This is a genomic window from Desulfogranum marinum (assembly GCF_016918565.1).
Classification (GTDB): Bacteria; Desulfobacterota; Desulfobulbia; order Desulfobulbales; family Desulfobulbaceae; genus Desulfogranum; species Desulfogranum marinum.
Window position 1 is genome coordinate 1 of sequence record NZ_JAFFQD010000006.1, and the last position, 57,671, is coordinate 57,671.

Sequence of the window (57,671 nt, forward strand, 5' to 3'; positions counted from 1 at the left end):
CATATCGGCTCCATCAAGTAAAAAATGGTTTAGAAGATGATGGAAAACTATAACATAATATCAATATTTCAGATAGTTAAAACACTATTTGCGCTCGTTTTGCTGTAGTAATTATTCGAGAAACCCTATCGAAGTCATCAATTCCTTTAATTTGATAGATAGCAAATTCTTTCAATGGGATTTTTAATTCACCAGAATGCCAGATAAGTTCGGTTGAATACCCTAATAAGGCATCATACGGCTGCATTGTTACAAGACGCCTGAACATCAATTGCAGAGAACTGTGGCTGCTGATAGTCGTTATTGCTTCGGTATCTCTAAACGGCACTAGAATACTGTCGATATAAGCCCCGTAACTTCTTCCGTGATTAGTTGCCAGGACAACTTTTTTTGATTGCAACAGGGCTTCTAGATCAATTTTGCCATCGCTGTCGAGGTATGGACTATATAGTTTTGCATCTGAGGCTCGTGTAATGAGCATATTATTTTCAGAATAATTGAACGGCTTAGAGAATAATACAAATTCTTCTCGCTGAGGGGTTTTCAGTAAACAGGAGGTACAGTAGTTAGGTTTCGATTTGAGTAATTTAAGGAAACGTCCAAAGGAATAATTACGTAAAATATGGCGTTCTTCTGAGAGATGTTCTTGGGCGCTGAGCATTGCACTGTCACAATCACCCTCTCCAAAATACGGCTCAGACAAAAATCTGTTAGGAGGATAATCGTTGTGCATCCAGATTACTTCCTCCTGGGCAAACGCTTGAACATTGAACATCATAAACAGCAAGAGCAACAGATTAATTTTCCCCATATTTTTTTCTTTGGCATCTGTTTGTCCTTTACGATAAAGGAAGAGGTATTCATCAAGCAGCAATGAACTCGAAACTAAACAAATTTGATATCACTATATAACTTATTCAATCTTTTATCGAGTTACTATCATATCGAGTGGAAAGGTTAAAATAGAGCAAAATAAGTACGATTAGGGTTATTCCTGTGCATTTCCGCATGCCAAATTACTTCCGACAATCTCCGAACATTCTCAACAAAAGCAATAATTGATATATTTTACCCTTCATTTTGAAACCCTGTTTTGATAGACTGGGGTATTGGAAATTGAATGAACCTCATACGTGAGCAAACCTGTGTGTAAATATCAAATTTTTAATCGTCACTGATTATGAGTAAAAATATTTTAAATACAAGCGTTTTCCTTATCCTGGTAACTACCTTGCTGCTTGCTTTTTCCTTGCCCGCCCAGGCTGATAAGCCTTCATGGGCTGGCAATAATAAAGGGAATAGTACGAAAAATAACAAAAAAGATAAGAGCAACAGCTTCTCTCACGACAAATACAGTGATGTTATCAATTTAAATGTCTATTTCAATAACAAGCAGCAGAAGGTCATCCGCAATTATTATCTGGAAGGGTATCGCCGTGGCCACTGTCCACCTGGCCTCGCCAAAATGAATAATGGTTGCATGCCTCCAGGTCAGGCAAAAAAATGGAAAAAGGGTCACCCGCTCCCCAGCGATGTCGTCTACTACGATCTTCCTTCTGCTCTTGTTGCACAGCTCGGTAAACCGCCTAAGGGAAATCGCTATGTCCGCGTGGCGAACGACATCCTGCTAATGGCGGTAGGAACAGGAATGGTTGTTGATGCAGTCCAGGATATAAGCAGCATGTAGTTAACGTTACTGATAAAAATCACTCTAAAATGACCTTGTTCCTGTTCAGGTAATTTCAGCACCTGAACTTTGAACTTAACATTGCTCAATCCAAGAGATCAATTTCGTACATTTTTCGATAGATAACACGCTTCTGTACATTTCCGAGAGAGCCGTTTTCATGATGGGCAGCAAGGCAAAGCCGAGACCGGCTTATGCAACCTGTCAGATCAAATCCCAGGTAGTCCGGATTAAAGGTCCTTGAGTTTTTCCATTTCCTCAGGTCGCATGGCAAAACTATGGACCTGCTCGGGAAAAGTACTGTTTTGCACTTCATGCCTGTACTGGCCGATGGCTTCTATAATCGACTCACGCATTTGGGTATATTGCTTCACAAATTTCGGGGTAAACCCGTCAAACAGACCGACCATGTCATGGGTGACCAGTACCTGTCCGTCACAGTCCACCCCAGCACCTATACCGATGGTCGGAATGGTGACGGAAGCGGTAATTTTCTCGGCAATAGGCGCGGGAATAGCTTCAAGGACCAGAGAAAAGCAACCTGCATCCTCCAAGACCAAAGCATCATCCATTAAACGGCGTGCCGCCTCAGCACTTTTTCCCTGTACCTTAAATCCGCCGAGCGAGGTCGCAGTCTGCGGAGTGAGGCCAATATGGCCCATAACCGGGATCCCCCCATCCACAATAGCTTCCACGGTATCGGCCACATTACGCCCACCTTCGAGTTTGACCGCATCAGCCCCGGCCTCTTTTAAAAAGCGAGTCGCATTTTTGACAGCCCCGGGTATAGAACTGTTATAGGAACCAAAAGGCATATCCGCAACAACCAGGGCACGCTCCGTTCCACGGACGACCGCACGTGTATGATGCAACATTTCCTCCATGGTAACCGAAACTGTATCTGTATGACCAAGCACCACCATGGCCAGGGAATCACCGACCAGGGCAATATCAATCCCAGCCTGGTCTATCATCCTTGCCCAGGGATAATCATATGCGGTGAGCATGGCTATTTTGGATTCATCACCTTTGCGTGCTTTTATATCCGGTATTGTCAGCTTTTTCATATCATGCCTCTGGTTTTATCTCGTCAATACGTCTTTCATAGGTTGCTTCCAGCGCCTTAACCATGCGGGTAAGGAGATCATTAACAGGTGTTGCCACCCCGACCTCTCCTCCTTTAGCAACAATCGCCCCATTAATTACATCAATTTCAGTGACAGTATGCCGCAAGGCATCCTGGAGCATACTGGCCTTGTTCGCTGCCGTATCCCGACACACACTGACCACGGCTTCCATAGGATCACGGTAAGGCAGCCTGATACCGAGAGCATCGGCAACTGCAGCCGCTTCGGACACGGCCTGTTCCATAATATCCTTACAGGCAGGAACCTCTGCCAGCACCCCATTATGTACTCTTAACAGTGCTGTCAGTGCGTTTATCCCCACATTGACCAACAGTTTTCCCCAGATCAGCCCCTGAGCATCTTCACTCAAGCCACATTCTATGCCGGCTTGCTGAAAAAGCTGTTGCACCTGTTCAACCTTCTTCAGTCCGGGTGAACCTGCAAGCCATGTCATCCCAATGCCGGCATGACGGGTATGTCCTGGGCCGATAGTATTGGCTGCCTGGGCAGTAATTCCAGCCACGCCCGTTGGACATCCGAAAACAGCATCAATCTGTTCCACATTACCCACCCCGTTTTGCAGGGTAACGACCACACCATCGTGACTCAAAACGGTCCTTGCAGCCTGTGCCGCACTTTTTGTAGCATGGCTCTTGGTAAAAACAACCGCCAGGTCTGCCTTGCCCTGAAACTGTTCTACCCGATTGATTACCTCAACTTTCGCCTTGTCCACAGTTCCGTCTATACCAGTAACAACCACCCCATTGTTGCTGATACTCTCCACCGTTTCCGATTGAATGTCATACAACACGACCTCCGCCACACGCGACAGCCATGCACCAAACAAACACCCCATGGCCCCGGCACCAAAGATAATTACCCGCATATGCTCTCTCCTTCAAAAATCGTGTAGTTCTCGAGTTCCACGCCTTAATCAACTGCTACAATAGAGCATCATTTACAGTGCATCATGACCAAGACCGTATCCAGCATTCGATTGGCATACCCCCACTCATTATCAAACCAGGCCATGAGGTTAACCAGGGTATCGCCACTGGTACTGGTCTGGTTACTGTCCAATACAGCTGAGTGTGGATCATGATTAAAGTCGCACGATACCAGTGGTAAATCCGTATACCCCAGCACCTGATTCAACTCTCCATCGGCAGCCTGTTTAAACACCGCATTTATAGCCTCTACACTTGCCTGCTCTCTTACAGCCGCCGTCAGCTGCATTAAAGAGACATTCATGGTCGGCACTCGCAGAGAAACCGCTTTAAACCGATTTTGTAGATGCGGAAACAAGCGGTCTATGCCTTTTGCCAACCCGGTGTCAACCGGGATAATTGAATTACCGGAGCTCCTGCTTTTTCGTAAATCTGGATTATGGTAGGCATCAATCACCGGCTGGTCATTCATCATCGAATGAGTGGTGGTGATCACTCCGCTCTCGATGGAACAGAGTTGATCGAGAAGATGTATGACATGGCTAATGCAATTGGTTGTACACGACGCATTGGAGACGATCCTACTTTCGGCTGTAAGCAGTTCATGGTTGAGGCCATAGACAATGGTCGCATCCACATCACTTTGGGCAGGGCAGGAAAACAGAACCTTGCCGGCCCCGCTTTGCAGGTGTTGCTCTGCTGCTGTGCGGTCACTATACCAGCCACTGCATTCCAGAACTACATCTACCTCACAATCTTTCCAGGGCAAACGGGAGATATCCTTTTCGCAGGTGATCTTTATGACATCCTTGTTTACCACCAGATTGGTCCCGTCGCAGGAAACAGTACCACCGAATTTACCGTGGGTTGAATCAAACTGTGTCAAATGGGTTATGGACGCCAGGCTTGCCAGTTCGTTAATGGCAACAATCTGCAGTTTTTCCCGTTTCCCTGATTCATAAAGCGCCCGCAAAATGCAACGCCCTATTCTTCCATATCCATTAATAGCAATGCGAATACTCATGTATGTCTTCTTCCTGCAACTTCTAATTACTGACCCAGCTTCCAGCCCCTATATCGCACCTTGCAAAATCCATCATTACAAGGGCTGATACAGCTCATATACAAAAGAAACGGCAATCTTGTTACCCCATAATGACACTTTTTTCTCTTTTAAAGGACTAATCTGTACAATTTGCTATTTCTTTGATCAAAAATTCGGTCGCCATTCTGCCCTGAAGCATACATTTCCATGAAGAAATTTTAAAATTCCCACCAAGAGACACAGGGCCATTTAAGCGGCAACCATTTTCATGGTTGCACACAGCTTACCTCTGATCACTCTAGCCTCTTTCTTTTGACCAGCTGAGAGATTGAAATATGGATAACTCTACATCCAAAATCACGAAATTGCCCATTTCGTAAAACTATAACTGTTCAACAGTACACCAGATGCGTACAAACAGATTGGATAAAGACTATTCCACTATCTATCATTATCGGCCAAGAGCCTGTCGCGGTTTTAAATGCAACATGGCAGACGACAGTTTCCTTTCATTATTCGGTAAAGACTCCATCCACCTCCTGGGTCAAACAACATATGGCCTGCCGCTTGGTAAGTAGCATCATCTGCAGGCTTAACTCAGCCGGCTGCTGTATTTGCAATGTGCTAAATTCTATAAAATTGGTATATTGGCGTTTGTGATTGCTTCTCCACTATCCACCTCAGAGCTTGGACAGAATCTATGCACATTTATCTCTGGCGCCACAGCAACCAATTCTCCAGCTGGTCCATGATCGATGAACCACAAATTTACAATGACAGGTATACTTCAGCGGAGGTGGCAGTTATTGCCACGTCTAAAGAGGAAGCCTACCAGTTACTCGCCCAAGACGGTCTCTGGAACATGGATGATTTGCAACGTATAGAGCCGGAAATCATCCCTCTTGACGCACCCCGAATTTTAACCAGCCATATCGTCTTTTAAATCCTTCTCCCTCAAGCTTCCCACGAAAAAAGGGACAGCCTCTTGATTTATTTATTTTTATGAAGTGCCGGTTCGAGTATATTTTTGCCTCACCACCTTTAACGACGAAAAATGCTACTCGCGAACCTTATCAATTAAATCAAGCCTGCATACGAATGGAAAGCATATGAAAAAAACATTGCAGCTCGTTTTATTACTGTTAGTTATTTCTCTCACCTGCCAGGTGGACAAAACTCAAGCAATTGACCTGCACAAGGCATCCTGGGATGAAATTGTCCAGGCAGCGGACGGACAAACCGTTGACTGGTATATGTGGGGCGGTTTCCCTGCAGTAAACACCTATGTGAATACCTATGTTGCTGCCCGGTTAAAGGAAAAATATAACATCACCCTCCGCCAGGTACCGGTCAAAGACATTGCCGAGGTGGTCAGCAAACTGGTGATTGAAAAACAGGCCGGCAAAACATCAGGCGGCAATGTAGACTTGATGTGGATCAACGGAGAAAACTTTCGCACTTGCAAACGTCACGACCTGCTCTTTGGTCCCTTTGCCGACAAACTGCCCAATCAGCGTTTTGTAGATTGGAGCAAGCCGTCTGTTTATAATGATTTCGGTACTCCGGTAGAAGGGATGGAATCTCCCTGGGGCAGCGCACAGATGGTAATGATCTATGATACCGCCAGAACCCCAGAACCTCCGGGGTCCATGGCGCAGCTGATCGACTGGATACGGCAGCATCCAGGGAAATTCGCCTATCCAGCGCCCCCGGATTTTACCGGCTCGGTTTTTGTACGCCACGTTTTTTATCACTATTCCGAGGACGTTAATCTCTGGCAAGGCGAATACACCCAAAAACAATTTGAAAAGGCAGCCAGTGCCACCTATCGCCTGCTCACCGAACTGAAACCGGCGTTATGGCGGCAGGGGACGACCTACCCCGAATCACCAGTCAGAATGAACACCCTTTTTGCCGATGGAGAAATTGATTTTTCCTTCTCCTACCACCAGGCAGAGGCGTCACGCAATATCCAGGACGGTCTTTTCCCACCAACAGTCAGGTCTTTTGTGTTTGACCAGGGAACCATTGCCAATACCCATTTTGTCGCCATTCCATACAATGCAGCAGATACAGCTGCAGCAATGGTTACGGCAAATTTTCTGCTCTCTGCCGAGGCACAGATGGAAAAGGCTAAACCAGATGTATGGGGCGATTTCCCAGCCCTGGACATTACCCGCCTGCCCAGGCAACAGCAGCAGCAGTTTATTGACCTGCCGCGTGGCCCGGCAACACTTTCCAACCAGGAGCTACAAGCACATCAGCTGCCGGAACCGCCGAGCGAGATCCTTATCCAGCTTGAAAAGGGCTGGGAGCAGCATGTTCTCAAAGGGCGCTGATGTTTGCCCCTGTTACTGAAGATGCAGCACGAACCCGCACCATTGAAACAGCGCATTTACTGCTCCTGCTTGCTCCGGCGCTCCTGATCATTCTGCTGCTCTTTGGCGGCGGGTTACTGCTCGGCAGCCTGCAGGCTCTTGGCAGTCAGCCGTTCACAGAAAAAAGCATTTTCACCTTTGCCCATTTCATCGCGGTGCTGACTGATCCCGACTTTGCCACAAGTTTTGCCATGACCATGTACATTGCAACCGTTTCCACCCTGGTTGCAGTGCTTGCCAGTGTTGCTCTGGCCATATCACTGGTTCGTTGTGCAGCTGCAAACCGGATACTGCATTTCTTTCTTCAGATTCCGCTCACCGTTCCTCACCTGGTGATTGCCATATCACTTCTTTTTCTCCTCGCGCCAACCGGTATCCTCTCCCGCCTATGCTCTTTTTTGGGTATGACTGCAGGAGCAGCCTCCTTTCCCCTGCTCATAAACGATACCTATGCGATTGGCATTTTGTTGACCTATATCTGGAAGGAAATTCCCTTTATTACCTTCATGATCCTGGCGGTCTTAAAAAACAGCGGTCCTGAACTGGATGATGCGGGCCGCACACTCAGAGCAAATGCATGGCAGCGATTTTACCACATCACCCTGCCGTTGATCGCTCCAAGCCTTGGAGCGGCCGGATTCATTGTGTTTGCCTTTACCTTTGGCGCCTTTGAAGTGCCTTACCTGCTGGGCAGAACCTATCCAATGGTTTTGCCGGTCTGGGCGTATAAAAACTACGCGGATATTGACCTGATGGCCCGCCCGGAAGGCATTGCCATCGGCCTGATCATTGCCGCGATTGTTATCTGTTCGCTCCTGCTTTCCCAGGGGTTGATGCAAATTGCACGCAGACAGAGAGAGTATCCAGGGTGAATAAACGTTCCTTTCTCCTCGGACTGAGTATTATAGCGGCAGTCCTGCTCCCGTTCCTGCCGCTTTTGCTGTGGTCGGTAAGCAACCAATGGTTTTATCCGGCACTGCTGCCTCAACAGTTTGGGCTCCGAAGCTGGCAGTATATACTTTCAACCGCAGGACAACAGATAACTGAAGGATTAGTGCAAAGCACTTCGCTGGCTCTGGTCACCACCTGCTGTTCTTTGACAGTCGCACTCCCTGCAGCAAGAGCCCTGGGCCTCTACTGCTTTCCCGGCAAAAAAGCGATCGGTTTATTTCTGCTGCTGCCGATCATTGTTCCCCCCCTTTGTGTGTCCATGGGCTACCATCTCTGGTTCATCCGACTCGGCCTGGCCGAGACCTTTGCCGGGGTGGTAATGGCGCACCTGACCTTTTGTCTGCCTTATACGATTTTTGTCCTCTGGGGCGTATTCACTGATTATGATCCAGACTTTGAGCATCAAGCGCGCTCACTGGGAGCCTCCCCGATACAGGTTCTGGTCAACGTTACCCTGCCCATGATTTTGCCGGGAATATGTATTGCCGCCCTGTTTTCCTTCCTCCTTAGCTGGTCGCAGTACCTTTCCACACTGATTATCGGCGGCGGCCGTCTGTTGACCCTGCCCATCCTGCTCTTTGCGCTCATGGATAGCGGGGACCGACCGGTTGCGGCTGCGGTGAGCCTGGTCTTTGTCCTTCCGGCTCTGTTCGCCCTCTTGGTCAATGCTCACTTTTTGGGTAGACAGGGGATGACGGGAGTTCGTTGATGGAACAACTTATCCTTGATAACATATCAGCAGGATATAGAGGCCGGCCGGTTATCAAAGAACTGTCCCTGGCGGTACAAGAAGGAGAGATGGTTGCCATTCTTGGTCCCAGCGGCGAAGGCAAAACCACTATTTTAAAAACAATTGCCGGTCTCCTTCCGCCCCTCGGAGGCCACATCCTGATCAACGGCCTGGAGGTAAACAGGATTGCAGCTGAAAAAAGGGATGTGGTGCTGGTTTTTCAAAAACCACTCCTGTTTCCTTTTCTCAATGTGCACGACAACATAGGATTTGGCCTTCGTATGCAGGGCATACGCAGCAAACAGAGTGCAATGCAGATTGCAGAGATGGTAGAGCTTACAGGACTTAAAGGTCTGGAACGGCGAAAAGTGCATCAACTTTCCGGAGGGCAGCAGCAGCGTGTTGCTCTTGCCAGGGGGTTGGTCCTGCGGCCGTCGATCCTGCTTCTGGACGAGCCTCTTTCAAACCTGGATGCCGATCTTCGCCACCAGATGCGAGAGTTAATCCAACACATCCGCCAACAAACCGGAATTACCACCTTGTTTGTTACCCATGACCAGAGTGAAGCGCTCATGCTCAGTGATAGGATAGCACTCTTACTTCAGGGAAGGCTCCGCCAGCTCGGCACGCCCCATGAGCTGTTTTATCAGCCACAGGATACCGAGGTCGCTTCCTTTTTCGGCTGCCCCAACCTGCTGAAAGGAACAATCCAAGACAATATATTTTCATCCTGCGAGATACACGTTCCGGTCATTTCTGCAAACCACGACCAGTGTACGGCCATCATCCGCCCGGAACAAATCAACCTTGCTCCGGACGGTTGTCCTGATGCCGTAAAGGGCACAGTCACATCGATCAGTTTTGAGGGAGTCTACACCCGGCTGGCAATTGAGACATCATCCTGTGAGCTCACGGTTTTCTCCAGCAGCAATCAATACAGCAGAGGTGAGCAGGTATACCTTTCCATTCCGTCCTCGGCAGTGCATATTATTGCATAAGCGCAACGCCCTCCAAGGTAAGCGACAATTGCGGATAAACGACGCATCCGTTAGTTGCCTATATTTATTGCCAACCGACTGAAGAAAATCATGCCGGCTGCAATGACCTTTGGTGAAATCAGCTCGGATTTCTCTTCAAATGAGAATTTCGGGTTAGGGTTTGCAGCCTTGGACAAGGTTTTCGTTGATCATATCGATAACCTCGGGCAATTCTTCCATGGTGTTTATGACAAAATGGGCTCCCGCCTTAAAGAGGCTTTCACGGGCCTTAGCCAGACGCATTGCATACGCCTTCGGATCAAGGGCCTCAACCTCCTCTTCGGTGAGTCCCATCTGGTTGCCGGTAGCGGCTACACCAACGGACCAAACCCCGGCATTGAGCGCTGTTTCCATATCAACCGGAGTGTCCCCTACATTAACCACAGCTTCAACCGGATAGACGCCAAGTTCCTGCATGGCCTGGTAAATCATCCAGGGAGCTGGACGGCCCGCCGGTACATTGGAAGCACAGGTAGTGAAATCGGGACAGTAGCCCTCCTTTGCCGCGCATTCCGCAACTATATCGGCAGCCTCAGTAAAATAACCGGTCGAGCCGGCTATCTTGATGCCTTCACTGCGCAATGCCTCGATGGAGTTGACCACACCAGGCAGCAACGTGCTCTTTGCAGCAATGGAATCGAGCAGCAGTTTGGAAAAATTTTCGAACATGGCATCGATATCTGCGTCAGTTACCTCTCTTTTATGCACGTTGCGCCACGCTTGTTTTACCTCATCAAGTTCGGTAACCGCCTTTATATGGGCCCACTTCTCCATCCCCATGGGCCCCCGGGCGGATTCCATGCTCACGGCAACACCCATATCCTTAAATCCTTGGACAAAGGCACGAATCGGGGCCTGACAGCCGTAATCCACCACGGTTCCCGCCCAGTCAAAAACGACCAGCTTAACGTTACCGATATATGAACGCGTATACTGAAACTCCATCTCTTCTCCTGTTGTTGATTCTCAGAGGCTTGCCACATACTTTTCAACAGCCTTGATAGCATCAGCTGCCGAACTGGTAATACCGCCCGTATAGCCTGCCCCTTCACCGATCGGGTAGAGGTTTTTTACATTTTCCGATTCATACTTTTTGTTGCGCGTAATGCGAACAGGAGAGGAAGTGCGGGTTTCCGCACCAATTAATATGGCCTGATCGGATACAAACAAGGGAACCTCTTGTTTCCATTTCGTGAATGCTGCCACCAATTGGTCGGCCACGAATGCCGGAACAATTTCTCGCATATCAGCAGCCACAACTCCCATTTTAAAAGAAGTTTCCTGTAAACCGGCAGAACGGGACTCGCCTAAAAAATCCATCAAATTCTGCGCCGGTGATTTCCACATCTCCCCACCTGCTCTAAAAGCGTTTTGCTCGATTTCCTGTTGAAACTCCAACCCTGCCAAAGGATTGGTTGACGGGTAATCGTCGGTATGACAACCGACTACCAACGCCGCATTGGAAAATGGTGATGACCGCTGTGAATAACTCATTCCGTTGACGACTATCATGCCACTACTGGATGAGGCATTGACGACCTCACCTCCAGGGCACATGCAGAAGGTATATACTCCTCTACGGATTGTTCGATTGGTATAGTTTAGAGAATAGGTGGCTGCCCCTATTTTTTTATTGTCCTTGTATTTATTCCCGTATCGCATGAGATTGATTGTTTCAACAGGATGCTCTATCCGCACCCCGACAGAAATAGGTTTCTGCTCAAGAGCAACGTTACGCGCATGCAGCATCTTGTATGTATCGCGCGCTGAATGTCCAAGAGCGATATAGATGGTTGAAGAAAGATAGTCTTTCGTATCATTTATCCGTACCCCGTTTGCCACACCTTCCGAGATAAGGAGGTCCGTCATTTTTGCGCTATAGTGTATCTCACCGCCTCTATCCTGGATATAGCGCCTGATATTTCGCACGATCTTACACAACACATCAGTGCCCAAATGGGGTTTACTGATATACTCAATCTCCTCTGGTGCACCAAACTTGACAAAGGTTCGTAGTACCCTGTTGATATAACTCGTATTATTATTTCTCCGGGAAAAGAGCTTTCCGTCCGAATATGAGCCGGCACCGCCTTCCCCAAACTGAATGTTTGACTCGGTGTTGATCTCTCTTTCCCTGATAAACCTTTGCACGTCAACGGAGCGTTCTTCTATTTTTTTCCCCCGCTCAAATATTATTGGTTGAATCCCATGTGCAATAAATTCAAGAGCGGCAAACATCCCGGCAGGCCCAAAACCAACGATAAGAGGTCTATCCTTAAGGATGGGTGTGTTTCTCTCTGCTTCTACGCCTTTCGTGTACTCAGGAAATTTTTGTTTGTTTGCAAAGTCTGCAGGGACACTCACAACCAGCGTAATCTTATAATAAAACTGTTCTGTATTCTTAATTTCGAGGGATTTACTCAAAATTTTAACAACCGTGAGACGACCTGGATCGATTTGCAACTCTTTGGATGCAGCGTTGAGATATTCGCCCATTGCATCTATTTCAATGGGAATAAAAATATTATTGACTATGAGATCCAAAAATTACTCCCTGTATACGTTCTTCACTGTAAAAACTGAGATTTGCGCCGTCGCTCTTCTCTTCAATGCTTGCTCAGCATTTGGCCGCAAGCCAGATTGTATGCCTGCTGCCTTTCCCTGACTTCCGAGCCCGCACTGCGACGGTTTCCGTCTGGAATTGACACTGGTTGAGGCGACGGGTGAAGTGTTCGTCTGCCCCAGAAGACCATATGGATAAAATCCCGCCTGGACGAAGGGCTCTGAATGCTTTCTGCAAACCACCCATACCATAGATTCGATCATTGGCCTGCCGGGTAAGTCCATCAGGACCGTTATCAACATCAAGCAGTATGGCGTCCCAGGTGGATTTTTTGCTGCTGATAATTGCCGCCACATCTTCTTCCAAAACTGAGACTCGACCATCATCCAAGGGGTTTCCGGCCAAGTGCCCCAAATGTTCCCGGTTCCACCTGACCACAGCCGGAATCAATTCCACTACGGTAACAAGAGAATCAGCCTCTGAATACTGGAGCGCCGCTGCCAAAGTATACCCCATGCCAAGGCCACCGATCAGAATACGGTGCTGTTTTTTTCGCGCAATGCGGTTACACGTCAGTTCAGCCAATGCATCTTCAGACCCATGGAGGCGACTGTTCATAAGTTCGGTGGTATCGGTGCGGATCGAAAATTCTGTGCCACGCTTGCGCAGAATAACTTCTCCCTCACCTCCCGGAACGTCCGCCCGATCGATTTCTTCCCAGCGAATCACGCTCTACACTCCAACGAACCTGGCCAACAGGTTCTTATCCTAACGTTTTCCAGCATTCTCACATCTCTCATATCTATGGGCCCTTACTCTACGAATGCCAGACTCAAAAGGCATCCACCGTTTACCGAGATTGCTTCCAGCTCGATTCATCCCGACAAGGTAGGCTATTTATTTTTTCATTGCTCTCTCAAACCTACTTTCAAGCATAACTCCACTTTTTCGAAATCGATATAAAACTCCATAATATAAAGCTCCATGCTGTTTATATCCTTTTCTTCGAAAATAAAAGAAAGCCTTTTTGCAAAGGTTACTGCCGCGTTGCAAGCTTTATAGAACCAGTTTACACCATGACCACCTATAGGCCTTTGCGGTGGCAAACCTGATATTCGAAAATTTATTCCAACCACCTTTCGTGATGCCAAAATGGCCATCGCTCTAAGCGACTAGAACAGCCATGGGTTTATGGAGCTGTAGCATGCAGTATGCTCAAAAAATGGAATGCAAAGAAATTAAGAGGTTTATAGTCATAAGTATAATGTAAAAAAAAGCTATATTTCTCTTTGCCGTTCGAGGGTCACATTGTAAAATCAGAATAAAAACAATATTCAACAAATTTTTCGCACGTCAACCATCATGAGAAGTGGGATGGTTCCGGATACCCATACGGCTTAGCCGGAGAGAAGATCCCTCTGCCTGGCAGATTGATGGCTGTTGCCGACGTATATGACGCCCTGATTTCTAAACGTGTGCACAAAGGGAGCATGACACACGCTGAATCGGCAGCCTATATTCTCGACGCCAGCGGCAGCCATTTTGATCCGGTTATAGTTGATGCATTCACCAATCTGGAAGCAGCTTTTTCGGATATCGCTACTGAATACAGTGACTGATAAGTGAGAATCAAGCGGTTGCATTGAAAAGAGCAATATGAAGTTTTTCATCATGCCCAAAAAAATGACTGTTTTTCATGGGTAATCAGATATTATTTTGGACGCTGCTCATTTTTGGCTCACGGATCCAACCTGTTTACAAGCTCCCCTACTGCATGCAAAAAATCCCCCTTTCCTGATCAAAAGAGAAAACCGGAAAGGGGGATTTTTTTATACAAATAAACAATACTTTTACCGTCCTCCGACGGTCCCATCCCGTCGTTTATCAGCACCGCCAATAAGCAGTGTTGTTATGTTCCAAGACGGCTGTTTGCTGCTGCTCTTTACCCATTGAAATTCTTTGCGTTGAATGATCGACAAACCACTTGTCAACGTATCTACCCTGACATCGTCATAGGAAAAATCCTTCCTAAGCTCTCTAGCCAAAGCCTCCGCATCATACCCCACAGTTACGCTTCCAATTGGTTCCTCAATCTGGGTATACGAAGAGTTTCGGTTGGTGTAATGCGGTACATTGATCGCTTGTTGTGGATCCATCCCGAAATCAAGCACATTGATGATGGACTGCGCGGTATAACCTATGATACGGGAGCCACCCGGGGAACCGGTTACGAGCTCTACTTTGCCATCTCTATTCAACACAATGGTCGGCGACATTGAGCTTCTTGGTCTTTTCCCAGGTTGCACACGGTTAGCAATGGGAACGCCCTCTTCATCCTCTGGGGCAAAAGAAAAATCCGTCAGCTGATTATTCAACAGAAAACCTCTTACCATGACCCCGCTGCCAAACGAACTTTCAACAGAGGTAGTCATAGACAGAGCGTTACCGTAACGATCCACAATGGAGATGTGGCTGGTGCCACTATCCTTAATGGTAGGATCTGCTCCATATGGGTCAAAGGATCCAGGAGGCGTTCCGGGATCCGCACTGCCCATGTCAGTCGATTGTATGAGTAACGAGCGTGCTCGCAAATATTCTTCATCAAGCATTCCTTCAATGGGTACGGTTACATAGTCGCTATCGCCAACGTACTTATTTCTATCTGCAAATGCGAGCCTACCTGCCTGGGCAAAAAGGTGGACCATTTGCGGTTCATGTACTGTATATCTTTCAAGATCGAAGTTACTAAGAATACCCAGCATCTGCCCAACGGCAAGGCCACCTGAAGAAGGGGGTCCCATCCCGCAAACTTCGTAGCCATGATAGTCCATACAAACCGGTTCACGTTCCACCACTTCATAACGAGCAAGGTCTCCCATGGTCATATCGCCTGGAATACGCAAGTCGCCCTGCACAGCGGAGGCAATATCAAAGGCCATTTTCCCATGATAAAAAGTGCCGGAGCCATGATTTGCCAGTTGCTGCATGGTGTTGGCGTACTCTTTATTCTGCATTACTGTTCCTGCCGGCTTTGCGGTACAGTCATCTGGATTAACGAAATAAGCAAAGGCTGCGGGATCACGGAAATAGATTCTATCCTTATCAAGGCAAGATGTGTTTTTCTGCAAGAGCTCTTCAACTTGAGAGCTGGTCCGCTTTGTTAACTTAAATCCTTTGCCGGCCAACTGTTGTGCAGGATGAAAGAGGCTCGGCCAGGGCAACCTGCCATACTTCGCATGCATGGTTTCCATGAGTTTTGGTACACCTGGCACCCCAATGGAAAGACCACTTTGCCATGCCGTATACCAGCTGAGTTTGTTTCCATCCGCATCGTAGAAACGCTTCTCCGTAGCCGCCAACGGGGCTTTTTCCCTTGCATCAAACGTGGTGAGCTTTTTCGATTTTGCATCATAGTACACAACAAATGCCCCCCCGCCAATTCCACTTGACTGCGACTCTACCAGTCCTAAAACTGTTTGCGCAACGATCATGGCATCGGCAGCGGTACCGCCTTTTTTCAGTATCTCCTCACCGGCAGCAGTTGCCAAAGGATTGGCGGTTACAATCATTTCCTTTGATTTGTAAACGGCTACAGGGAGTTCTGCCTCTTCTACCGCAAATACAGGTACCGTTAAAAAACCTATTAATCCAACTACAACCATCATTTTCCGCATAAACATATGTCCGCCTCCATTGGTTGAATGCTGCAAAATGTGTTGATTAAAAGGGGTTCATGAGCGTTAATTGTGATACTATCCTGCTTTGCCTGATGGGTAGCATCGATTAAACAAGGTCATACCTAAATCTTGCATGTCGATTTTACCGAATCTGCTTTGTTTGCGAACACTTGAAGTACTACAGTACGTCTGCGTGTACGCAGCCTCGCACCTTCGGCAAACTTGGCAGTTGCAGGATTTAGGTCATATTGTTTTTTATATGAAAAAGGATCGGCCCCCGAAAAAGGGCTCAAATCGGGGATAAGCGAGTCAGGCTTTACGGGCGGAAAGGGTTGAGGCAAAGTGGTCAATCGGAGAATACACTGGAACATGCGACCTCCTTACAGTTGAACAGGTGTAACTCACAGGCAACCCACGGAATCTATGCTTACCTCAACGTACAATGAGACAAAAAAAGCATAGCATTAGCAAGATGCATCAAACACTACTGAACAGTTACAGCTCGGGGTAGAGCGACAACTTTTAGCTCTTAGTTGAAAGCTACCTTTAATCGTAACCCCATATTTTCCGATTAAAGATGCACCAAATTCAAATATGCAACAATAATCACTTCGATCTTGACCGAACAAAACGCGTACAACACGTTTTGTTTTCGCCTCCCTGCAAGGGGATATCAATAAAAAAAGTGGCACGCCTTCTTCATTACCTTGTCCTGACGCAATTCCTTCCATCTTTTTTGGCAATATAGACACCCTCATCAGCAGCTTTTATAAGTGCCTCAATGTCTTTCATTTCAGCGCGTTTTACGGCAACACCTATACTGACAGATCCAGCCCAATAGCCCTTGCCGGCTGGGACCTTAAGCGCAGCTACCTTCCTCCTAATCTGATTGGCAACATGCAGCCCCCCATCGAGATCGGTATTGGGGCAAATGGCAAAAAATTCGTCACCTCCCAATCTGCACACAATATCATCACTTCGCACAGCGTCACGTAATTCGTTGGCAAGCTGCTGGAGAACATGATCACCGGCATCATGGCCATACGTATCATTAATAGTCTTAAAACCATCAGCATCTATCATAAGACAGGCCAACGGCTGATGGTTCGAAAGCGCTTCGTCCCACAACAAGCGCAGCTGCCTCATGGCAAATCGTCTGTTGGGGAGCTGGGTCAAAGGATCTGTAATAGATATGTGTTCCAGTGCTTCATTGGCTTTCAGCAGGTCACGCGTTTGTTCTGCTACCCGTATTTCCAATGTTTGATTTAATTGGGAAAGCGCTTTATTTCGCTCAGAAACAAGAGCAAAAAGACCATTTAAAGCGGTTAGCAATGGTTCTGTCGACTTGCTGACAGCTCGTTTTTCTTTATTATACGCTTGTGCTGGATCGAAGCCCTCTTCAATGTTAGCGATCTGAAGAGCCATGTCGCGGTCTGTTCCCAGTATGTGGTAAGCAAGCCAATGGACAAGGTATTCAAACAGCGATCGATATCCTTTCTGGTTGCCTGGAGTAATCGAATTGGTAAAACCAGCAACATCAACAAAAAAATCATGGTGCTCAACAACATGAGGCGTAACATGTCTGGGATCAACATTATGTCCATGCATCAACTTTTCTTCGCATGCAAAATGAGTCTGAGCGTACTCAGCAAGTTCTTCCAGAATGCCACTGACGAACTTTTCATCAAGCACATTTTCAGTCACGGCCTCTCCGAACCTGTTTATAATAGCCACTAGGCACTGATGCTGCTCATCGACATCAGCAATGCCTAAAACAAATTGCGCTCCCCATTCAAATGATTCCATACCCAAGACCACCTGCAGTCGATGAATAAAAACAACAAAATTGGACAGCAACAGCAGGATACCCAGCTACTACGGCCTCCGTTCATTTAACACATAAGAATCTAACAATACCAGTCCCGCCACAGCGAAACAATTAGAATTCCATCATTATACACCACAGGGGGCCAGATGTATATATACGTAAGGCGAAACATCATGGGAAGCATGCCTGCTCCCTCTTCCCCGGGAGTCCGGGTTATGGAACTATCATAGGTATATGATTGCTACCTCGACGAAGTCGAAGAGCTTATTCGGTGAACCCCTTCTCTTTTTTCGCATCCCGGTCAGTAAACAACGCCATACCGGTTTTCATTCTTCGAAAATGGTATTTTTCATAGAATCCTTCTTTTCCCGGGGATGCATACAAAATGATGTTGCAATGGGCGATACCGGCATGAAGATTCTCCATAATCACCCTTCCCAGCCCTTTGCCTTGATAGCTTGGAGTAACTGCACAATCGTAGATTGCTGCTTGATACTCTCCGTCTGAAATAGCTCTCCCAAATCCTATCAGTTTTCCGCTATCGTACAGGAAAACGACCGCATAGCTGGCTTCAAAGGCTCTCCGGTGTTTATCAGGGTCATGAAATGCCATACCAGCGAGTTGCAACGTTGCTGCGACATCTTCCCATTCAATTCCGACGCAATCATTTTTTACGACGAGTTGCATTTGACTTTCCTTAAATGTTCTACGTTAGTAACTGTTCAACACAAATAGACTGCTTATACATAAGCCCTAGAGCCTGCCTATTTACCCGGTTGACTCTTGTTCACATGCAAGCAGTCTTTTCTTACGTTCCTTTCCCCATCGATACCCACCCGTTTTTCCAGATTTCGATACAACTCTGTGGCATGGGATAGCTACTGCTAGTTTGTTGGAAGCACATGCAGATGCTACAGCCCGGACCGCGTTTGGTTTGCCAATACGCGCAGCTACATCGGTATAGCTCTTTGTTTCGCCCGGTTTTATCTCTCTTAGGACTTCCCAGACCTGTTGTTGAAAAGCTGTTCCTTGAATATCAAGAGGCAGCTGAAACGTATCTTCTGGTGATTCTATAAAATCGACAACGTCGTTAACCAGCCCCTTAAATTCGACATCATCCCTGTTGAACTGAGCATTTGGAAATCGCGTCTGAATCAGTTCTGGAAGCATGTCTGCATTGTCTCCAAACTCAATCGCGCAGATTCCTCGGTCAGTTGCGGCAACAATTATCCACCCGAGAAAACACGGAGCAACTCCATAGGTTATCAGTACTCCTGCGGCTCCTTTGCGATAGACCGTAGGCTTCATTGCTAATTGGTCTCGTTTCTTATCATAGGCGCTGCCACTGGAACCATATCCAGCGGAATAAATCGCATCAGTAATAGATGGACTTGTTTTGAGATTTTTTTGAAAACGCAGTGATTGATGCCTGGCAGCATATTGCTTTGGAGTCACACCAACTATCTTTTTGAAAAGTCGATGGAAATGATAAGGGCTCAAATTTACGAGCATTGCTAATTTGTCTAATGGGAGAAATTTTTCACTTTCTTCTATAATCCTGCATGCATGAATGATCTTCTGCTCAAGCCCCTCGACCTTTGACGTTTCCGTGGGTCTACACCTTTTGCATGCTCGATAACCTGCCGCTTCGGCCTCGGCACAGGTTGCAAAATACTCTGTATTTGGCCGGTTGGGTAATCTGGATGTACAGCTCGGGCGACAATACACGCCCGTAGTTTTTACTGCATAATAGAATGCACCATCAGCGCTCGAATCGTTAGAGACAACGGCTTTCCACCTGGCACCATCTGTACTGAATTGCGCATCGGCCATTTTGGGCCCCTATCCATTAACCATTCTTTTTTTGGCAAACTGGCTGAATGCGGAATCTATCACCTATTAATTGCAACAGACGACCATCTATCGTCAACAAGCCAAGACTAATCATACCCATACCGACCATATGCTTGAGTTCAAGCTGTTCGCCGAGAATGGCTGTTCCAAGCACTATCGCGCTGACAGGCACGAGCAATGTAACAAGGAGCACATTAGTAGCTCCTGCAGCTGACAGGATGCGGAAATAAAGAATATAAGCAAGCGCTGTAGAGAACAGGGCTAAACAAAGGATCGCCAGCCACACCTCAACATCAGGAACTGGTAACGTAAAGGGATGATCATAAAACAAGGCAACAGGAATAAGCAGCAGACTGGAGGCCGTTACCTGTCCTGTTGCAGTTACAACAGGCTGTAGGCCTAACCGCTTGAAGCGACGTCCATAAATCCCTGCAAAAGAATAGGAAATTGCAGCCCCCAGCACAGCGATCTGCCCGAGAATACTGCCTCCCTGTCCCCCAAACGCTTCCTGCCCAATCATTATTACAACACCGATCAGACCAAAGATGACGCCCAAAATCTTGAGCGTGGACATCTTTTCATCACTGGTCAGAAAATGCGCTGCAACAACTGTAAATAACGGCGTGGTTGCATTGAGTATCGAGGCCAGTCCACTCGCAATATGGGTCTGCCCCCAAACGATTAAAACAAATGGAATAACATTGTTCAAAATACCCATACCGATGAATGCAAGCCATACGGTGGGATTAGATGGCACTCTCAAACCGCAAAAGCAGACAACTCCCCAAAGGGCAATTGCTGCTAAAGACACACGGAGAGTGACAATGGTAAGCGGAGGAAGAGCTTCGACCGCCACCCCGACAAAGAAAAAAGAACCGCCCCATAAAATTGACAAAACGACTAACAGTAGCCACTCATAAGGGCTCATTGACTTTACAGTGGATTGCATGTGCTTTTTCCCTTGGATACTTATTTCGATTGGAGAAACATGATACAATCCGCATGAAAAGAAACACTCAGATTCTTGCTATGTAATTCTAAAAAGTCACTCAGCGTATATTCGGCGAACAGGAACAGCCTGATCTTACTATTTCGTAGCTCTAGATTGATCGCTCCCCGAACACCTCTTCGTAGTACCATGCTCAAGGCGAATGCTTGTCCACCGTCTTGCCGTGTTGCGAGTCCCGACAAGCCTTTCGATAAGCCAGCAGGGTTCTCTGGGCATGGCTCAACGCGCTGCCGCGTGGAAAGACGCCGTTTTTGTTTGCGCAGCCCGCCACTACTCCGGTGAGCAGTTCCAGTCCGTCGGAGACATGCTCTACCGCATGAATATGAAACAACCCCTGGCCCACAGCTTCGAGTATCTGGTGATCGAGCATCAAGTGGCGACGATTTCGATGCGGCATCAGCACGCCCTGACTGCCGTCCAGTCCGGCAGCGGCGCAGACCTTGAAATAACCTTCGATCTTTTCATTGATCCCGCCCACCGGGAGTACATCGCCGTGCTGATTGAGTGCACCGGTCACCGCTATGCCCTGCTTGAGCGGCAATCCGGACAACGACGAGAGTAAGGCATACAATTCGGCACAGGAGGCAGAATCGCCTTCGATGCCGCTGTATTCCTGCTCAAAAACAAGAGAAGCATTGAGGGCCAGAGGGGCGTTGCGTGCAAACAGCGCTGACAGATAGTTTTGGAGGATGAGCACCCCCTTGTCGTGGACAGGACCGGACATCTCCACCTCGCGCTCGATGTTCATCAGCCCATCTTCACCCGCATAGGTCCGCGCAGTGACCCGCATGGGGAAACCGAAGCAATGATCCCCCGAGTCCGCGACGGTCAAGGCGTTAAGCCGACCGACCTGACTTCCATGCAGGGAAATCAGCACCTCGCCTTCGACGATGGCTTCCAGCATACGCTGCTCAGGATAATCATGACGCAGTTTGCGTGCAGCCAGAGCCGCATCGACATCACTCGCCTCGACCAGGCAAGCGTCTTGTTTCCGGCACAGGACGGCACTTTCCATTACCAGCGCCTTGGTGCGGCCAAAGATGGCACTTTGGCGTGAGCGGTCTTCTACTTCGCGATGGCCCTGTTCCAACAGACGCGCGACCGCAGCTGCTGAGAAATGGGGCAGGTCCAGTTTTTGACAGGTATGCGCAACAAAGATTGCCGAAGCGCGACGCGTATCATCGTTGGCGGCAAATCGGCCGGCAAAGTCCACCTTCACCCGGAAACGGCGAGCAAATTCGAGATCACCCTCTTGTAATTCATAATAGAGCTCGCGCGAGCCGATCAGAACGACCTTTACGGTGGCGTCAACCGCTTCGGGCACAAGCGAAACAGCCGCTATCGGAGCAAAGGCGGTGCCTGGCTCCTCAATCTGGAGGCGTCCGCTGCGAAAAAAACGTCGCAGTTTTTCCCACACCAGAGGGTCTGTGAGCAGATCACGAAGATGGAGCATCAGAAAGCCTCCATGAGCTTTGTGCAGGCTACCTGCGTGGATACGGGAAAATCCCGTTACCAGCACGTCGCTCTCGGTTTGGTACTCAATGCTGCCGAACAGTGAACGAAACACGGGATTGTCTTCAACGATAACCGGCGCTCCATCCAAGCCGTGATTGTCCACCACCAAATTAACCTGATAGTGAGACAGCACCTTGTTTAACGTTTCTGTGCGCAGCTCATCATCGGTTTCAGACGCTTTGAATAATTCCAGATTGTCGAGCAGGTCGCCCATAACCTGATCCAGATAGACGTCGAGCTTGGCGGAATCATTGATCTCCAGTGCAGTTCGAATTTTTTGTAACTCGCTCTCCAGCAGCGGTTTGACCACCTGACGACCCAAGGCAGCAAGGGCCTCATTCTTCGTCCGTTCCAAAGGACGGGTTTTCTCGAAATAACGATTGATTTCGGCGAGCAGTTCCTGCTCTGCCTTTGCGATAGCGGTACGTCGCCCCTTGGGCAAGGCAAGCATTTCATTCTCGGTCATGGCATGCCCCTTCTTACCGTGCAGGGTGAAGAGTATCTGATTGGCTTCGCGGTGCATCCTGAAATGACGAGCTTCGCCAAAGGTTTCAAGTTCAGCAAAGGCCTTGGATTCTTCCTCATTGTAGGATTTTTCTATCCGCTCGCTTTCCACCTTAAAATCCGGGCCATCAAGCTGAAGCGGTATTTCCGTCAACAAATTCTTCATCATGCGGTCCATGTATTGGCGGAGCAAACGACCCTGCCCTGGGGGCAGGCGTACCGCGCAGGGATGTTTCGGCGTGTCGAAATTATGCAAGTAGCACAAGTCTGGCGGAGTCGGTCTTTTTGAGGCTACCTCCTGCATAGCCTGTTGGAGAAGCGAAGAGCGGCCACTACCGACCTCACCCAGTACGAACAGGTTATAATCCGCCTGTTCCATTTCCAGCCCGAAGCGCGCGGCGTTTTCAGCACGTTCCTGTCCAATCCAAGGCAGCGATTGTCCCAGCAGTTCCGAGGTGTCGGCAAACCCAAGCGCGTCGGGATTAACGGTGAGACGGAGTTCATCAACGGACAGATTCGAGATCGACATAGGCAGTATAATGATAAGATGATAAAAAAACGCTTTCCGGCGAAAAGGAAAAAGCCAATATTCAAGGCATCTTTTTTAAAATATTTCAAGTGACAGTCATGACAAGCAATGTCCATTGGAAAACGGAGAGTTCCTCTGTCAATGACATCTCCGCACCAACGGAAAAAATAAGCAGAACCTGCTCCTTTTTTCCTCACGAGCCACCCGGCCCGGATCCCCACACTTAAGCAAGCGTCTGTTTTAACTGGTCAAACTGCTGGCCATAGACATACATCACTTTTTCCTGCACTTCCTGATCACTATTCATATTGGATGATACAATGTATGAGGTAGTTATTTTGGACATTGTCTCGATAAACTTTTTAATCTGCTCTTGTGTGGTAACGGCATTTACCAGCACCAGATAGTTCTCAAAACCTTTGTTAACGATTGTCTGCGCGGTGTCTTCTGCGAGAAGTGCATAAATGGTCTTGCCTGTTTCATTTACAATTTCAGCTACATCAACTTTCACCCCTTCGTTATCCAAATTGTCGGCTATACTGGAACATATCAAACACATCATAATAGAACTTGTAATAGCATCGTTAACACCAAGTGATTCGGCAGATGGAAAGATTAACTTGGCGGCATGAATTTTGACCATTATATCGGACGCTACCAAGGATGATGACTTGTGGTAATCATTGTTTACTTCATAGCCGGCATCCGTTCTTATTCTGTTAGCCATTTTAAGGAGATTGGTTTTGAAATCTGTTTCCAAGTTGTTATTCCTCTTAAGAAGTAGGTTTAAGATGGGTCGGGCGTCAGTAATAGGAAGCAAACTTCATTACGTTGCCCTGCTCTGTATTGTCGTTACCTTCAAATGGTGCTGGTGAAAAAATCCTATCTTTACTGGATCTGTTGGGGATCACACAATACCTTTATGTACTCCGAATGGCTTGTTCAGCCTCTCATTTTGTGCCATATATTTTTCGATTTTAGATCGACTCGGTTTTTAGTGTATTCCGCAAACACTCACTGGAGCATTGCTGTAGCCGTTTTTTCTTCAAGACAAGGATACTTCTCGTGCCCCATTGTCCAAATGTCGCTAGAAACGCATATGAGCAATATTGACGATCACGGCCAAAACGCGAATTAGCGCCCCAAAGGGGTGCAGAATAATGTACAATTCCAACTAACTCGGGAAGCTCTTATGTTATGAGGAGAAGACAATCAAAATAATGCATACATTTACTTTACACCCTACCGGTAACCATGGACTCTAACAATTCTTTTTCAAACGATTCCCCTTTTGCCGAATATCAGTCCAAGGTTATGAACTACCTTGAGCAAATAAAACCGCCGTTTCCAGGTGGCGACAAGCCTGCAGCCATATCGGTCAAGCCACTGGCTCAAGGAGAATACAATATCAATTACCTGCTTTCCGGACCGATGTCGAAAGCAGTGTTCCGGATCAATATTGCCTCCCAGATCAATCGACCAGACCAAATCCTCTACGAATACAACGCGCTGCAGCTTCTTCGCCACTCCGGAGTTACACCACAGCCCTACCATGTGGATGACAGCAAAGAGCTGATAGACAAGGGGATATTGATCATGGAATACCTGCCGGGAAGGTCGCTGAATTACACCACCGACATTGCAGCAGCAGCCAAGGTATTCAGTACGATCCATCAAGTTCAGGTGGCCCCGGAAAACAACCACCTGATCAGAGAAGAACAACCACTGACCCTTATTTTTGATGAATGCAGCGGACTGCTGGAGAGCTATTTCAAGGCCCCCATTGCTGACCGAAAAATAGCCTCCCTGCTGGAGGATATCCTGGCCTGGGCAGCGGAGAACAAAACAAAGGAAACATATTACCTGGATGCTCCCTACCAATGCATCGTGAACACCGAGGTCAATTCCGGCAATTTCATCGTTAACCCAACAAACGACACCATCCACCTCATTGACTGGGAAATGCCACGCTGGGGAGACCCCTCAAGTGACCTGTGCCACTTTATCTCCCCATTGACAACCCTCTGGAAAACAGACTACCGTATTGATACTTTGTCAACCAAGCTTTTTTTAAACACCTACACACAACACATACACAATCAGTCCCTCAAAGATACCTTGGATGAGCGCATGCGATTAAAAATGCCTTATGTGCTCTTGCGCGGCATTTCCTGGTCAGCCATGGCATGGGTTGCTTATCAACAGGATTTTGCAGGAGTACGCAATGAGCAAACCTGGAAAACACTGACCCGCTATATGGATGCCACGTTTATACGCTCCCTTTTTTCCCCTTTTATTCGGTTCTGATTATTACCAGTCCCATGTACGCCCCGAGACGCCTTATCCTCTTTACCCGTTTCCCACAACCAGGAACGACTAAAACACGGCTGATACCACAGCTCGGTCCACATGGTGCGGCTGAGCTGCAGCGAAAAATGACGGAGCTGATGATACAACAGGCTCTGCTGCTCCGCAGTGATCAAGCAACAGATATTTTCGTCTACTACGATGGCGGTACAGTGCGGCAGATGGAACAATGGTTGGGCAAGGAATTTCGCTATGTAAAACAGCACGGCAAAGATATTGGCATGCGTATGTATAACGCCTTTATGGATGGCTACACTGATGGTGCAGAGCATATTATTCTTATAGGGTGCGACATTCCTGCCATTGACACGCCCCTGTTAAAAAAAGCCTTCAGCGACCTTACAAGCCATACGGCAGTTATCGGCCCATCCACTGACGGCGGTTATTATCTGATTGGTATTCACCGGCAGGCCCTACCCTGGCTTTTATCCTCACTGTTTACAGACATTACCTGGTCCACCTCCAAGGTATGCAAACAAACCATTGCCGCACTCAAAAAGCATCACATCACCTTTGCTCCGCTTCCCCTGCTGCCCGATATCGACCGACCAGATGATCTTGACACCCTGCCAAGTGAGCTGCTGGGATGAACACAATGCTTTCGATTATTATCCCCACCCTCAACGAAGCTGCAACCATTACCACTGTGATCGATACCATTGAGGCCGGCGATACAATCGAAATAGTGGTGGTGGATGGCGGCAGCACCGACAATACCGAGGAACTGGCTACCCTGGCAGGTGCGACAGTTATCCATAGTCCGCCAGGTAGGGCTACACAGATGAACGCTGGTGCATATCATGCAGCAGGAACCATCCTGCTCTTCCTCCACGGAGACACCCTACTCCCCAAAGGGTACGCCCCCCTCATTACGCAAGCCCTGCAAATACCCGATGTATCGTGCGGGGCTTTTTCCCTGTATATAGACAGTGCACACTGGTCATTGCACTGTATTGCTGCCGGAGCCAATCTCCGCTCAAAAATATTGCAGCTGCCTTATGGCGACCAGGGGCTTTTTACCACAGCTGCAACGTTTCGAGCTGTTGGTGGTTTCCCCAACCTGCCCATAATGGAAGACTATTATTTTGTACGCAGCCTAGGCAAAAGAGGAAAAATCATAACCCTGCCCCAGGCCGTGATCACCTCCAGCCGCAGGTGGGACAACATGGGTATTGTCAAAACCACCCTTATAAACCAGCTGATTATCATTGGTCACCTGATGGGCATCCCTCCTGCTCGACTCGCCCGCTTATATCAACGTGCAAAGGGAGTCAAAAGAGGCAGCCATGCTTGACCGACTCTCCCTCAAATTACTCAACAAACCGCTGCCCCAAGGAGCCCTTGCCCTCAGCCGATGCGGCATCAGTGCGAACCAGGTCACTCTCAGCGGTTTTGCAGTGGGCCTGTTTGTTATCCCCTTGCTATGGAAGCACTGCTACCTGACAACGCTTGCTGTCATTCTCGTCAATCGCCTGGCAGACGGACTGGACGGCCCACTGGCCAGACTCACCCAGCCTACTGAAAGCGGCGCCTTTCTGGACATTGTACTGGACTTTCTTTTCTACGCGGCAGTGGTTTTTGGCTTTGGACTCAGCAACCCTGCCGAGAACAGCCTTGCAGCGTCCTTCCTCCTTTTTTCTTTTATGGGCACCAGTGCGAGTTTTCTTGCCTTTTCGATTATGGCAGAACGTTTTCAGCTGATCAGCCTCCGCCTCCCCAACAAAGGATTTTACTATCTAGGTGGGCTCACAGAGGGCACGGAAACCATTTTCTTTTTTGCCGCCTGCTGCCTGTTTCCAGTCTTCTTTCAACCTGTTGCCTGGTTTTTTGGCAGCTGTTGCTTTTTCACTGCTTGTATGCGAATCCTCTATGGGTACCAGGTATGCAAGGAGCACAAAAGATTCAAATAAACGCAGCACGTTGTGTCTGCTAAATTCAACTCTATTTTCAAGAAATGAGTGGGCAAACAATCTCAAATGATTATAAATTGTTACAAAGTTCATCTTTAGCCGGAAACAGGCAACGCTACAAGCTACCAAAGAAGACTTACCATTTTGAGCCTATGCCACAACAGAGAGGAGGAGCCAATGAAGATTTTCATTACCGGAGGAACCGGTTTTGTCGGTGCGGCACTGACCGCGCGTTTACTGGAACTTGGCCATGAAACCACCATACTCGGCAGCAGCAGTCAATGCCGTCTCCCATCTCACCCACATCTGAACTATATTTCCGCCGATACCAGCAAGCCAGGTGAATGGCAGCTAAGCGTTGCCGACCACGAAGCCTTTGTCAACCTGGCCGGTCGTTCTGTATTCAATCTCTGGACCGCCAGCTACAAGGAAAAGATTTACAATAGCCGTGTACTCACGACCCGTCACTTGGTTGAGGCTATCCCCTCCAATGCAGACACGATCCTGCTCAGCACCTCTGCAGCAGGCTACTATGGTGATGGAGGCGAACATGAAAAAAGAGAAACAGCTGAGAATGGAACAGACTTTCTGGCCAAAGTATGTCGCGACTGGGAAAATGAGGCTCTCCGAGCAGAGCAAAAGGGGAGCAGGGTTGCCTTGATGCGGTTTGGTGTGGTCCTTGGTAAAGGAGGCGGTGCGATACAGACCATGAAACTGCCCTTTAAATTTGGCCTTGGAGGACCGATCGGTTCTGGAAAACAATGGTTTCCCTGGATCCACCTTGATGACATCATAAACGCCATTCTCTTCATCCTGCTCGGTGATGACATCCATGGCGCCTTCAACTTTACAGCTCCACAGGCTGTTCGCCAAAAAGAATTTGCTCGTCAACTTGGCCAGGTTATCAATCGTCCGGCATTTCTTCCGACCCCGGCCTTTATAATGAAGCTTATCCTTGGAGAATTTGGCGAATCGTTACTCCAGGGACAAAAAACTATTCCCGAGGCCCTTGAAAACCATGGGTACATTTTTTCCTATCCGGAACTAAAACCCGCGCTGCAGGAGATACTTCGTGGCTGAAGACAAAACCTTTACCTACGCCTCCAGCTTTCCCTGTTCCCCGTACGAATTGTACGCCTGGCATAGCCGTGAAGGTGCTCTGGAAAGGTTGATTCCTCCCTGGGAAAACACCTCTGTTATTGCCAAACAGGGAGGAATAGCTCCAGGAGGAACCACCACCCTGAAACTGCATGCAGGCCCCATCCCTTACCAGTGGCACGCACGCCACGTGGAAGACATTCCAGGTGTGATGTTCAAAGACATCCAGCACAAGGGGCCATTTGCCCGCTGGGAGCACAGCCACTTGTTCTATACCGATCCACAAGGAAGCAAACTGGAAGACAGTATCGTATACAGACTGCCCGTCCACTCGCTCTTGCCCGATTTTTCGGAGCGTATGGTTGAGTCCATGCTGGAAAGGATATTTTCTTATCGCCATGCGACGTTGCGAGGTGATATCGAGCTCCATAAAAAATACAGCAGCAAACCGATGCGCATCCTGATCACCGGAGCCAGCGGTGTCCTAGGCCGGGCGCTCTGCCCTTTACTGACGACAGGCGGCCATCAAGTATGGCGGCTGGTAAGAAGGACACCAGACCCCGCAAAAAATGAAATATTTTGGAATCCGGAACAGGGTATCATAGACACCAAGGCCCTACCGGAGCTTGACGGGGTAATCCACCTGGCAGGTGACAATATAGGTGAAGGTCGTTGGAGCGATGCAAAAAAACAGCGGGTGATTGCCAGCCGCGAACAGGGAACAGGGTTGATCGCAAGAACCATTGCCGCACTCGCCCATAAGCCTAAGGTCTTGCTCAGTGCGTCTGCAGTCGGGTTTTACGGTGACTGCCAAGATTGCTGCATGCGCGAAGAGGATCTGTCCGGGACCGATTTTATTTCCGATGTCTGTTCGCTCTGGGAACGATCAGCCACACCTGCCGAACAAGCGGGGATCAGAACGGTTTTTATGCGCATAGGTGTGGTGCTCAGCCCCAAAGGCGGAGCGCTGCAGCGCCTCCTTGGCACGTCTCCTGTCGGTTTTTTTAAAAGTTTCGGATCAGGCGAGCAGTACATCAGCTGGATCAGTATTGATGACATGATATCGGCCATGCTCCATGCCCTGCATTGCGATACCCTTTGCGGACCGGTCAACATTGCGGCCCCGGAACCGGTCACCAATGCCGCACTGATGCGCACCCTGGCTACGGTCGTGGGACGCCCCCTTTTGCCTGGTATTCCTGCGCGTGCGCTGAAAACGCTGTACGGGCAGATGGCTTCTGAAGTACTGCTCGGCGGATGTCGGGTTGCAACAGACAAGCTGCAGCAATCGGGTTTTACCTTTCGCCACCCCTCCCTGGAAACCGCCCTGAAAACACTTTTGGGCAAAAAATAATCTCAACATCATATCGGAAGTTAATAACAGTGAGCTGGAAACTGAAATCATTACTGTTGGCCATGATGACCATCGCCCTTGGCTGTGGGTTTCTTCATCATCTGGTTGCCCCTGAAATACTCAATTTTGAACGACTGCATATCTTTCTTTTCAACCTTTGCAGCGGCGGGACACTCCTCATTTATTTTACCGAGGATAAACCCCAACTCTCCAAACGAGGCCAGGTTTTTCTCGGCTTGGCACTTGCTTTTGCCTTTTGTGCCTTCATGCAGTGGTATATCCCAGCATTGATCATTCCGCTCTGCCTCGCCGTAATTACGGAGAAGGTGCGAATGACCCACTTTGACTGCTGTTTCCCAAGAGCATTATTTTCGCGACAGGAAAGTGTGGCCAGAAAATTTCACCAGGCAGCGCTGCTCTGCCTTTCCCTGGCCTTGATCTTTTCCAGCCCAGTGATTCTCAACTCTGTCTACCTGCACTGGTTCACTATTGAAAAACTAAAGCTCGACACTTTTTTTCTTGGCTTTTCTTTCCCGATTTCCCTGATCTCCATGTCAGTCATTTTTTCGCTTATGAGAAATGACGGCATCCAAATCACTGCAGTATTTAAGGAAGCAGCCTTCTGGACCATTAATCTGGGCGTTATCATTTTTTTTCTATTTATTCTTGCAGAATTTTTTATTTCTCAAGTGGTAATAGCGACCATTCTTTTTCTGGCAGTTGTCTATATTCTCTACCTCTATTGGCAAAAAGGTATACGACTACAGCAAAAAACTTTCCTCACCTCCGGCATCATGTTTCTGCTCATCACCTCTATAACCGGGATTGCCTATATCCTGCTGTCATTTTCCCAATATTATACACAAGAGATCAGCCACCCGTTACTGCGGCTCCATGCCTTTACCGCACTCTACGGATGGAACCTCAGTGGTATGGCCGTAATCAGTCGGCATGCGGATTTTCCTATCCAGCTCCACTCGCAAAAGCTAATAATCCTCCACTGGGTAACAGTCTTCATTCTTTGCCCTCTTGGTTACTTCTTTCCTCTTTATGCCATCTTGGCCGTAGTTTGTTACTGCTGGCTGCTGGTGATCCTCTTTTTCAATCACAGTACGGTTGATAAACGATTGGTCTTTGTCGAAGACGAGGTGTTGGCTGCACCCACACAAACACCTCAAACCTGATGTTACGTGTTCGGTGAGTTGATGGTGCCTTACAAACCTCAGTTTATAAGATCACAACTCATCGAAAAAGACCCTTTCCCACCTCCTTCATTGTTAGGCCCCTCTAAAATCAATTAAACTTATCTTATTGTATCAATTCAATTTATCTGAGCTCTCCATCACCACTTAGCGGTGATTTTTTTTCACACCACGTATTTTCCTGCCTTCTCCAACACAGCAATTCAAAATCCTTCAATAGGAATCAATAGTTGTCACCATTTCGGAAAACTTAGATTTTCGATATGCGAATTGTGCAAAGTGTAAACATTGCATATTTGCAACAAAAATCGCTTGCATAGCTTCCAGGATGGTACTATACGAGATAAATTCTACACCACACCAACCAGTTTGACTGCATGAGTAGGAGAAAAATGGCATCCTTTCCAGACAGTTTACACAATAAGCACACCGTAGATTTCACTTCTGCTTTCCCTGTAGAAAAATTTACAGCCCCTGATGTTGTTATTTTTGGCTGCGGAAACATCTATCTTGGTGACGACGGTTTTGGGCCGGCTGTTATCAACGCTTTAAACAAAGACAACGCTCTCCCGGAAAAGGTTGAGGCAATAGATGCCGGAACATCGATTCGAGACCAGCTCTTTGATTTTCTGCTGGCCGAAACACTACGCCCGAAACATATCATCATTGTTGACTCCATAGACCGCGAAGACCGGCAACCGGGCGAGGTTTTCACTATCGACCCGGATGCCATTCCCGCCCAGAAAATACACGATTTTTCCCTCCATCAGTTCCCGACCGTCAATATGCTGCAGGAACTGCAGGAGTTTACCAAGGTGAAGGTTTCAATTGTTGTAGCTCAAATCAGCGAACCGGCAGAAGAGGTTACTGAGGGCCTCTCACTGGATATACAACAGGCAGTGCCGACTGCCTGCAACTTGATAATGGACATTGTGTCTGCGACTCACAAATGAGGTGACAGTACTATGATGTATGAATTCAAAGCGTCTGATCTGGCCGAGGAAATTGGTGTTCGCCGCAACACCATCCGCGACTGGATCAGGACTGGGACCATACCGGCCAAAGAAGGGCCTGGAAAACGCTACATGATGGATGTTGCTGAGTACATTAAACTCTGCGACAAATTCGGTCGTGTACCCAAGGTTGATGTCAACATGGCCATTGAGGTCGAAGAAATTAAGTCTCTGGCGGAAATGGAGAACGGCAACCATGCCATTGACCTCAACAACCGAAAAACAGACAGCCTTTATACGGATCCTTCCTGGGCCGATGCCTGCCTGACATGCGGCACCTGCGCCAGCGCCTGTCCCATTGCAGGCGTTGATGACCTTGATCCCCGCAAAATAGTACGCATGGCTATGTTTGGCCTGGAAGACGAGCTAGTTGATTCCACCTGGCCATGGAAATGTACCATGTGCGCCAAGTGCGAAAACGCTTGTCCCATGAACATTGAAATCGTTGCCCTCATGCGGAAGCTGCGCTCCAAAAGGGAACGTGACAAGGTGCCGGGGCCGATCCACAAAGGTGTTGCCACCTGCCTTGAGCGAGGGAATAATCTTGGCATTCCAAAAGATGATTTTCTGTTTTTGCTGGAAGATCTCGCGGAAGAAATGCAGGAAGAAGGGTGCCCTGGGTTTACAGTCCCAGTCGACAAAAAAGGTGCTCGCCTGTTGGTAACCATCAACTCCAAGGAACCTTTTGCCGAACCCGATGACATGAAGTTCTGGTGGAAAATTTTCCACACCGCAAAAGAGGACTGGACAGTTGCCAGTGAAAACTGGGAAGGCGTGAACTGGGGTCTTTTTTCCGGTGACGATAAGTCGCAAAAAATCATTGTCGGCAGAATTGTCGACAATATAGAGAAACTCGGCTGCGAAGCCCTTCTCCTCCCCGAATGAGGCCATGCATACTTCGCGACCCGGTCTGGGTTGCAAAAATGGTTTCCTGAAGTACTCGAAAAAATCAAAATATACTCAGTCTTCGACCTGATGCTTGAATACATCCAATCCGGTCAGATTACCCTCAGCCAAGATTTCCATACCATGAAAGCTACCTATCACGATCCCTGCAACTACGGCAGGAAATCGGAAAAGGCTTTTGGTTACGGGTATTACGAGGAAGGCAGAATCATTACCAAGGAATGCTGTGCTGACTTCCAGGACATGGAACCTAACCGTGAATTCAATTACTGCTGTGGAGCCGGCGGCGGTGCCTGGGCACTCCCATATAATGCAGAACGCATTTTTTATGGCAGGGTCAAGGCAAGACAGATTGAAGACACCGGCGCAGAACTTGTCATTGCTCCCTGTCACAACTGCAGGGATCAGCTCATGAAATCCCTGAACAAAGAGTTCGATCTTGGAATCGAAGTCAAATATCTCTGGGAACTGGTTGCTGACTCACTGGTCGTTCCCGGCCAGGAAGTGGAAGCTGATAAGGAAACAGCCGAATAATATTCGAAGTTACTATGGAGGAAATAACGGTGTCTCAAAATCAAACTGTCGGATCAGTCATGGTCGTTGGGGGCGGGGTTGCAGGAATGCAGTCAGCGCTTGACCTCGCCAACTCCGGTTACTTTGTCTATCTGCTGGAAAACAGCGGGGCTATTGGCGGTGCCATGGCCCAACTGGACAAGACGTTTCCCACCAACGACTGCGCGATGTGAATAATCGCGCCAAAATTGGTTGAGTGCGGTCGGCACTTAAATATACAACTGATGACCTTATCTGAGGTCATGGACGTCAAGGGCAGCGAAGGAGATTTTTCCGTAACCGTCAAGGAATCTCCCCGCTATGTGGATATGGACAAATGTATTGCCTGTGGTGAATGCGCGATAAAATGTCCTAAAAAAGTTACAGACGAATACAACGCCGGTACAGGCAAGCGTAAGGCCATCTATGTTAAATACTCCCAGGCTGTCCCTCTCAAATACCAGATAGATCCGGACAACTGTATCTATCTGAACAAACCGGGCCGCTGTGGTGCCTGTGAAAAGGTCTGCCCGGCAGGAGCCATCAACTTTGATGATAAAGAAAAAATCCACGAAATTAACGTGGGCTCGATCATCATGGCACCAGGATTTCAGGCCTTTAACCCCAGCGAGGCTAACATCTGGGGCTATGGCAAGTATCCAAATGTCATCACCACCATGCAGCTTGAGCGGTACTGTTCAGCAACGGGGCCGACCGAAGGGCATCTGATTCGTCCCTCCGACGGCAAACCCGCCCGTAAGGTTGCTTTCCTGCAATGTATCGGCAGCCGCGACGAGAATAAATGCGGCAATGGCTACTGCTCTTCGGTTTGCTGTATGTATGCCATCAAAGAGGCTGTTATTGCCAAGGATCATGCGCCAGGCCTGGAAACCAGTATCTTTTTCATGGACATGCGAACCCATGGTAAAGATTTTGACCGCTACTATGAAAAGGCAAAACAGGATTCGGGTGTCCGTTTTATCCGGAGTCGAATCCATGGAGTCGAGCCTGTCAACGCAGAAGGTGACCTCAGGGTTCACTATATAAACGAAGATGGTCGCCAGATTGAGGAATTCTACGACATGGTCGTGCTTTCGGTTGGCCTTGAAACCCCAAAAGAGGTGGTCAACCTTGCCGACAACCTGGGCATAGCCATGACCAGCGGCAACTTTGCCCAGACCTCCAACTTCCTGCCGGTACTCACCTCAAAGCCGGGTATTTTCACCTGCGGCGCCTTTGCCGGGCCCAAGGATATTCCGCAATCGGTTATGGAAGGCTCTGCTGCCGCAGCTGGTGCTGCTCAGTTACTGAGCAATTCCAGAGGCAGCCTTACCCAGCAGCAGACCTTTCCCCAAGAGCGTGACATAAGTAACGAAGAAACCGCAGTTGGCGTCTTTGTCTGTCATTGCGGATCCAATATCGCCGGCGTTGTGGATGTTGAGAACGTTGCCGCCTATGCAGAAACACTGCCAGGTGTCGTCTACGTAGAGCGTAACCTCTTTTCCTGCTCCCAGGACACCCAGGACCAAATGGCAAAACGGATCAGGGAAAAGGGACTGAACAGGATTGTGGTTGCAGCCTGTACCCCACGTACCCATGAACCGCTTTTCCGGGAGACCCTGAAAGAAGCAGGGATCAATGAATACCTGTTTGAGATGGCCAATATCCGTAACCAGAACTCCTGGGTCCACGGGGCTGAGCCGAAAAAGGCCACTCAGAAAGCAAAAGATCTGATCCGGATGGCAGTGGCCAAGGTCCTTCCCCAAAAGCCACTTTACCAACTGTCGGTTGATGTCAATCAAACCGCACTGGTCATTGGTGGCGGTCTTGCAGGAATGACCTCGGCCCTTAACCTGGCAGATCAGGGATACCCTGTCCACCTGGTTGAGAAAACTGACCAACTGTGCGGCTTTGCCAAAAGGCTTGACCGCACCTGGCAGGGTGAAGATATCCAGCCGCAACTCGCCCAGTTGACCCAGCGTATCGACGAACATCATAACATCACCCTGCACATGGAAGCAGAAGTGAGCGCTGTGGAAGGGTTTATCGGTAACTTTAAAACCACGGTGCAGAAGAAAGACGGTGCAACCGTAACCATTGACCACGGAGCTGGTGTTATAGCTACCGGTGGAAAACGTTACCGACCAGTGACGGAATATGGTTACGGCAAGCTGAAAGGAGTTTATACCGGCATTGAGTTTGATGTTGCCCGCCGCGTTGGTGATAAAAACACCAAATCCGTCAAATCGGTGGTCTTTATCCAGTGCGTCGGCTCCAGGCAGACTGACAGGTTGTATTGTTCAAAGGTCTGCTGTACCCACTCCATTGCAACGGCGATCAAGCTCAAGCGTGAAGATCCAAGCAGGCAAATCTATATCCTGTATCGTGACATCCGCTCCTATGGAGAGCGCGAGGCATTGTATAAAAAAGCACGCGAAATGGGTGTTCTTTTTATCAATTACGAACTGTACGGTGCACCTGAAGTCAAACAGGATGCAGAGCACGGTCTCCGAGTCAAGGTGATGGACCATGTCCTACACCGACCGGTATCCATCCAGGCAGACGCAGTAGTGCTGGCCGAGGCCATTCTGGCTAACCCCGACGCCAAAAAGATCGGCACCCTGTTTAAATTGCCGGTGGACGGTGACGGCTTTTTCCAGGAAGCGCACGCTAAACTGCGCCCGGTTGATTTTGCAACAGAAGGGCTGTTTGTAGCCGGCCTTGCCCACTATCCCAAGCCTGTGGAGGAATCCATTTCCCAGGCCATGGCAGCGGCAGCAAGAGCGGCGACAGTGCTTTCCAAGCAGTCCATCAACCTGGAGGCCATCAAGGCTGAAGTGGTCAAGGAAAACTGTGATGGTTGCGCTCTTTGTATAGATGTCTGCCCTTACCATGCGATCAGTCTGACCGAATCTACCAATGAGGAAGGTATTACTTCCAAGCGGGTGACGGTTAACAAGGCTAAATGCAAGGGTTGCGGTCTCTGTCAGGGCACCTGCCCCAAACGGGGAATTAATGTGGCCGGCTTTACCCTTGATCAAATTCGAGAACAGGTTGTGGCGGCGCTGGAAGTATAACGACCAGAACAGTGTTGCACCAATCACCGAACTATGGATCCGCAACAAGTGAACCAGTAAGCGTCATGGATAATATCGACGTACCGGATACCGAGATATTCTCCATGTTGCCGCTGGGGAGTTTAATGCACTTACCCAGCAGATCCATTTACTTTATGAGGAGCAAATTATGAGTTTCGAGCCGAAAATAATCGCCTTTTGCTGCAACTGGTGTTCCTACGCCGCTGCAGACCTGGCGGGGATATCGCGCATGGAATATCCTTCCAACGTGAGGATTGTGCGCGTGATGTGCTCTGGGATGGTTCACCCGGAGACCGTCCTGGAATCTTTTGAACTCGGCGCAGACGGGGTCATGGTTCTTGGCTGACACCTCGGTGAATGTCATTACCTGGATGGTAATTATAAAGCTATGACCCGCTCGGAAATGATCAGTACTCTGCTGGAGGACTACAACATAGACCCCAAGAGATTTCAAATCAGTTGGGTGTCCTCTGCCGAACCTGATAAATTCGTTGCTGCAGTCAAAGAAGTAACAGGCCGCGTGAAAAAACTTGGCCCTGTCAAAGCAACCGAAACAGCAAAATAAGGAGGCATAACATGGCTGTACGTGTAGCAGAAGAATGGCTTCATTCGTGCTCCGGATGCGAGATCGCCATTCTCAATATAGGCGAGCCTCTGGTGGAGTTGCTTTCAAAACTTGAATTTGTCCATATCCCGGTACTGATGGACAATAAATATTTTGGCCAGCTCGGCGACAAGGAACACCTGGAAATACCCGAAGCAGACGTGGGTATTGTCTCCGGGGGGTGCGCCAATGAAGAGCACAAAGAAATACTTGAGGAAATGCGCAAAAAATGCAAGATCCTCATTGCTCTGGGCACCTGCGCCACCCACGGCGGGTTGCCCGCTCTCATCAATAGCTGGGGCACGGAGGCTGCATTTGACGAAGCCTTTAGCACCACCACCACCGATGAAGGTGCACAGGTACCGACCCAGGGCGTGCCCAAACCACTGGACAGGGTCTACGCCCTAGACGAAATAGTGGATATCGATCTTCTGGTTCCTGGATGTCCGCCCAATCCGGCCCACATTGCCGGCGCTATTACAGCACTTCTGGAAGGCAAAGAGGTGCAGCTGCCAACCAAAAGTGTCTGTGATACCTGCCCAACCATCAGAAAAGGCAAGGGTGATATCAAGGAAGTGAAACGTTTTACAACCAACGCAGCATTTGACCCTGAAAAAGGGGTTGAAGAAATGCAGTGCCTGCTCGAACAGGGGTTCATGTGCATGGGGCCGGTAACAGCAGCAGGTTGTGCCAAAAGAGGCGCTCCCAGTTGCATAAGCGCACGGGTTCCGTGCCGGGGCTGTTACGGTCCTGTCCTCAATAAGGGCAACCAGATGCTGGACATGATGAATGCTCTTGCCAGTAACGGCATCGACTTTACCTCTGTTGTTGACCGCAAGAACCTGCTCAGGTTCTCCGGTGCACATAACAAGCTCAGATAACAGGTGATAATACCATGGGAAAAGTAATTAATATTCAACCTGTCACCAGGATCGAGGGGCATGCTTCCATTGCCATCGAGCTTGATGACAACGGTAACGTCAGTGATGCCAAGATGCATCTGATGTCGTTGCGAGGGTTTGAAAAATTTGTCCAAGGGCGACCCGCTGAAGAGGTCCCGCGGATTGTTAATCGTATCTGCGGCATCTGCCCCTGGATGCACCATTTGGCCTCCAACAAGGCTGTAGACGGTTGTTTTGGCGTAACCCCATCCCCAACCGGGCACAAGCTGCGGGAACTTTGCCAAACAATGGCTCACATCAACGACAAAATCCTCCATTTCTTTTTTCTCGCTGCTCCCGACTTTGTGATCGGGCCCGACAGTGACTACTCTGTTCGAAATGTAATGGGTATTGTCAAGCAGGCACCGGAACTGGCTACTCAGGTCGTGCGGATGCGTCAGCTAGGGCAGATGATGATCGACAAATTTGCAGGCAAGGCAATTCACCCGATTGCAGCGGTTACCGGCGGCTTTGCCAAGCCTATGCTTGAAAGTGAGCGTCAGGAAATGCTTCGGGACTGCCGGACCCTGCTTGATTTCTCCTGTTTCGCACTCGACTTTGCAAAAGACAATGTCTTTAGCAAGTATATGGATGCGATTCAGCAGTTAGGAGTGATCAACACCGGTTTTCTCGGCACAGTGGATGAACAAGGCGGACTCAACATCTATGACGGTAAGCTTCGCCTGATGCGTGCAACCGGCGAGTACACGGACTTCCCTGTCGAAGAGTACACCGATTATCTTGGTGAACATGTTGAGCCTTGGTCCTACGCGAAGATGCCGTATGCAAAGACCTGGGACGAAGGTTTTTCCATGGATCTGGACGCACCAAAGGGGATTTACCGAGCCAATACCCTTGCCCGTCTCAATGTCTGCGATCATATCGGTACTCCCAAAGCACAGGCGGCGCTTGAAGAATTCAGGACCTCCTTCGGTCGGTACCCGCAGTACACGCTGCTCTACCATTACGCCCGTTTGATTGAATTAATCTATGCATGCGAACGATCGCTGGAACTGCTCAGCGACACCAGCATTACCGACACCCATGTCCGTAATGAAGTGGAACCAAAAGCAGGAAGGGGAGTGGGTATGGTGGAAGCACCACGCGGCACTCTGATCCATGATTATGAAACCGATGACAATGGTTGTATAGTAAAAGCAAACATGATTGTCGGCACCACCCATAATGTGGCGCCCATGAACATGAGCGTTAAGCAGGCAGCAACCACACTTATTAAAGATGGTGTGTATGACGAGGGACTACTGAACAAAGTAGAAATGGCGGTGCGCGCCTACGACCCATGAATTTCGTGCGCGACACACCACCTGGATGGTGGTACACCAATGTCTGTTACAATCGTTAACGCCAAAGGCGAAGAATTGGCTAACCTGTCAAACATGGAATAAGAATCGGGGCTGCCTCGGCAGCCCTCTTATACCAGCGTACCTATTCAGGAGCACTCCCAAATAGGTACGTACCAACAAAGGAGATGCCTGATGAGCGAACCAAAAGCAAAAAAACAGCGCCGAGTGGTTCGGGCAACCGCCCCGGATACGGCCTGTGGAGATGTCGGCCATATGACTGTGGATGAACTCGTAGCCATTGCCGCTGACTCTGACTTTGAAATTAACTGCCCTGCATGCGGACAAATTCATCTCAGCAGGGAAGAAATTGAAGAGATCGAAAAAGAAAAATTTACCGACACCGAAGAATACAAGGAAACAGTACGCCAGGCAGAAGCACCCGGCAAATGCTGCTAGCCCGAATTCTCATGAACTTTTTGATTTCAAACTCAAATAATTGATATTATTGCTCAAAAAGTAATTGTATAATTAACAGTCTGTTTTTCGTTTTCAATCAAAAAGTTCCCCCTTCGGGTCTAAAAGCCTGTAACCGATTTTCTTTGGTTATATACCGGGCACAACATCTCGACAAAAGATGTTGTGCCTTATAGTTGTGCATCAATTCCTGCTTCCGTAAAAGAAGCCATATCGCACATCACCCTTGCTGCCAATTCTGCTATGTGCATGGTCATGGCTGCCCCGGTCCCCTCCCCAAGCCGCATATTCATATCCAAGACCGGCTCTAGCCCCATGAACTCCAGTGCGGCTTGCTGCCCCTGTTCAACCGATTTATGCCCGGCAACAAGATAGCCCCCCACCTCGGGACAAAGCAGATAGGCAAGCAGCCCTGCTGCCGTAGAAATAATACCATCCAAAACCACACAAGAGCCATTGCCTGCTGCGGCTAAGACTGCTCCGCAGATACCACCTAGTTCAAACCCGCCTACCTTGGAAAGAATCTCAAGCCCGTCCGCAGGATTGGGTCGATGCAGTGAAAGCGCTTTCTCAAGAATCTCGATCTTTCGCTGCAGGCCTTCATTATCAACCCCGGTTCCCCTTCCTGCAAGCTGTGCGGGAGCTATTCCGGTAACCGCACTGATAACTGCAGTGGCAGCGGTTGTATTACCGATGCCCATTTCTCCCAGACCGATAATTTCCATCTTAGAGGCCTCTCTGCGGGGGCCTATAACCTGCGCCCCATAGTCGATGGACAACAGCGCTTCATCCTTACTCATGGCTTGTTCAATGGCAAAATTGCGGGTGCCGGCCGCCACTTTTTTGTCAATCAACAAGGGATGGGAAGCAAAGGAACCCTTGACCCCCATATCGACCACCGTCAAATCGATATCATAAAAATTGCAAAAAACATTAATTGCCGCTCCACCAGCCAAGAAATTCTCCACCATTTGCACTGTCACTTTGCTCGGATAGGCCGATACCCCCTCTTCGACAATGCCGTGATCACCGGCAAAAACAAACATTCGTCGCTGTTGTATCGCCGGCTGCAATGAGTGCTGCATCACGCTTAACGCAACTGCCAGGGGTTCTATTCGCCCCAAGGCGCCAAGTGGTTTGGTCTTGAGATCGATCTTCTTTTCTGCAGACCGGCGCATATCCTCGGCAACGGGCCTAACCTTTTCAACCAGTAATTTGAGCTGAGCGGGCACCGTCGTACGGGGACGTCTGACAGTACGCTCCACTGCAGCTGGAGCAGGCTTTTGCCCCACAGACACGGACTGGTTGAAATCAATAATATATTTAAAGGACCTGCCGCTGAGCACTTCAGGCATCAGCGATGGTACCGTTTCCGGGAAAACAATGGCCTCAACCAGGCCGGCAAGTTGGGATTGGTGGGAGGCACAAAAGGCAACGGCTTTGACAACATGCTCTCGACGTGGACCATAGGAGCCGAATACCTCCAATTCTTTGTAGTGGATCAGGTTAAGGAGATTAAACCCTATTTCTTCCTTTTTGCTCACACCTGAAAAATAGGCGAGCCGGCCGCCTTTGCGCAGTTTTGTCAGACAAAGACTAAAGGCCACGCTACTGTCACAGGCATTAATACCGCAGTCAAAGTCGCTCTCCACGGTCTCCTTACAGATCCGGATGGATGTATTCTCGATCAACGGTTGCGCCTTGGCTATTTTCTCGGCACTGCGCTCAACCACCACCGGCGCAGCACCCATTGCACGAGCCACCACAGCAGCCAAGAGGCCAAGAACACCGCCGCCATAAATAATGACTTTGCTGCCCCGGCCTATGGACAAATTTGCAAAACCATTAAAAATACAGGCAACCGGTTCAGCAAAACAATACAAATGGGGAGACCCTATCACCGGCACGGGCACTAAACTTGCCTTTGGGACGACGACTGTATCGGCAAAGCCGCCATCATGATGAAACCCGGTAATACGCATTGCATCGCATAAATTTTCCCGGTCATGTTCGCAATACCAGCATGTACCGCATGCTTGCCCCGGCCACACCGTGTACCAATCGCCACTCTTTGCTTCAATGCCAACCAGCTCATGACCAAGTACCCTGGGGAGGACGAGATCCCGATGGCCTTGCTCCCACATTTTTGCATCTGTACGGCATATGGCACAGTAACAGACCTTGAGTCGTACATTGCCGCTATCGCAGGGTGAATCTATGTCAACATGCTCAGGTTGAAGCTTTCCGGGACCGAGGAGAGAGAGTTTCATTATTCGCGACCAGCCTGTTCGGTAAAGGGTTGTTCGGTAAGGGTCAGGATAAAGATAGCGGCTTCACTGATGCCGTCGTCTTGCAGCTGTTGATGCAGTTGTTTTACCTTGTCCAGACAATCCATGGGATAAACGCTGGCCTTTTGCAGGGAGCATCGGGTGTACTCGGTGTCGGTAAAACGAAAATACTCAGTGCCTGATTTAAGAATAAAGAGCTGCTGCATGGCTATACCTGTTGTATCAGAGCATCCAATTTCGCTACTCCCTTATCCGGATCACGATTCTGTTCAGCAACCCACCTGGTTAAAACGTCAATCGGTTGTCCATCCTTCAAACATTCCCTGGCCATTGTCACCCCCTGCTCGATCGATGGTGCTTTACCGGTTAACTCAAACAGAAGACCACTGTTAAGCAGCACTGCATCTCTGCGTGCAGGATCACCTTTCCCATGCAGCAGTTCCACCATTTTCAGGGCTGCCTGATCCAAGTCTGGATCTGCAGCAAGAGCGTCTGGCCGATGCTGCTGTATCCCGCACTGCTCAGGGGTAAGGGTAAATTCACTAATTTCTCCATCAATAAGTCGTGCACCGTAGGTCGTACCGCACACCGAAGCCTCATCCATCCCCTTGTCACTCCCATCAATTCCGCCGTACACTACAGTGGCCTTTGTATAACCGATCGATTGCATGACCTTGGCAACCGGCAGAATCAAGTCCTTGGCATATACGCCACGAACGGCCATCTTCGGCAAGGCAGGATTGGCCAGGGAGGCCGCAATATTTAAAGGTGAACCAAAATAGATCTGGGATAATATTCTTCCTAACGCCATAGGGTGAACCTTAGGACTCATGCCATTGAACAGGCCGACCCCGACCTTATCGATTGCATCTGCGACATAGGCGACATCACATTCTACGTCCACCCCCATTGCCTCGGCAATATCTACGGTCCCGCAAGAGGACGTAATGCCCCGCGCACCATGGCGGGCGACGGTAATACCACCTGAGGCTGCAACCAGGGAGGCAGCAGTACTGATATTAAAAGTCTTATAGGTATCCATCCCTGTCCCGCAATTATCAACAACAGGCCCCTCTCCATGGAGTGAGACCTTTGTCGTATCCAGTTCATAGATAGCCTTCCACCCGCCGGCAACTTCTTCGGCTGTCTCCCCTTTTGCAGTCAACGCCGCAAGAAACGCACCCTGCTGCATTTCACTAACGTCATTATTTAACACCTGCCAAAAGGCATTACAGGCCTGTTCGGCATTCAAGCTCTCTCCCCGAATCAGACCGGTAATGACCTTTCCAAAATCCTTATTTAAGGCAATATCCATAACCAGTTCCCCCTTCTGGTTGCAAATCACTGTATCTCGGTCAATGTTCTCACTACCTGACCGGGTAAAGAGGACAGCGACAGCAAAGACTCTTCAGCAAAATGCTGCATTAATGTTGTATAGAAATGATAAAACACAGGAATCCAGTGGTTGGCTGTGGTCACAGATCATACGTATCTGTGTATATTCAGGCAGGCTTTCTGACTCACGAAGTATACTGCAGAGGCGGCCTTCCCAGAGATTACTCACTCCAGTGACTCCCCTTACAGAGATGCACACCCGTCTTGCACGAGCAGCAGCCTCTACAGACTTCGAATACAGCAATGACTGGTTTGTGACGGATTCCCACCGTCTTTCCTTCTACCAAGTGGTATCAAACACCTGAATAGCACTAGTATACAAAACTTCCTTTATTTATCAACGGCTATGGACAATATGAAGGGGGAGAGTATTACGATGAGGACCATCTATGAAATCTATAAAAAGAAGCACCCTGACCAGGGGTGCTGGGCGAAAGGAGGCTCAGGGTGCTGTCTTCAATGAAGGAGAGATGAAGACATACAAAAGATAATTACTTCAAACCCGCTGTCAACTGGCCAACTAATTATATTTATGTAGCCGTTGTATTGATCATGCGCCATCCTGGTCTATCGGTTGCTGACAAGGCAAAAAATTTTGCGCAGAGGGTGCCTTAAAAAAGGCAGCAAAGGAAGATGTACATTGTAACAATATCTTGTATTTTAAATGGGTAAGGAGCTCTTAACTAACCTCTTATAACAATTAATAATTGAAGACCGCCTTGATTAAGTTTAAATCCTTCTTAAAAGTTATGAAGCAACCGGATACTGTAATTATTAGCGTAAAAAACAGTTCGATAAAAACAGGGGTAGCTCAACCATAGCGGTCGCCCCTTTATAAGCATACAATTACAAACAGAGTATACTACCACGCCCTTACCCTACAGGAGTGACTTTATGGCAAAAATCAAAGTTAAAAATCCGATTGTTGAGCTTGACGGCGATGAAATGACCAGAATCATCTGGGATTTTATTAAACAAAAGCTGATTCTTCCTTACCTGGATGTGGATATTAAATATTATGACCTCTCCATCCAAAAACGTGATGAAACCGACGACCAAATTACGGTTGACGCAGCCAACGCAATTAAAGAATACGGCGTTGGAGTAAAATGTGCTACGATCACCCCTGATGAAGCTCGGGTTGAAGAATTCGACCTCAAACAGATGTGGAAATCACCCAACGGTACCATCCGTAACATCATTGGCGGTACGGTCTTTCGGCAGCCCATCATCTGCAACAACATCCCCCGGCTTGTACCAGGATGGAAAAAGCCAATCGTTATAGGCAGACATGCCTTTGGCGATCAGTACCGCGCCACCGACTTTCTTGTTCCCGGTCCAGGGAAACTCACCATGAAATTTGAACCGGCAGACGGCAGCGCCCCAATTGAACATAAAGTGTTTGAATTTCCAGACAGCGGCTGCGCCATGGGGATGTATAACCTGGACGCATCCATCCGCGGTTTTGCCCGTTCCTGCATGAACTATGGGCTTAACCTGGGCTGGCCGGTATACCTCTCCACCAAGAACACCATCTTGAAAAAATACGATGGTCGTTTTAAAGATATTTTCCAGGAAGTCTACGAGCAGGAATTTGCCGAACAATTTCAGCAAGCCGGTATTACCTATGAGCATCGACTGATCGATGATATGGTTGCAGCCGCCCTCAAGTGGGAAGGTGGTTTTATATGGGCTTGTAAAAATTATGATGGCGATGTCCAGTCAGATACTGTTGCCCAGGGATTCGGCTCCCTTGGCCTCATGACCTCGGTCCTGATGACAGAAGATGGTAAAACCGTTGAAGCAGAAGCGGCCCACGGTACCGTCACCCGTCACTATCGTGAACACCAGAAAGGGAACAAGACCTCTACCAACCCTATTGCCTCCATCTTTGCCTGGACCCGCGGCCTGGCCTATCGCGGCAAATATGACGAAACTCCGGAGGTGATCCGATTTGCCGAAACGCTGGAAAAGGTATGTATCGACACAGTTGAATCCGGTGCCATGACCAAAGATTTAGCATTACTGGTTGGTGGCGATCAACCATTTCTCAGCACCGAGGAATTCCTCGCCAAACTCGACCAAAACCTGCAAGTCGCACTGCAAGATTAATACATCATGCCAACATGCTGTGTTGACAAAGTCTAACAAGAGCGCGCTACAGGTCAACGAGTATCAGGTTTCACCAATACTGGCATCAGGCTGTTACAGTCGCTGGATATATACAGCCGGCAGGGCTTTTATTTAAGTCCAAACGGGTTTGCCCACGGCCCGTCAGCAAATTGGTATTAACCAAACACTGCTATGGAGAAGAATTCACAGGGGTATCTCCATCGTTACTCTGTAACAAAATAAACGGTGCCTTGGAAAAAGACTTTTTCCAAGGCACCGTTTATCAGCAATGAGTACAACTCTTCAGCGAATAACAAACCTCGCCTTCACCTCGAACAATCACTGTTCAGCAGCACTGGTTATGAACCAGATGTATCTTTTGTCGTCTTGCTCGAGCTGGATTTTTTACTGCTGGAGCTTTTCTTCTTGCTATCAGTAGTAGCAGAAGTTTTTTTACTTTTGCCTGATTTAGCTCGGCAATAGGCGTCTACAGTTTTTCCAGCCTTGGTTTTATAGCTTTTTACCCAGCTGCAATCACTGCTTGATTCGCATTTCGACCTGGACAGCCCCTTGCAGGTCGCCGCAAACAACGATGAGCTAAAGACCAAAGAAACACTTATAGCCAAGGCCATCACAATAATCGGATAGCTCGCTTTCTTCATTTCCTTCCCCCTTTTGTTGATAAAAGGGATACTGGCGAAACAATGCTTTCACCAAGTCATATACAATCTCAGTATACAAGACATCTCCACTAGTTACGACGGTCCACACCAACAATGTCCTGCTCTAATTGCAAGCTACTGGAGATACTGAACCTCTCCATCTCCCTAAAAAAGATTGCCAGACAAAGAAAAAAGGCGAAGTCAACCATCGCTGACTCCGCCTTTTTTCGGTGTGTAAAATCTTATTTTTTTTACAATTTCCAGGACAATCCGATGGTCACGAGATGCGCCGCGGCATCGTCAAAGGTTCCGTTAATGGTATCCTGGGTAACTGTACGGCTGTCCTTCTTATCATAGAGATAGGCAATTCCCACCTCCATATCTTCGGTCGCCTTGTAGCGCAAACCTATGGAATAAAGCTGTGCATCTGAGTCGGGTAACTCAAAACCAAGGGCCTCACTGGGCGCAGGGTTTTCATCCAGTGCAAAACCAGCCATGAGCACAAAATCATTTTTAAAATCATACTCTATGCCCATGCGAAAGGTGTTCGTATCTGACCAGTTTCTTGCCATAGGCTGGTCAAACACCGCTGTGAGTACAGGGTTACCGAGGGAAACAGGATAATCGAAATCAAGTGTTTCATACTCTGACCAGTACGTCCTATCATATTCCAATTCAACGGTCAGTTGATCAAAAAAGGTATAAGAGGCCGCAATAGCCAAAACTGCAGGAACAGGAATAGCAACATCAACATCACCGTTGTAAGTACTTGGCCCCAAGGAAGTAGCCAGTCTTGCCGTACCGGTTACATCAAGATCAACCTTAGAGCGGTAGGTAACCGAAATGTTCAGGTCCTCAACCGGACGCGCTGTCAGCGCAATATTATAACCAGCTTCCCAGGCATCACCGTCCATATCGCGACTTATGCCAATTCCGGTGGGGGTCATCCCCGTGCTCTTTACCTTGCCATCTGCATAGATCCCCCGAATGCCGACTCCAACGGAAAACTGATCACAAAAGCGATAGGATATGGTTGGATTTGCCTCAAAAACCTTAAGGGTAAACTCTTCAGCAAAGGTTCTTGGAAACGGATCATGCCACTGCTTAGACAAACCTGCCGGTGCGGTAAAAGAAAAACCTACACGGAAATCGCCGTAATAGGGAGACACAGCAAAAAAGGTTGGCAGAAAGAAATTTTCTTTTTCCGATTCACCGTTGTACGATGGGGTTCTGCTGTCAGTATATGAAATTGAGGCAAGATGTATCCAGGTAGCATCTACCTCCAGATATCCCCGGTCGTCAAGCCATGACATATTTGCAGGATTATAATACGTTGCATCTGCCCCAGGGGTATACGCCACGTAGGCTCCTGCGCGTGCTGTGGAATTGACCGACTGCTCAGGTATCCTCCACCCCGATCCATATGCTGCCCCCGCTCCTACAAGTAAAACCGCTGCCACCACTGCAATTTTTTTCATCTCCCCTCCTTTTGTATTTTCGGTTGAATCACACATGCATATTGTCTGCTGAATACAAATATCTTTTAATTTTATGAGTTGCCGTTTTTATGAACGGCTCGCGCCGCTCCAATACGCGAGAAAGCCTTGAAGAAGGGGGCAATTTTTCATTTACTTCTACCCGCATCTCTTCCAACATGGACGAGATAAAATGATGTCGCTGCGTGCGACTCTTACCAACAGTTTTATTATCAATAAATTCATAATCCGGGTACACCCAGACTTCCAGTACACCGCGATTTTCCACAACAAGAGACTCAACCACATAGGGGCATGAATTCACTTTATGCTCGATGGCCTCTGGATAGACATTTTCTCCATTTGACAGCACTATAACCGATTTTGAGCGCCCCTTAATGTACAGATTGCCCTCGCTGTCTAAAAAACCTAAATCGCCGGTTTTCAGCCAACCATCTTCTGTAAAAGTGGCCTGGGTTGCTTCAGGATCATTCAGATAGCCCTGCATAATATTGGGACCTCTTGCCTGAATTTCACCAATACCATCTTCAAAACGGCCTTCATCAATACGAACTTCCACCCTTGGCACCGGCTTACCAACCGATCCCAGGTTGACGGTCTTGTCACCATGGGGGCCGCCGGCAAGCAATGGAGAGGATTCGGTTAGCCCGTAGCCAACCAAAAAGGGAAAGCCTGCATCGCGCAGAAAAGTCTCGACCTCAGGATTAAGGGCAGCCCCGCCAATACCCATGAGCTGCAGCCTTCCACCGAAAAAGTCGGTGAGTTTGCTGCCGATTTTTTTATACACCATTTTTCTGCCTATATTAAATCGGCAGGCAAAAGAGAGCATCTTGCTCTTCTCAACCGCTGGAACCACCCGTTTCTTGAATATTTTTTCGATAACCAGCGGCACGACCAGCATCACATGGGGCCGCTCTTTTGCACAAATTCGCTGTAAAATTGCAGGAGTCGGCGTTTTCCCAGCATACACAACACGTCCGCCGGTCAACAGGGGCAGCAGGAAACCAGTTGTAAATTCATAAGTGTGTGAAATCGGTAGTACAGAAAGGAAAACCCATTCTGCCTGAATATCCATAACACCGCTGGCCGAATACGCATTGGAACACAAATTTTCGTGACTGAGCACCACGGCCTTGGAAAAGCCGGAAGTCCCGGAAGTATACAAAACAGAGGCAATATCTTCGGCCTTAACTACTGGAAAAGTTAACGTTTCGTTTTCCGCCTCAGCTGCGAACTGGTCGAGTGCCTTGTCTAAAAAGCTACTCAATGTCTGCAGGGTAATGAGCCCGGTATCATCGATATAATCATCAAGGGTTACAACTGTGCTAAGCTCTTTTTTGAGATCATAAATTTTTTCTATTTGTCTCTGGGTGAGAAAAATAATATCACATTCCATTTCATTGAGGATGTGATGGACGTCGGCTTCCGGCAAGTCCGGAAAAAGAGGCACGACATGGGCTCCTAACCTGACAATGGCAAAATAAACCATGCCCCAAAAATGTGAATTTTCGCTGAGGATGGCCACCCTATCACCCCGCTTGACTCCCAGAGAAGCGAGATAGGCCGCCAGACTGAGAATCCGAACATGAAACTCCTTGTAACTTAAGGGTTTCTCAAGGGCCATTCCTGTAGCAGGTAAATGGCGAAATCGCCTGCAGCTTATGTCAATAAGTTCATTTAAAGTTGCCGCATTTTCCTGGATAGCTGGCAGATTTTCAGTGGAGATGGTATCAACGGGTATTTGTCCGTCATGCTCCTTGTTCTCTATTTTCATTTCATCGTTCATGCTATTCTCCAGATACAGACCTTAGCCATTGTCATTTTGGACTGTTGATACCATAAACAATGAGAGTTTTCAAAGGAAACGGGCTCAAATGGCTTGACAGTCAACTGACACCGATATTAAAATTCCAATTCTTTTCAATTGATCAAAATCAAGAGATTCATTCTCATGCAACGAGGCATACCTTTTTTTCTTTTTCTCTGTTTCTGGTGTTCGCTTTTTCATGTCCAGGATGTTGCGGCTATGCAACTCCCGGTCCTGGAAAACAGTGCCAAGACGAGACCAGGCGCCCAAACTGGCGAAGCAGCTACGCAAATTTCTGCTCCCAGTCATCCTACGACATTCGGAAGGACCGCTTCCCAGAATCAAGTGAACTCAACCTCAGCGGTTATTTCCTTGGGGGAAGCATACAAGATCACAGCGGTTAAGAGGCGAATTGGCACTCCAACCAAAGAGGAGCGCGTCCATCTGCCAAAAATCAACAAACAAATCAGTTCCAAGTGCGTGATGGTAATGGATGCGGTTACCGGAGAGACCATCTTTGCCAAATCACCCGATACCCCTCGCCAGCCGGCCTCCACCATCAAGGTGCTCACAGGGTCGATCGCTTTAAAATTGTTAGAGAAGAGAGAAAAAGTAGGTGTTAGTCAAAAGGCATCCCGAATGCCGAGTTCGAAAGTCTACCTCGATCCAAAAAAAGACTACCTGGCTACAGACCTTATCAATGCAGTGCTGCTCGCCTCAGCCAACGATGCCAGTGTGGCATTGGCTGAAAAAATAGCCGGAAACGAAAAAAAATTTGCTTACATGATGACCTTGAGAGCAAAGCTGTGGGGAGCAAAGCGTACAATCTGCAAAACAGCATCCGGACTCACTGCCAAGGGTCAACAGTCAACGGCAAGAGATCTGGCAAATATATTCAGACATGCCATGCAAAATGCTGAATTTGCCCGTCGGATGAAAAAACGCAAAGTTGTAACCACTGAGGGAAAAACGCTCTACAATCACAATAAAGCGCTGTGGCGGGTAAAGGGAACGCAAGCCGGAAAAACGGGTTATACATCAGCAGCCCGGCAAACCTATGTCGGTCAATTTTCTCGAGACGGGGAACGTATAGTGGTCGCAATCATGGGCAGCGAAACCATGTGGAGCGATGTGAAAAAACTTGTTGACTACGGCTTCAAGAAAAAACAGCAGCTTCGCTACGCCAAGGCGGCGGCTTCCCCCCCGGCAGCGGCCATCAACTAACGTTAAAGGTTTGCACCCACATCCAGACTGTTAAGCACATTTCATGGATTATTTTTCCAGTTGTTGACTTACCAGGCTAAGAAGGACGTCACGTTTGAAAGGTTTCTCAAGGGTTGCAATATCACCTAAATAGCCGGCCATGGTCAAATAGCGTTCCGCCTTAATTGCGCCACCACCGGAAATGGCCAGTATTCTGAGGTCAGGATAATCCCGGACCAATTCCATGATAAACTTGAGCCCATCTTTCACGGGCATAATCATATCGGTAATCACAAGGTCAAAAGAATATTTGCCCACAAGCGACATACCATGTTCACCGTTTTCTGCGGTATGCACTTCATAGCCTTCTTGAGAAAGCATCTGTGTCAGCATTGTGCGAATCTGATCCTCATCATCTACAACTAGTATCCGCTTCAAATGACCCAACTCCTATCAAAGGGTAATAATGTAAACATATTACCCTTATAATAGCAGTGAGAAGAGCTACCAGGCAACTGCTTTTTACACTTTTTCTATTTTACCTTTCTACAGAATCTTCCAAAACCACCCGGAATAGTCCCAGAGGCCCAAAATGCCCTGCCGTGTTTATAGTCGACAAACCAGTATCCACCTGGTTTTCGGGTGGCATCGACAAAAACAAACGGCTGTGCTGCCGAAAAACAGGGATGGAGATACTGGTCTTTGCTGTTTTTTTCTTTGCACATCAACGAGAGCCCTTCGGCCATGGTAGGCAGGCGCCAGTCATCATATCCTGCAAATTTTTCTTTATTGTGTTTTTCCACTTCCCGCCGCATAGAGCGATTGCTCATGATGTCCGCCCCTTCCCGCTGCCACATCAAACCCGACTTCTTATCAATAACAGTCTTCCCATCTCCACTGTCAACGAGACAACTCTCATAGCTGCCATCAGGTTTACGCTCATGGTCAACGAGGTTGTACGTGGTGACCAGCTCCACCACATCTTCTTCACTCAACTCTGATGGTTGATCCGGAAATTCTACCGATTCTACATCCTCGCCGGCTTCGTCAACAGTTGGTAGCCCTGAGGAACCAAGAATATCAATACGTTCGTCCTCAATGGGGATAATTTTTGAATCATCTTCAGTTTCGATAACGTGCTCAATCAGCCACGTTCTAAGCCGTTCATTGATGGGATGGGTACGCTCGAACATGGCCACCTTTCCCTGCTCACCAACACATTCATCGACCAGCTCCTGCGGGGCAAGAATTTCTGCTACAACCCGGGCATGTTTAATACCCCGCTCCATGAGACATAACTTCGAAGGTTCTCCCCAAGCATCAATAAAAAAGTAATAAACCCGCTCATTCTTACTGCGAACACGCTCCACACCACCCCAACTTTCGAAGGTACCAAAGGTGTATTCCGGAGTCATATCCCAATCGATGGTAGGCATTCCCGGAATTTGCAGTTTTTTGAACAGTCCCATAAATCCTCCTTAAGTGTTTAGAAAAAATCTAAAACCAAGTAGAGTGTTGGCAAAAATAAAATCCTCTCATTTTATATAATGATTATTATTATCAGGTCAAGATGAATCAGCTGACAACCTTTCCCGCTGGCCTTCCTCTGCCTCTAGGCACTTCACCAACCCCTGCAGGAATGAACTTTGCTCTTTTTTCCAGAAATGCCGACGCAGTTACCCTTATCCTCGAGTTCAAAAAGCGCGGTAAGCCTCAGCAACTCAAAATAAAGCTTCACCCGAAAATTAATAAAACAGGGGACATATGGCACATCCTCATTCCTGAGCTGAGCATGCCCTGCTATTACGGCTACCGGATATCCGGGCCTTTTGACCCGGAGGGAAGCGGACATGCTTATGACGATTCACTCATTATCCTTGACCCCTATGCAAAAGAGCTGCGCTCCTCTCATTGGGGAGAGAAATGGGGAGGCCTGGGAAAACAACCCTGCTGTCGTATCCAGCCGCCACATTACGACTGGGAAGATGATCGTCCGTTGAACATCCCTCTCAAGGACTCTGTTATTTATGAACTCCATGTTCGCGGATTCACCCAGGACCCATCATCACATGTTGCTCATCCAGGTACCTTCAAAGGAATTACGGAAAAGATCGAATATTTGCAGGATTTGGGGGTCACGGCCGTAGAATTAATGCCGGTCACAGAATTCAATGAGAATGAAACACTCTTTATCAACCCCGAAACAGGTGAAAAGTTAAAAAACTACTGGGGCTACAGCCCGCTGTCCTTCTTCTCTCCAAAATCCGGCTATTGCAGTCAACCAAAGGATCCTCTCAATGAATTCAGGGACATGGTCAAAGCGCTGCATAAAGCGGGCATAGAAGTTATTTTAGATATTGTCTACAACCATACTGCAGAAGGAGGCATCGATGGTCCGACAACCAGTTTCAGGGGAATAGACAATACCATTTATTATCTACTCGATCCCTGGACCAGAAACTATCTCAATTTTTCCGGCTGCGGCAACACCTGCAACTGCAACCATCCCATTGTCCGCAGCCTCATTATGGATGCCCTCCACTGGTGGGTTATTGAGATGCATGTGGATGGTTTTCGCTTTGACCTAGCCTCCATCCTGGGTAGGGACTCCAACGGGCATGTCCTCGCCAATCCGCCGATGGTTGAAATGATCGCCGAAGACCCTGTGCTTGCCGACACAAAAATTATCGCAGAAGCCTGGGATGCAGCCGGCTTATACCAGGTAGGGAGTTTTTCAACGCATCATCGTTGGGCTGAGTGGAATGGTAAATTCCGCGACGATGTCCGTTCTTTTATGTGTGGTCATAAAAATACGGTTGCCTCCCTTGCCACCCGCATCGCAGGCAGCTCTGATCTCTACCAGCACAGCGACAGACGCCCGTGCAACTCAATTAATTTTATCACGAGCCACGACGGCTTTACCTTGGCTGATCTTGTCAGTTACAACCACAAACACAACCTTCCAAACGGAGAAGACAACCGTGACGGAGACAATCATAACATCAGCTGGAACAGTGGCAAAGAGGGGCCGACCAACGATAAAGCTGTGTTGGCACTCCGCTCCCGTCGATCTCGAACCATGCTTGCCATTCTCTTTCTCTCCCAAGGTGTGCCCATGATTGTGGCTGGTGATGAGTTTTCCCGCACTCAACAGGGCAACAATAATGCATGGTGCCAGGATAACGAGACAAGCTGGCTCAACTGGCAGCTCTGGAAAAAGAATGAAACCATGTTCCGCTTTGTACAGCAGCTGATCCGATTGCGCCGGGAGCATGTTGTTTTTAGGCGCGACGATTTTTTCCTCACCGCTGACAATGCAGACGAACCTCTCCATATGCAGGAAATAAGCTGGCATAGTCTTTTACCAGGTCAACAAAACTGGTCAGACGGGTGTCACACGCTGAGCTTTCTCCTCAACGGCTCCCAGCTGCCGGAAGAAGACGATGATTTTTACGTGATGCTTAACGGTAATATCCAGACAACCAAGACATTCACCATTCCAGCCCCACCAATACGACCACACCAAAGGATCTGGAAAAAAATAATCGACACAGGGCTCAGCGGTCCTGAGGATTTTATGGAGTTACATGCGGCACCGACCGTAAAAAACGGTGCCCGTGTGATTGTTCCGAACATGGGGTGTGTGGTGCTCCAGTCCACCATCGCAAAAACAGATAAGGGAAAAAAATGAAAACATTGCTCATGCTAGGCGATTCGCTTGTCGAATGGGGTGATTGGCCTACACTGCTGCCGGAATACAACGTTATAAACAGAGGGATGGCCGGTGAATGTACCGAAGGGCTCGCAGGCCGGCTCATAGATGAAATTAACAGTACCGCCGAACCTGATGCAGTCCTGATTCAGTCAGGAACCAACAACCTGCTCATGGGATCGCCGCACTTTCCTGCAATCCACTCCAGTATGGTGCCAACCATCCGCACCTTTTACCCTTCCTGCTCCATTATCATCAGTTCTCTGATGCCCATGTCCATAATTCCAAGCCATAAGCTGGAGGAAATCAACAAACAACTCCAGGAGATAACCACCCAGACAGAAAACTGTTTTTATCTTGATATGGTTCCCCCGTTCAATGAAAAATGTTTGCCGATAACAAAACCCGGATTCCTCAATGACCAAGTACACCTGAGCACACGAGGTTATCAGGTATGGGCCGAGGAAATAGCAACATTTTTACAGGATGTCCTACAATAAGGAACAACGTTGACAATCTCTCGGTCACGGCTTATCAATATTGCTGTTATGGGTGGCACTGGCTGCGCTTTCCCTGATCAACCCGAATTTCTCATGAGCTTTTTGATTACAAACTCAATTATTTGATATTATTACTTAAAGAGTATTTGCACAATTAACAGTCTGTTTTTCGTTTTCAATCAAAAAGTTCCCCCTTCGGGTCAATAGATTTTTCCACAGGTTCTGCGTTACAAACCACTTGCGGTAGTTTACTATCGGAGTCTACGCTTACCTGCTGCGCGGCTTGAGCCTTGCCCTGCGAAAAACTTTATTGATGAGAAATCCGGGCAAATAACAATTGACCACTGCGTATACACAAAAATATACTTGGAGATTCCAGCATGAACCGCATCTTTTCAGCCTTATATACAGCAACCCTGATCCTGCTGCCTGCAGCTGCTTTTGCTGCTGCCGAAGTTACACCACCGACAGCAACAATGGCCGAACAGGGCCTGCGAGGGACCGTCACCGAAACCATGAACACCGGAGGCTATACCTATCTTCGGTTGAACAAAGGCGAACAATCCGTCTGGGTAGCCATCCCGGAAACAAAGGTGACAAAAGGTGCGGAAATTACCTGCAGACCAGGCATGGAGATGCGCGACTTTGAGTCAAAAACACTCAAACGTACCTTTCCGTCCATCATTTTTTCTCCAGGCGTTGCAAATGCCGAGGAAGCTCCTATGCCTTCCCCTCATGGTATGACAGCCAAAGCACCGGCCACAGACTCGGGCTTTGCCCAAGCCTTAGAAGCTGAGCAGCAACACCCAGCTACAGAAACCATGGGTGTGCAACCCGTTGGTCAATCGCCGGGAAGCCTTGGCGCGATTGTTCCTTCCAAAGACATTGTAGTGGAAAAGGCCGGCGGCAGCAGCAGTTACACTGTGGGGGAATGTTATAGCAAAGCAAAAGATCTGGATAAAAGTTCAGTCACAGTACGCGGCAAAGTGGTCAAAGTCTCCCCCAGGATCATGGGCAAAAACTGGGTCCACCTTCAAGACGGCACCGGGAGTCCCATGCAAAACACGCATGATCTGGTTCTAACCACCCAGGAGCTGCCGGAAATGGGGACAATTGTTACCTTCAGCGGCACCCTTCATGCCAATCGGGACTTTGGCGCTGGTTACAAGTATGCCGTGATCATCGAAGAGGCATCAATCAAACAGTGATGTAATTTCCAAGACGAGATTTATCCATGGAACAGAAAATTCATCCTGCACAAATAGGATTCGACTTTGACGGTGTTATAGCTGACACTGCAGAGGCTTTTATTCGGATTGCCTGTGAGCAGTATGATTATTGCGGTATCGAGCTTGAACATATCACCCGATTTGAGGTGGAAGAATGCACAGAGCTTCACTATGAAATTGTGGAGGAAATCTTTACCTCGATACTCCATGATTCAGTTGGCACCCAGCTGATGCCCATGAAAGGAGCGATCCAGGTCCTTGAGGAACTCAGCACCCATGCACCGATAACCATCATCACCGCAAGACCGCTGGCTGACCCGGTGCATCGCTGGATGGAGGAGCACATGCCCTCCCCTCTTATCAATAAAATTAGACTAGTTGCCATGGGCGACCACGACGACAAGGTTCGCCATGTCCACAGACTGGATCTCTCCCACTTCATTGATGATCGTGCAGAAACCTGTAAACAGCTTGAACAGGCAGGGGTTAGATCAATCCTCTTTTCCCAGCCCTGGAACCGCGCCCACAACACTCTCCCCGCCGTACAGAATTGGGAGGAAATCCGTGCCCTTTGTCTTTGATAAACGACAGCAACCCTTATAAAAAAACATGAATACCCCAAAGACCGACACCTCACCCACCGTCTACCGAAATCCAACCCCAACAGTGGATATCATTATTGAAATAGGCGGAGGAATTGTACTGATTGAGCGCAAAAATGAACCACTCGGCTGGGCATTGCCCGGCGGTTTTGTTGATTATGGGGAATCATTTGAACATGCTGCAAGGAGGGAGGCAGAAGAAGAAACGGGGTTACAGGTCACTCTCACCCACCAGTTTTATACCTATTCCGACCCGTCCAGGGATGCTCGCCAACATAACAGCTCTACCGTGTTTATAGGTACCGCAACCGGCAAGCCCAAAGGCGCTGACGATGCAGCACAAGCCGTTATTTACAACCAGGACAACTTGCCGTCCCTTGCCTTTGATCACCAGCAAATACTGGACGACTATTTTCACTTCAAAAAAACGGGCAACAGACCTGCAATCACGCAAGCGTAAC

The 57,671-nt window shown here is 48.4% G+C and carries 51 protein-coding genes, 1 pseudogene and 1 riboswitch; of the genes and pseudogenes, 29 read left to right on the forward strand and 23 right to left on the reverse strand.

The genetic code is table 11. The annotated features are described in order from the left end of the window. Positions 1–76: 76 nt before the first annotated feature. On the reverse strand, positions 77–874 hold the full coding sequence (locus tag JWH17_RS05305; RefSeq protein ID WP_205221543.1) for a hypothetical protein: 798 nt from the start codon (positions 872–874) through the stop codon (positions 77–79). A 306-nt stretch (positions 875–1,180) separates the two neighbouring features. Between JWH17_RS05305 and JWH17_RS05310 the strand changes: the two genes are divergently transcribed. Then, the gene (locus JWH17_RS05310; RefSeq protein WP_205221544.1) at positions 1,181–1,687 is read left to right on the forward strand and encodes an RcnB family protein; all 507 of its coding nucleotides are present in this window, start codon (positions 1,181–1,183) and stop codon (positions 1,685–1,687) included. Positions 1,688–1,917: 230 nt separating this feature from the next. Here JWH17_RS05310 and panB read toward each other — a convergent pair whose 3' ends face one another. From panB to JWH17_RS05325, 3 genes are all read right to left on the reverse strand, one after another. Continuing rightward, positions 1,918–2,754 (reverse strand): 3-methyl-2-oxobutanoate hydroxymethyltransferase, encoded by an 837-nt coding sequence (gene panB, locus JWH17_RS05315; protein ID WP_205221545.1) that lies wholly within the window; start codon positions 2,752–2,754, stop codon positions 1,918–1,920. A 1-nt stretch (position 2,755) separates the two neighbouring features. Then, positions 2,756–3,700, reverse strand: a complete 945-nt coding sequence (locus JWH17_RS05320; protein WP_205221546.1) for a ketopantoate reductase family protein — start codon at positions 3,698–3,700, stop codon at positions 2,756–2,758. Positions 3,701–3,768: 68 nt separating this feature from the next. Beyond that, complete coding sequence (locus JWH17_RS05325; protein ID WP_205221547.1) at positions 3,769–4,785, reverse strand: type I glyceraldehyde-3-phosphate dehydrogenase; 1,017 nt, start codon at positions 4,783–4,785, stop codon at positions 3,769–3,771. 428 nt (positions 4,786–5,213) lie between these two features. Between JWH17_RS05325 and JWH17_RS05330 the strand changes: the two genes are divergently transcribed. The 6 genes from JWH17_RS05330 (at position 5,214) to JWH17_RS05355 (ending at position 9,863) form a co-directional block, all read left to right on the forward strand. Further along, on the forward strand, positions 5,214–5,384 hold the full coding sequence (locus JWH17_RS05330; RefSeq protein ID WP_232370922.1) for a hypothetical protein: 171 nt from the start codon (positions 5,214–5,216) through the stop codon (positions 5,382–5,384). A 122-nt stretch (positions 5,385–5,506) separates the two neighbouring features. After that, positions 5,507–5,749: a hypothetical protein gene (locus JWH17_RS05335; protein WP_205221548.1), complete on the forward strand. Its 243-nt coding sequence runs from the start codon at positions 5,507–5,509 to the stop codon at positions 5,747–5,749. Positions 5,750–5,915: 166 nt separating this feature from the next. Then, positions 5,916–7,145 carry an ABC transporter substrate-binding protein gene (locus tag JWH17_RS05340; protein WP_205221549.1) on the forward strand — a complete coding sequence of 410 codons (1,230 nt, stop codon included), beginning with the start codon at positions 5,916–5,918 and terminating at the stop codon, positions 7,143–7,145. Beyond that, positions 7,145–8,056: an ABC transporter permease gene (locus JWH17_RS05345; protein ID WP_205221550.1), complete on the forward strand. Its 912-nt coding sequence runs from the start codon at positions 7,145–7,147 to the stop codon at positions 8,054–8,056. The genes JWH17_RS05340 and JWH17_RS05345 overlap by 1 nt, the downstream gene beginning before the upstream one ends. Further along, on the forward strand, positions 8,053–8,844 hold the full coding sequence (locus JWH17_RS23650) for an ABC transporter permease (protein ID WP_205221551.1): 792 nt from the start codon (positions 8,053–8,055) through the stop codon (positions 8,842–8,844). The genes JWH17_RS05345 and JWH17_RS23650 overlap by 4 nt, the downstream gene beginning before the upstream one ends. Further along, the gene (locus JWH17_RS05355) at positions 8,844–9,863 is read left to right on the forward strand and encodes an ABC transporter ATP-binding protein (protein ID WP_205221552.1); all 1,020 of its coding nucleotides are present in this window, start codon (positions 8,844–8,846) and stop codon (positions 9,861–9,863) included. Before JWH17_RS23650 ends, JWH17_RS05355 begins: the two co-directional genes overlap by 1 nt. A gap of 153 nt (positions 9,864–10,016) precedes the next feature. Here the strand turns inward: JWH17_RS05355 and phnX are convergent, their stop codons facing one another. From phnX to JWH17_RS05375, 4 genes are all read right to left on the reverse strand, one after another. Then, complete coding sequence (gene phnX / locus JWH17_RS05360) at positions 10,017–10,847, reverse strand: phosphonoacetaldehyde hydrolase (RefSeq protein ID WP_205221553.1); 831 nt, start codon at positions 10,845–10,847, stop codon at positions 10,017–10,019. 21 nt (positions 10,848–10,868) lie between these two features. Next, complete coding sequence (locus tag JWH17_RS05365; RefSeq protein WP_205221554.1) at positions 10,869–12,446, reverse strand: NAD(P)/FAD-dependent oxidoreductase; 1,578 nt, start codon at positions 12,444–12,446, stop codon at positions 10,869–10,871. A gap of 73 nt (positions 12,447–12,519) precedes the next feature. Beyond that, positions 12,520–13,194: a spermidine synthase gene (locus JWH17_RS05370; protein WP_205221555.1), complete on the reverse strand. Its 675-nt coding sequence runs from the start codon at positions 13,192–13,194 to the stop codon at positions 12,520–12,522. Between the two features lie 176 nt (positions 13,195–13,370). Then, a complete protein-coding gene (locus tag JWH17_RS05375) occupies positions 13,371–13,625 on the reverse strand; it encodes a hypothetical protein (protein ID WP_205221556.1) in 255 nt (84 codons plus the stop codon). Between the two features lie 192 nt (positions 13,626–13,817). On the opposite strand from JWH17_RS05375, the pseudogene JWH17_RS05380 reads away from it, so the two are divergent. Next, positions 13,818–14,084 (forward strand): annotated as a pseudogene (locus tag JWH17_RS05380) (HD-GYP domain-containing protein); the annotation flags it as partial. Positions 14,085–14,315: 231 nt separating this feature from the next. On the opposite strand, the gene ggt reads toward JWH17_RS05380, so the two are convergent. The 7 genes from ggt to JWH17_RS05415 form a co-directional block, all read right to left on the reverse strand. Beyond that, complete coding sequence (gene ggt / locus JWH17_RS05385) at positions 14,316–16,145, reverse strand: gamma-glutamyltransferase (protein WP_205221557.1); 1,830 nt, start codon at positions 16,143–16,145, stop codon at positions 14,316–14,318. A 699-nt stretch (positions 16,146–16,844) separates the two neighbouring features. Next, the gene (locus JWH17_RS05390; RefSeq protein ID WP_205221558.1) at positions 16,845–17,948 is read right to left on the reverse strand and encodes a GGDEF domain-containing protein; all 1,104 of its coding nucleotides are present in this window, start codon (positions 17,946–17,948) and stop codon (positions 16,845–16,847) included. A gap of 286 nt (positions 17,949–18,234) precedes the next feature. Further along, entirely contained in the window at positions 18,235–18,657 is a 423-nt protein-coding gene (locus JWH17_RS05395) for a GNAT family N-acetyltransferase (RefSeq protein WP_205221559.1), read from the reverse strand. Between the two features lie 81 nt (positions 18,658–18,738). Beyond that, positions 18,739–19,803, reverse strand: coding sequence for a bifunctional DNA-binding transcriptional regulator/O6-methylguanine-DNA methyltransferase Ada (ada, locus tag JWH17_RS05400; protein WP_205221560.1), 1,065 nt, complete (start codon positions 19,801–19,803; stop codon positions 18,739–18,741). 16 nt (positions 19,804–19,819) lie between these two features. Beyond that, positions 19,820–20,773, reverse strand: coding sequence for a DMT family transporter (locus JWH17_RS05405; RefSeq protein WP_205221561.1), 954 nt, complete (start codon positions 20,771–20,773; stop codon positions 19,820–19,822). Positions 20,774–20,966: 193 nt separating this feature from the next. Further along, positions 20,967–23,381 carry a Lon protease family protein gene (locus tag JWH17_RS05410; RefSeq protein ID WP_205221562.1) on the reverse strand — a complete coding sequence of 805 codons (2,415 nt, stop codon included), beginning with the start codon at positions 23,379–23,381 and terminating at the stop codon, positions 20,967–20,969. 223 nt (positions 23,382–23,604) lie between these two features. Continuing rightward, a complete protein-coding gene (locus JWH17_RS05415; RefSeq protein ID WP_205221563.1) occupies positions 23,605–24,141 on the reverse strand; it encodes a hypothetical protein in 537 nt (178 codons plus the stop codon). Positions 24,142–24,635: 494 nt separating this feature from the next. Here JWH17_RS05415 and JWH17_RS05420 point away from each other — a divergent pair, with 494 nt between their 5' ends. The 14 genes from JWH17_RS05420 (at position 24,636) to JWH17_RS05485 (ending at position 40,186) form a co-directional block, all read left to right on the forward strand. Further along, positions 24,636–25,688 carry a phosphotransferase family protein gene (locus tag JWH17_RS05420; protein WP_205221564.1) on the forward strand — a complete coding sequence of 351 codons (1,053 nt, stop codon included), beginning with the start codon at positions 24,636–24,638 and terminating at the stop codon, positions 25,686–25,688. 14 nt (positions 25,689–25,702) lie between these two features. Beyond that, on the forward strand, positions 25,703–26,338 hold the full coding sequence (locus tag JWH17_RS05425; protein WP_205221565.1) for a TIGR04282 family arsenosugar biosynthesis glycosyltransferase: 636 nt from the start codon (positions 25,703–25,705) through the stop codon (positions 26,336–26,338). Continuing rightward, positions 26,335–27,042, forward strand: coding sequence for a TIGR04283 family arsenosugar biosynthesis glycosyltransferase (locus JWH17_RS05430; protein WP_205221566.1), 708 nt, complete (start codon positions 26,335–26,337; stop codon positions 27,040–27,042). Before JWH17_RS05425 ends, JWH17_RS05430 begins: the two co-directional genes overlap by 4 nt. Then, the gene (locus JWH17_RS05435) at positions 27,035–27,658 is read left to right on the forward strand and encodes a CDP-alcohol phosphatidyltransferase family protein (protein WP_205221567.1); all 624 of its coding nucleotides are present in this window, start codon (positions 27,035–27,037) and stop codon (positions 27,656–27,658) included. Before JWH17_RS05430 ends, JWH17_RS05435 begins: the two co-directional genes overlap by 8 nt. Before the next feature lie 177 nt (positions 27,659–27,835). Beyond that, positions 27,836–28,738 (forward strand): TIGR01777 family oxidoreductase, encoded by a 903-nt coding sequence (locus tag JWH17_RS05440; protein WP_205221568.1) that lies wholly within the window; start codon positions 27,836–27,838, stop codon positions 28,736–28,738. Further along, positions 28,731–30,110 carry a TIGR01777 family oxidoreductase gene (locus tag JWH17_RS05445; RefSeq protein WP_205221569.1) on the forward strand — a complete coding sequence of 460 codons (1,380 nt, stop codon included), beginning with the start codon at positions 28,731–28,733 and terminating at the stop codon, positions 30,108–30,110. The genes JWH17_RS05440 and JWH17_RS05445 overlap by 8 nt, the downstream gene beginning before the upstream one ends. A 29-nt stretch (positions 30,111–30,139) precedes the next feature. Continuing rightward, entirely contained in the window at positions 30,140–31,294 is a 1,155-nt protein-coding gene (locus JWH17_RS05450; protein ID WP_205221570.1) for a hypothetical protein, read from the forward strand. A gap of 410 nt (positions 31,295–31,704) precedes the next feature. Next, the gene (locus JWH17_RS05455; RefSeq protein ID WP_205221571.1) at positions 31,705–32,265 is read left to right on the forward strand and encodes a hydrogenase maturation protease; all 561 of its coding nucleotides are present in this window, start codon (positions 31,705–31,707) and stop codon (positions 32,263–32,265) included. Positions 32,266–32,280: 15 nt separating this feature from the next. Beyond that, positions 32,281–33,765 (forward strand): 4Fe-4S dicluster domain-containing protein, encoded by a 1,485-nt coding sequence (locus JWH17_RS24310; protein WP_438941060.1) that lies wholly within the window; start codon positions 32,281–32,283, stop codon positions 33,763–33,765. Positions 33,766–33,779: 14 nt separating this feature from the next. Next, the gene (locus JWH17_RS05465) at positions 33,780–36,860 is read left to right on the forward strand and encodes an FAD-dependent oxidoreductase (protein ID WP_205221573.1); all 3,081 of its coding nucleotides are present in this window, start codon (positions 33,780–33,782) and stop codon (positions 36,858–36,860) included. A gap of 169 nt (positions 36,861–37,029) precedes the next feature. Beyond that, positions 37,030–37,446 (forward strand): hydrogenase iron-sulfur subunit, encoded by a 417-nt coding sequence (locus tag JWH17_RS05470; protein WP_205221574.1) that lies wholly within the window; start codon positions 37,030–37,032, stop codon positions 37,444–37,446. 11 nt (positions 37,447–37,457) lie between these two features. After that, positions 37,458–38,366, forward strand: coding sequence for an NADH-quinone oxidoreductase subunit B family protein (locus JWH17_RS05475; protein ID WP_205221575.1), 909 nt, complete (start codon positions 37,458–37,460; stop codon positions 38,364–38,366). Further along, on the forward strand, positions 38,363–39,832 hold the full coding sequence (locus tag JWH17_RS05480) for a Ni/Fe hydrogenase subunit alpha (RefSeq protein WP_438941061.1): 1,470 nt from the start codon (positions 38,363–38,365) through the stop codon (positions 39,830–39,832). Before JWH17_RS05475 ends, JWH17_RS05480 begins: the two co-directional genes overlap by 4 nt. A 90-nt stretch (positions 39,833–39,922) precedes the next feature. Then, complete coding sequence (locus JWH17_RS05485; protein WP_205221577.1) at positions 39,923–40,186, forward strand: hypothetical protein; 264 nt, start codon at positions 39,923–39,925, stop codon at positions 40,184–40,186. A gap of 188 nt (positions 40,187–40,374) precedes the next feature. On the opposite strand, the gene cobT is transcribed toward JWH17_RS05485, so the two are convergent. From cobT to trpD, 3 genes are read right to left on the reverse strand one after another with little or no spacing between them, the layout of a single operon-like run. Next, positions 40,375–42,474: a nicotinate-nucleotide--dimethylbenzimidazole phosphoribosyltransferase gene (gene cobT / locus JWH17_RS05490; RefSeq protein ID WP_205221578.1), complete on the reverse strand. Its 2,100-nt coding sequence runs from the start codon at positions 42,472–42,474 to the stop codon at positions 40,375–40,377. Beyond that, the gene (locus JWH17_RS05495) at positions 42,474–42,698 is read right to left on the reverse strand and encodes a hypothetical protein (RefSeq protein WP_205221579.1); all 225 of its coding nucleotides are present in this window, start codon (positions 42,696–42,698) and stop codon (positions 42,474–42,476) included. The genes cobT and JWH17_RS05495 overlap by 1 nt, the downstream gene beginning before the upstream one ends. Before the next feature lie 2 nt (positions 42,699–42,700). Continuing rightward, positions 42,701–43,807: an anthranilate phosphoribosyltransferase gene (trpD, locus tag JWH17_RS05500; protein WP_205221580.1), complete on the reverse strand. Its 1,107-nt coding sequence runs from the start codon at positions 43,805–43,807 to the stop codon at positions 42,701–42,703. Positions 43,808–43,980: 173 nt separating this feature from the next. Further along, a riboswitch (cobalamin riboswitch) is annotated at positions 43,981–44,207 on the reverse strand. A gap of 574 nt (positions 44,208–44,781) precedes the next feature. On the opposite strand from trpD, the gene JWH17_RS05505 reads away from it, so the two are divergent. After that, the gene (locus tag JWH17_RS05505) at positions 44,782–45,999 is read left to right on the forward strand and encodes an NADP-dependent isocitrate dehydrogenase (protein WP_205221581.1); all 1,218 of its coding nucleotides are present in this window, start codon (positions 44,782–44,784) and stop codon (positions 45,997–45,999) included. A gap of 359 nt (positions 46,000–46,358) precedes the next feature. On the opposite strand, the gene JWH17_RS05510 is transcribed toward JWH17_RS05505, so the two are convergent. The 3 genes from JWH17_RS05510 to JWH17_RS05520 form a co-directional block, all read right to left on the reverse strand. Beyond that, the gene (locus JWH17_RS05510) at positions 46,359–46,661 is read right to left on the reverse strand and encodes a hypothetical protein (RefSeq protein WP_205221582.1); all 303 of its coding nucleotides are present in this window, start codon (positions 46,659–46,661) and stop codon (positions 46,359–46,361) included. A 251-nt stretch (positions 46,662–46,912) separates the two neighbouring features. Continuing rightward, the gene (locus tag JWH17_RS05515; RefSeq protein ID WP_205221583.1) at positions 46,913–48,139 is read right to left on the reverse strand and encodes an OmpP1/FadL family transporter; all 1,227 of its coding nucleotides are present in this window, start codon (positions 48,137–48,139) and stop codon (positions 46,913–46,915) included. Positions 48,140–48,167: 28 nt separating this feature from the next. Further along, a complete protein-coding gene (locus JWH17_RS05520; protein WP_205221584.1) occupies positions 48,168–49,943 on the reverse strand; it encodes an AMP-binding protein in 1,776 nt (591 codons plus the stop codon). Positions 49,944–50,108: 165 nt separating this feature from the next. Here JWH17_RS05520 and JWH17_RS05525 point away from each other — a divergent pair, with 165 nt between their 5' ends. Then, entirely contained in the window at positions 50,109–51,188 is a 1,080-nt protein-coding gene (locus tag JWH17_RS05525; RefSeq protein ID WP_205221585.1) for a D-alanyl-D-alanine carboxypeptidase family protein, read from the forward strand. A gap of 48 nt (positions 51,189–51,236) precedes the next feature. On the opposite strand, the gene JWH17_RS05530 is transcribed toward JWH17_RS05525, so the two are convergent. Both JWH17_RS05530 and JWH17_RS05535 read right to left on the reverse strand, forming a co-directional pair. Further along, the gene (locus JWH17_RS05530) at positions 51,237–51,605 is read right to left on the reverse strand and encodes a response regulator (RefSeq protein WP_205221586.1); all 369 of its coding nucleotides are present in this window, start codon (positions 51,603–51,605) and stop codon (positions 51,237–51,239) included. A 95-nt stretch (positions 51,606–51,700) separates the two neighbouring features. Beyond that, positions 51,701–52,636: an Lcl C-terminal domain-containing protein gene (locus tag JWH17_RS05535; protein WP_205221587.1), complete on the reverse strand. Its 936-nt coding sequence runs from the start codon at positions 52,634–52,636 to the stop codon at positions 51,701–51,703. Positions 52,637–52,737: 101 nt separating this feature from the next. On the opposite strand from JWH17_RS05535, the gene glgX reads away from it, so the two are divergent. From glgX to JWH17_RS05560, 5 genes are all read left to right on the forward strand, one after another. Then, positions 52,738–54,858 carry a glycogen debranching protein GlgX gene (gene glgX, locus JWH17_RS05540; protein ID WP_205221588.1) on the forward strand — a complete coding sequence of 707 codons (2,121 nt, stop codon included), beginning with the start codon at positions 52,738–52,740 and terminating at the stop codon, positions 54,856–54,858. Continuing rightward, on the forward strand, positions 54,855–55,379 hold the full coding sequence (locus JWH17_RS05545; protein ID WP_205221589.1) for a GDSL-type esterase/lipase family protein: 525 nt from the start codon (positions 54,855–54,857) through the stop codon (positions 55,377–55,379). Before glgX ends, JWH17_RS05545 begins: the two co-directional genes overlap by 4 nt. A 380-nt stretch (positions 55,380–55,759) precedes the next feature. Continuing rightward, positions 55,760–56,587 carry a DNA-binding protein gene (locus tag JWH17_RS05550; RefSeq protein WP_205221590.1) on the forward strand — a complete coding sequence of 276 codons (828 nt, stop codon included), beginning with the start codon at positions 55,760–55,762 and terminating at the stop codon, positions 56,585–56,587. 26 nt (positions 56,588–56,613) lie between these two features. Then, positions 56,614–57,189, forward strand: coding sequence for a 5' nucleotidase, NT5C type (locus tag JWH17_RS05555; RefSeq protein WP_205221591.1), 576 nt, complete (start codon positions 56,614–56,616; stop codon positions 57,187–57,189). A 28-nt stretch (positions 57,190–57,217) separates the two neighbouring features. Continuing rightward, positions 57,218–57,670, forward strand: a complete 453-nt coding sequence (locus JWH17_RS05560) for an NUDIX domain-containing protein (protein WP_205221592.1) — start codon at positions 57,218–57,220, stop codon at positions 57,668–57,670. Position 57,671 lies beyond the last annotated feature (1 nt).

Coding starts and splice junctions, on each gene's coding strand:
- cobT (WP_205221578.1), bottom strand. CDS start 42,474: ATGAAACTCTCTCTCCTCGGTCCCGGAAAGCTTCAACCTGAGCATGTT.
- JWH17_RS05475 (WP_205221575.1), top strand. CDS start 37,458: ATGGCTGTACGTGTAGCAGAAGAATGGCTTCATTCGTGCTCCGGATGC.
- JWH17_RS05335 (WP_205221548.1), top strand. CDS start 5,507: ATGCACATTTATCTCTGGCGCCACAGCAACCAATTCTCCAGCTGGTCC.
- JWH17_RS05495 (WP_205221579.1), bottom strand. CDS start 42,698: ATGCAGCAGCTCTTTATTCTTAAATCAGGCACTGAGTATTTTCGTTTT.
- phnX (WP_205221553.1), bottom strand. CDS start 10,847: ATGGAGTTTCAGTATACGCGTTCATATATCGGTAACGTTAAGCTGGTC.
- JWH17_RS05505 (WP_205221581.1), top strand. CDS start 44,782: ATGGCAAAAATCAAAGTTAAAAATCCGATTGTTGAGCTTGACGGCGAT.
- JWH17_RS05430 (WP_205221566.1), top strand. CDS start 26,335: ATGAACACAATGCTTTCGATTATTATCCCCACCCTCAACGAAGCTGCA.
- JWH17_RS05355 (WP_205221552.1), top strand. CDS start 8,844: ATGGAACAACTTATCCTTGATAACATATCAGCAGGATATAGAGGCCGG.
- JWH17_RS05535 (WP_205221587.1), bottom strand. CDS start 52,636: ATGGGACTGTTCAAAAAACTGCAAATTCCGGGAATGCCTACCATCGAT.
- JWH17_RS05520 (WP_205221584.1), bottom strand. CDS start 49,943: ATGAACGATGAAATGAAAATAGAGAACAAGGAGCATGACGGACAAATA.
- ggt (WP_205221557.1), bottom strand. CDS start 16,145: ATGTTTATGCGGAAAATGATGGTTGTAGTTGGATTAATAGGTTTTTTA.
- JWH17_RS05340 (WP_205221549.1), top strand. CDS start 5,916: ATGAAAAAAACATTGCAGCTCGTTTTATTACTGTTAGTTATTTCTCTC.
- JWH17_RS05525 (WP_205221585.1), top strand. CDS start 50,109: ATGCAACGAGGCATACCTTTTTTTCTTTTTCTCTGTTTCTGGTGTTCG.
- JWH17_RS05485 (WP_205221577.1), top strand. CDS start 39,923: ATGAGCGAACCAAAAGCAAAAAAACAGCGCCGAGTGGTTCGGGCAACC.
- JWH17_RS05510 (WP_205221582.1), bottom strand. CDS start 46,661: ATGAAGAAAGCGAGCTATCCGATTATTGTGATGGCCTTGGCTATAAGT.
- glgX (WP_205221588.1), top strand. CDS start 52,738: ATGAATCAGCTGACAACCTTTCCCGCTGGCCTTCCTCTGCCTCTAGGC.
- JWH17_RS05425 (WP_205221565.1), top strand. CDS start 25,703: ATGTACGCCCCGAGACGCCTTATCCTCTTTACCCGTTTCCCACAACCA.
- JWH17_RS05405 (WP_205221561.1), bottom strand. CDS start 20,773: ATGCAATCCACTGTAAAGTCAATGAGCCCTTATGAGTGGCTACTGTTA.
- JWH17_RS05320 (WP_205221546.1), bottom strand. CDS start 3,700: ATGCGGGTAATTATCTTTGGTGCCGGGGCCATGGGGTGTTTGTTTGGT.
- JWH17_RS05455 (WP_205221571.1), top strand. CDS start 31,705: ATGGCATCCTTTCCAGACAGTTTACACAATAAGCACACCGTAGATTTC.
- JWH17_RS05555 (WP_205221591.1), top strand. CDS start 56,614: ATGGAACAGAAAATTCATCCTGCACAAATAGGATTCGACTTTGACGGT.
- ada (WP_205221560.1), bottom strand. CDS start 19,803: ATGGCCGATGCGCAATTCAGTACAGATGGTGCCAGGTGGAAAGCCGTT.
- panB (WP_205221545.1), bottom strand. CDS start 2,754: ATGAAAAAGCTGACAATACCGGATATAAAAGCACGCAAAGGTGATGAA.
- JWH17_RS05440 (WP_205221568.1), top strand. CDS start 27,836: ATGAAGATTTTCATTACCGGAGGAACCGGTTTTGTCGGTGCGGCACTG.
- JWH17_RS05410 (WP_205221562.1), bottom strand. CDS start 23,381: ATGTCGATCTCGAATCTGTCCGTTGATGAACTCCGTCTCACCGTTAAT.
- JWH17_RS05550 (WP_205221590.1), top strand. CDS start 55,760: ATGAACCGCATCTTTTCAGCCTTATATACAGCAACCCTGATCCTGCTG.
- JWH17_RS05390 (WP_205221558.1), bottom strand. CDS start 17,948: ATGGAATCATTTGAATGGGGAGCGCAATTTGTTTTAGGCATTGCTGAT.
- JWH17_RS05545 (WP_205221589.1), top strand. CDS start 54,855: ATGAAAACATTGCTCATGCTAGGCGATTCGCTTGTCGAATGGGGTGAT.
- JWH17_RS05330 (WP_232370922.1), top strand. CDS start 5,214: ATGCGTACAAACAGATTGGATAAAGACTATTCCACTATCTATCATTAT.
- JWH17_RS05345 (WP_205221550.1), top strand. CDS start 7,145: ATGTTTGCCCCTGTTACTGAAGATGCAGCACGAACCCGCACCATTGAA.
- JWH17_RS05395 (WP_205221559.1), bottom strand. CDS start 18,657: ATGCAACTCGTCGTAAAAAATGATTGCGTCGGAATTGAATGGGAAGAT.
- JWH17_RS05310 (WP_205221544.1), top strand. CDS start 1,181: ATGAGTAAAAATATTTTAAATACAAGCGTTTTCCTTATCCTGGTAACT.
- JWH17_RS05375 (WP_205221556.1), bottom strand. CDS start 13,625: ATGGCCATTTTGGCATCACGAAAGGTGGTTGGAATAAATTTTCGAATA.
- JWH17_RS05515 (WP_205221583.1), bottom strand. CDS start 48,139: ATGAAAAAAATTGCAGTGGTGGCAGCGGTTTTACTTGTAGGAGCGGGG.
- JWH17_RS05420 (WP_205221564.1), top strand. CDS start 24,636: ATGGACTCTAACAATTCTTTTTCAAACGATTCCCCTTTTGCCGAATAT.
- trpD (WP_205221580.1), bottom strand. CDS start 43,807: ATGGATATTGCCTTAAATAAGGATTTTGGAAAGGTCATTACCGGTCTG.
- JWH17_RS05560 (WP_205221592.1), top strand. CDS start 57,218: ATGAATACCCCAAAGACCGACACCTCACCCACCGTCTACCGAAATCCA.
- JWH17_RS05325 (WP_205221547.1), bottom strand. CDS start 4,785: ATGAGTATTCGCATTGCTATTAATGGATATGGAAGAATAGGGCGTTGC.
- JWH17_RS05435 (WP_205221567.1), top strand. CDS start 27,035: ATGCTTGACCGACTCTCCCTCAAATTACTCAACAAACCGCTGCCCCAA.